Source organism: Arthrobacter sp. ISL-28 (assembly GCF_018613875.1).
In the GTDB taxonomy this organism is placed as follows: domain Bacteria; phylum Actinomycetota; class Actinomycetes; order Actinomycetales; family Micrococcaceae; genus Arthrobacter.
Genome location: NZ_JAGGPJ010000017.1, coordinates 1 through 55,717, shown reverse-complemented (window position 1 = coordinate 55,717; position 55,717 = coordinate 1). Strand labels below are relative to the sequence as shown.

General features: G+C 64.1%; 59 protein-coding genes and 1 tRNA gene (1 of these 60 cut by a window edge). 33 read left to right on the top strand and 27 right to left on the bottom strand.

Going from position 1 to position 55,717, the window contains the following annotated elements:
• From arc to J7E80_RS13905, 4 genes are all read right to left on the bottom strand, one after another.
• Positions 1–732 carry the 5' end (the start) of a proteasome ATPase gene (arc, locus tag J7E80_RS13920; protein ID WP_215052502.1) on the bottom strand. It extends 1,017 nt beyond the left edge of the window, so 732 of the gene's 1,749 nt are visible here — the first part of the coding sequence; it begins with the start codon at positions 730–732; its stop codon lies off the left edge, out of view.
• An 81-nt stretch (positions 733–813) separates the two neighbouring features.
• The gene (locus J7E80_RS13915; RefSeq protein WP_251036869.1) at positions 814–1,911 is read right to left on the bottom strand and encodes a tRNA (adenine-N1)-methyltransferase; all 1,098 of its coding nucleotides are present in this window, start codon (positions 1,909–1,911) and stop codon (positions 814–816) included.
• 104 nt (positions 1,912–2,015) lie between these two features.
• On the bottom strand, positions 2,016–3,206 hold the full coding sequence (locus tag J7E80_RS13910) for a site-2 protease family protein (RefSeq protein ID WP_215052500.1): 1,191 nt from the start codon (positions 3,204–3,206) through the stop codon (positions 2,016–2,018).
• Between the two features lie 13 nt (positions 3,207–3,219).
• Positions 3,220–3,948: an HAD family phosphatase gene (locus tag J7E80_RS13905; protein WP_215052498.1), complete on the bottom strand. Its 729-nt coding sequence runs from the start codon at positions 3,946–3,948 to the stop codon at positions 3,220–3,222.
• A gap of 171 nt (positions 3,949–4,119) precedes the next feature.
• On the opposite strand from J7E80_RS13905, the gene J7E80_RS13900 reads away from it, so the two are divergent.
• A complete protein-coding gene (locus J7E80_RS13900) occupies positions 4,120–5,025 on the top strand; it encodes a PAC2 family protein (RefSeq protein ID WP_215052496.1) in 906 nt (301 codons plus the stop codon).
• Positions 5,026–5,062: 37 nt separating this feature from the next.
• On the opposite strand, the gene mshC is transcribed toward J7E80_RS13900, so the two are convergent.
• Entirely contained in the window at positions 5,063–6,340 is a 1,278-nt protein-coding gene (mshC, locus tag J7E80_RS13895) for a cysteine--1-D-myo-inosityl 2-amino-2-deoxy-alpha-D-glucopyranoside ligase (protein ID WP_215052494.1), read from the bottom strand.
• 15 nt (positions 6,341–6,355) lie between these two features.
• Entirely contained in the window at positions 6,356–7,189 is an 834-nt protein-coding gene (locus J7E80_RS13890) for an undecaprenyl-diphosphate phosphatase (RefSeq protein ID WP_215052492.1), read from the bottom strand.
• Between the two features lie 50 nt (positions 7,190–7,239).
• Between J7E80_RS13890 and J7E80_RS13885 the strand changes: the two genes are divergently transcribed.
• Positions 7,240–8,178, top strand: coding sequence for an aldo/keto reductase (locus J7E80_RS13885; protein ID WP_215052491.1), 939 nt, complete (start codon positions 7,240–7,242; stop codon positions 8,176–8,178).
• 72 nt (positions 8,179–8,250) lie between these two features.
• On the opposite strand, the gene J7E80_RS13880 is transcribed toward J7E80_RS13885, so the two are convergent.
• Positions 8,251–8,520, bottom strand: coding sequence for a hypothetical protein (locus J7E80_RS13880; RefSeq protein WP_215052490.1), 270 nt, complete (start codon positions 8,518–8,520; stop codon positions 8,251–8,253).
• 39 nt (positions 8,521–8,559) lie between these two features.
• Between J7E80_RS13880 and J7E80_RS13875 the strand changes: the two genes are divergently transcribed.
• On the top strand, positions 8,560–8,793 hold the full coding sequence (locus J7E80_RS13875; protein ID WP_215052489.1) for a DUF5703 family protein: 234 nt from the start codon (positions 8,560–8,562) through the stop codon (positions 8,791–8,793).
• A gap of 57 nt (positions 8,794–8,850) precedes the next feature.
• On the opposite strand, the gene J7E80_RS13870 is transcribed toward J7E80_RS13875, so the two are convergent.
• On the bottom strand, positions 8,851–10,011 hold the full coding sequence (locus tag J7E80_RS13870) for an acyl-CoA dehydrogenase family protein (RefSeq protein WP_215052488.1): 1,161 nt from the start codon (positions 10,009–10,011) through the stop codon (positions 8,851–8,853).
• A gap of 7 nt (positions 10,012–10,018) precedes the next feature.
• Positions 10,019–11,323 carry a M20/M25/M40 family metallo-hydrolase gene (locus tag J7E80_RS13865; protein ID WP_215052487.1) on the bottom strand — a complete coding sequence of 435 codons (1,305 nt, stop codon included), beginning with the start codon at positions 11,321–11,323 and terminating at the stop codon, positions 10,019–10,021.
• A 193-nt stretch (positions 11,324–11,516) separates the two neighbouring features.
• Between J7E80_RS13865 and J7E80_RS13860 the strand changes: the two genes are divergently transcribed.
• The 3 genes from J7E80_RS13860 (at position 11,517) to J7E80_RS13850 (ending at position 13,706) form a co-directional block, all read left to right on the top strand.
• Positions 11,517–11,599: transfer RNA gene (locus J7E80_RS13860), tRNA-Leu, on the top strand.
• 517 nt (positions 11,600–12,116) lie between these two features.
• Positions 12,117–12,371 (top strand): YegP family protein, encoded by a 255-nt coding sequence (locus J7E80_RS24655; protein ID WP_396020781.1) that lies wholly within the window; start codon positions 12,117–12,119, stop codon positions 12,369–12,371.
• A gap of 405 nt (positions 12,372–12,776) precedes the next feature.
• Positions 12,777–13,706, top strand: coding sequence for a CDP-alcohol phosphatidyltransferase family protein (locus J7E80_RS13850; protein ID WP_215052485.1), 930 nt, complete (start codon positions 12,777–12,779; stop codon positions 13,704–13,706).
• Here the strand turns inward: J7E80_RS13850 and J7E80_RS13845 are convergent.
• Genes J7E80_RS13845 through J7E80_RS13830 form a run of 4 tightly spaced genes read right to left on the bottom strand, consistent with a single transcriptional unit; the run spans position 13,596 to position 16,042 of the window.
• Entirely contained in the window at positions 13,596–13,943 is a 348-nt protein-coding gene (locus J7E80_RS13845; protein ID WP_215052484.1) for a PRC-barrel domain-containing protein, read from the bottom strand. The genes J7E80_RS13850 and J7E80_RS13845 overlap by 111 nt on opposite strands.
• Positions 13,930–14,337, bottom strand: a complete 408-nt coding sequence (locus J7E80_RS13840; RefSeq protein WP_215052482.1) for a hypothetical protein — start codon at positions 14,335–14,337, stop codon at positions 13,930–13,932. Before J7E80_RS13840 ends, J7E80_RS13845 begins: the two co-directional genes overlap by 14 nt.
• Complete coding sequence (locus tag J7E80_RS13835) at positions 14,334–15,563, bottom strand: Nramp family divalent metal transporter (protein ID WP_215052480.1); 1,230 nt, start codon at positions 15,561–15,563, stop codon at positions 14,334–14,336. Before J7E80_RS13835 ends, J7E80_RS13840 begins: the two co-directional genes overlap by 4 nt.
• Positions 15,560–16,042 carry a hypothetical protein gene (locus J7E80_RS13830; RefSeq protein ID WP_215052479.1) on the bottom strand — a complete coding sequence of 161 codons (483 nt, stop codon included), beginning with the start codon at positions 16,040–16,042 and terminating at the stop codon, positions 15,560–15,562. Before J7E80_RS13830 ends, J7E80_RS13835 begins: the two co-directional genes overlap by 4 nt.
• 180 nt (positions 16,043–16,222) lie before the next feature.
• Here J7E80_RS13830 and J7E80_RS13825 point away from each other — a divergent pair, with 180 nt between their 5' ends.
• Positions 16,223–17,002 (top strand): alpha/beta fold hydrolase, encoded by a 780-nt coding sequence (locus tag J7E80_RS13825; protein WP_215052477.1) that lies wholly within the window; start codon positions 16,223–16,225, stop codon positions 17,000–17,002.
• 117 nt (positions 17,003–17,119) lie between these two features.
• Here the strand turns inward: J7E80_RS13825 and J7E80_RS13820 are convergent, their stop codons facing one another.
• Both J7E80_RS13820 and J7E80_RS13815 read right to left on the bottom strand, forming a co-directional pair.
• Entirely contained in the window at positions 17,120–17,524 is a 405-nt protein-coding gene (locus tag J7E80_RS13820) for a VOC family protein (protein WP_215052475.1), read from the bottom strand.
• Positions 17,525–17,927: 403 nt separating this feature from the next.
• Entirely contained in the window at positions 17,928–18,440 is a 513-nt protein-coding gene (locus tag J7E80_RS13815) for a hypothetical protein (protein WP_215052473.1), read from the bottom strand.
• Positions 18,441–18,517: 77 nt separating this feature from the next.
• On the opposite strand from J7E80_RS13815, the gene J7E80_RS13810 reads away from it, so the two are divergent.
• The 4 genes from J7E80_RS13810 (at position 18,518) to J7E80_RS13795 (ending at position 20,600) form a co-directional block, all read left to right on the top strand.
• Positions 18,518–19,030: a hypothetical protein gene (locus J7E80_RS13810; RefSeq protein ID WP_215052471.1), complete on the top strand. Its 513-nt coding sequence runs from the start codon at positions 18,518–18,520 to the stop codon at positions 19,028–19,030.
• On the top strand, positions 19,027–19,209 hold the full coding sequence (locus J7E80_RS13805) for a hypothetical protein (RefSeq protein ID WP_215052469.1): 183 nt from the start codon (positions 19,027–19,029) through the stop codon (positions 19,207–19,209). The genes J7E80_RS13810 and J7E80_RS13805 overlap by 4 nt, the downstream gene beginning before the upstream one ends.
• Before the next feature lie 259 nt (positions 19,210–19,468).
• Positions 19,469–20,188 carry a hypothetical protein gene (locus J7E80_RS13800; protein ID WP_215052467.1) on the top strand — a complete coding sequence of 240 codons (720 nt, stop codon included), beginning with the start codon at positions 19,469–19,471 and terminating at the stop codon, positions 20,186–20,188.
• Positions 20,189–20,300: 112 nt separating this feature from the next.
• Positions 20,301–20,600 carry an antibiotic biosynthesis monooxygenase family protein gene (locus J7E80_RS13795; protein WP_215052465.1) on the top strand — a complete coding sequence of 100 codons (300 nt, stop codon included), beginning with the start codon at positions 20,301–20,303 and terminating at the stop codon, positions 20,598–20,600.
• 13 nt (positions 20,601–20,613) lie between these two features.
• Here J7E80_RS13795 and J7E80_RS13790 read toward each other — a convergent pair whose 3' ends face one another.
• A complete protein-coding gene (locus J7E80_RS13790) occupies positions 20,614–20,958 on the bottom strand; it encodes a hypothetical protein (RefSeq protein ID WP_215052463.1) in 345 nt (114 codons plus the stop codon).
• Between the two features lie 694 nt (positions 20,959–21,652).
• Here J7E80_RS13790 and J7E80_RS13785 point away from each other — a divergent pair.
• From J7E80_RS13785 to J7E80_RS13775, 3 genes are all read left to right on the top strand, one after another.
• Entirely contained in the window at positions 21,653–22,012 is a 360-nt protein-coding gene (locus J7E80_RS13785) for a hypothetical protein (RefSeq protein ID WP_215052461.1), read from the top strand.
• Between the two features lie 149 nt (positions 22,013–22,161).
• Positions 22,162–23,490, top strand: a complete 1,329-nt coding sequence (locus tag J7E80_RS13780; RefSeq protein WP_215052460.1) for a serine/threonine-protein kinase — start codon at positions 22,162–22,164, stop codon at positions 23,488–23,490.
• Positions 23,491–23,681: 191 nt separating this feature from the next.
• Positions 23,682–24,023: a hypothetical protein gene (locus J7E80_RS13775; protein ID WP_215052458.1), complete on the top strand. Its 342-nt coding sequence runs from the start codon at positions 23,682–23,684 to the stop codon at positions 24,021–24,023.
• Positions 24,024–24,095: 72 nt separating this feature from the next.
• Here J7E80_RS13775 and J7E80_RS13770 read toward each other — a convergent pair whose 3' ends face one another.
• Positions 24,096–24,515 carry a hypothetical protein gene (locus J7E80_RS13770; RefSeq protein WP_215052456.1) on the bottom strand — a complete coding sequence of 140 codons (420 nt, stop codon included), beginning with the start codon at positions 24,513–24,515 and terminating at the stop codon, positions 24,096–24,098.
• Between the two features lie 500 nt (positions 24,516–25,015).
• On the bottom strand, positions 25,016–25,300 hold the full coding sequence (locus J7E80_RS13765; RefSeq protein ID WP_215052454.1) for a hypothetical protein: 285 nt from the start codon (positions 25,298–25,300) through the stop codon (positions 25,016–25,018).
• 316 nt (positions 25,301–25,616) lie between these two features.
• Here J7E80_RS13765 and J7E80_RS13760 point away from each other — a divergent pair, with 316 nt between their 5' ends.
• Complete coding sequence (locus tag J7E80_RS13760; RefSeq protein WP_215052452.1) at positions 25,617–25,817, top strand: hypothetical protein; 201 nt, start codon at positions 25,617–25,619, stop codon at positions 25,815–25,817.
• Positions 25,818–25,887: 70 nt separating this feature from the next.
• On the opposite strand, the gene J7E80_RS13755 is transcribed toward J7E80_RS13760, so the two are convergent.
• A complete protein-coding gene (locus J7E80_RS13755; protein ID WP_215052450.1) occupies positions 25,888–26,085 on the bottom strand; it encodes a hypothetical protein in 198 nt (65 codons plus the stop codon).
• Positions 26,086–26,164: 79 nt separating this feature from the next.
• Complete coding sequence (locus J7E80_RS13750; RefSeq protein ID WP_215052448.1) at positions 26,165–26,629, bottom strand: GatB/YqeY domain-containing protein; 465 nt, start codon at positions 26,627–26,629, stop codon at positions 26,165–26,167.
• Between the two features lie 152 nt (positions 26,630–26,781).
• Here J7E80_RS13750 and J7E80_RS13745 point away from each other — a divergent pair, with 152 nt between their 5' ends.
• From J7E80_RS13745 to J7E80_RS13735, 3 genes are all read left to right on the top strand, one after another.
• Positions 26,782–27,546 carry a M50 family metallopeptidase gene (locus J7E80_RS13745; RefSeq protein ID WP_215052446.1) on the top strand — a complete coding sequence of 255 codons (765 nt, stop codon included), beginning with the start codon at positions 26,782–26,784 and terminating at the stop codon, positions 27,544–27,546.
• A gap of 9 nt (positions 27,547–27,555) precedes the next feature.
• Positions 27,556–28,617 carry a glutathione S-transferase family protein gene (locus tag J7E80_RS13740; RefSeq protein WP_215052444.1) on the top strand — a complete coding sequence of 354 codons (1,062 nt, stop codon included), beginning with the start codon at positions 27,556–27,558 and terminating at the stop codon, positions 28,615–28,617.
• A gap of 103 nt (positions 28,618–28,720) precedes the next feature.
• The gene (locus tag J7E80_RS13735; RefSeq protein ID WP_215052443.1) at positions 28,721–29,839 is read left to right on the top strand and encodes an aromatic acid exporter family protein; all 1,119 of its coding nucleotides are present in this window, start codon (positions 28,721–28,723) and stop codon (positions 29,837–29,839) included.
• Between the two features lie 25 nt (positions 29,840–29,864).
• On the opposite strand, the gene J7E80_RS13730 is transcribed toward J7E80_RS13735, so the two are convergent.
• The 3 genes from J7E80_RS13730 to J7E80_RS13720 are packed head-to-tail and all read right to left on the bottom strand — an operon-like array spanning position 29,865 to position 33,505.
• Positions 29,865–30,776, bottom strand: coding sequence for a MaoC/PaaZ C-terminal domain-containing protein (locus J7E80_RS13730; protein ID WP_215052441.1), 912 nt, complete (start codon positions 30,774–30,776; stop codon positions 29,865–29,867).
• Positions 30,773–32,110, bottom strand: coding sequence for a 3-oxoacyl-ACP reductase (locus J7E80_RS13725; RefSeq protein WP_215052439.1), 1,338 nt, complete (start codon positions 32,108–32,110; stop codon positions 30,773–30,775). The genes J7E80_RS13730 and J7E80_RS13725 overlap by 4 nt, the downstream gene beginning before the upstream one ends.
• 9 nt (positions 32,111–32,119) lie before the next feature.
• Positions 32,120–33,505, bottom strand: a complete 1,386-nt coding sequence (locus J7E80_RS13720; protein ID WP_215052438.1) for an acetyl-CoA C-acetyltransferase — start codon at positions 33,503–33,505, stop codon at positions 32,120–32,122.
• Positions 33,506–33,568: 63 nt separating this feature from the next.
• Here J7E80_RS13720 and J7E80_RS13715 point away from each other — a divergent pair, with 63 nt between their 5' ends.
• Entirely contained in the window at positions 33,569–34,267 is a 699-nt protein-coding gene (locus tag J7E80_RS13715; protein ID WP_311380837.1) for a TetR/AcrR family transcriptional regulator, read from the top strand.
• A 35-nt stretch (positions 34,268–34,302) separates the two neighbouring features.
• A complete protein-coding gene (locus tag J7E80_RS13710; protein WP_215052434.1) occupies positions 34,303–36,417 on the top strand; it encodes an acyl-CoA dehydrogenase in 2,115 nt (704 codons plus the stop codon).
• 77 nt (positions 36,418–36,494) lie between these two features.
• Here J7E80_RS13710 and glgA read toward each other — a convergent pair whose 3' ends face one another.
• Positions 36,495–37,691, bottom strand: coding sequence for a glycogen synthase (gene glgA / locus J7E80_RS13705; protein ID WP_215052432.1), 1,197 nt, complete (start codon positions 37,689–37,691; stop codon positions 36,495–36,497).
• A gap of 100 nt (positions 37,692–37,791) precedes the next feature.
• Between glgA and glgC the strand changes: the two genes are divergently transcribed.
• Positions 37,792–39,156 (top strand): glucose-1-phosphate adenylyltransferase, encoded by a 1,365-nt coding sequence (gene glgC, locus J7E80_RS13700; protein ID WP_215052431.1) that lies wholly within the window; start codon positions 37,792–37,794, stop codon positions 39,154–39,156.
• Positions 39,157–39,218: 62 nt separating this feature from the next.
• A complete protein-coding gene (locus tag J7E80_RS13695) occupies positions 39,219–40,670 on the top strand; it encodes an SDR family NAD(P)-dependent oxidoreductase (protein WP_215052429.1) in 1,452 nt (483 codons plus the stop codon).
• Between the two features lie 153 nt (positions 40,671–40,823).
• On the opposite strand, the gene J7E80_RS13690 is transcribed toward J7E80_RS13695, so the two are convergent.
• Together J7E80_RS13690 and J7E80_RS13685 are read right to left on the bottom strand one after the other, a co-directional pair.
• Positions 40,824–41,240 (bottom strand): CBS domain-containing protein, encoded by a 417-nt coding sequence (locus tag J7E80_RS13690; protein ID WP_215052427.1) that lies wholly within the window; start codon positions 41,238–41,240, stop codon positions 40,824–40,826.
• Between the two features lie 1,503 nt (positions 41,241–42,743).
• A complete protein-coding gene (locus J7E80_RS13685) occupies positions 42,744–43,844 on the bottom strand; it encodes a LacI family DNA-binding transcriptional regulator (RefSeq protein ID WP_215052425.1) in 1,101 nt (366 codons plus the stop codon).
• 129 nt (positions 43,845–43,973) lie between these two features.
• Between J7E80_RS13685 and J7E80_RS13680 the strand changes: the two genes are divergently transcribed.
• The 4 genes from J7E80_RS13680 to J7E80_RS13665 all read left to right on the top strand — a co-directional run bounded on the left by J7E80_RS13680 (position 43,974) and on the right by J7E80_RS13665 (position 47,515).
• Complete coding sequence (locus J7E80_RS13680) at positions 43,974–44,462, top strand: hypothetical protein (protein ID WP_215052423.1); 489 nt, start codon at positions 43,974–43,976, stop codon at positions 44,460–44,462.
• 1,220 nt (positions 44,463–45,682) lie between these two features.
• The gene (locus tag J7E80_RS13675) at positions 45,683–46,042 is read left to right on the top strand and encodes a hypothetical protein (protein WP_215052421.1); all 360 of its coding nucleotides are present in this window, start codon (positions 45,683–45,685) and stop codon (positions 46,040–46,042) included.
• Between the two features lie 121 nt (positions 46,043–46,163).
• Positions 46,164–46,412 (top strand): chloramphenicol phosphotransferase CPT family protein, encoded by a 249-nt coding sequence (locus J7E80_RS13670; protein ID WP_215052419.1) that lies wholly within the window; start codon positions 46,164–46,166, stop codon positions 46,410–46,412.
• Positions 46,413–46,750: 338 nt separating this feature from the next.
• Positions 46,751–47,515, top strand: a complete 765-nt coding sequence (locus tag J7E80_RS13665; protein ID WP_215052418.1) for a nucleotidyltransferase domain-containing protein — start codon at positions 46,751–46,753, stop codon at positions 47,513–47,515.
• A 26-nt stretch (positions 47,516–47,541) separates the two neighbouring features.
• Here the strand turns inward: J7E80_RS13665 and J7E80_RS13660 are convergent, their stop codons facing one another.
• The gene (locus tag J7E80_RS13660) at positions 47,542–48,642 is read right to left on the bottom strand and encodes a LacI family DNA-binding transcriptional regulator (protein WP_215052416.1); all 1,101 of its coding nucleotides are present in this window, start codon (positions 48,640–48,642) and stop codon (positions 47,542–47,544) included.
• 244 nt (positions 48,643–48,886) lie between these two features.
• Here J7E80_RS13660 and J7E80_RS13655 point away from each other — a divergent pair, with 244 nt between their 5' ends.
• The 7 genes from J7E80_RS13655 to J7E80_RS13625 form a co-directional block, all read left to right on the top strand.
• Positions 48,887–50,170 carry a sugar ABC transporter substrate-binding protein gene (locus tag J7E80_RS13655; protein ID WP_311380836.1) on the top strand — a complete coding sequence of 428 codons (1,284 nt, stop codon included), beginning with the start codon at positions 48,887–48,889 and terminating at the stop codon, positions 50,168–50,170.
• Position 50,171: 1 nt separating this feature from the next.
• Positions 50,172–51,119, top strand: coding sequence for a carbohydrate ABC transporter permease (locus tag J7E80_RS13650; RefSeq protein WP_215052414.1), 948 nt, complete (start codon positions 50,172–50,174; stop codon positions 51,117–51,119).
• 8 nt (positions 51,120–51,127) lie between these two features.
• Positions 51,128–52,036: a carbohydrate ABC transporter permease gene (locus J7E80_RS13645; RefSeq protein WP_215052413.1), complete on the top strand. Its 909-nt coding sequence runs from the start codon at positions 51,128–51,130 to the stop codon at positions 52,034–52,036.
• A 47-nt stretch (positions 52,037–52,083) separates the two neighbouring features.
• Entirely contained in the window at positions 52,084–52,848 is a 765-nt protein-coding gene (locus tag J7E80_RS13640; protein WP_215052411.1) for a sugar phosphate isomerase/epimerase, read from the top strand.
• Positions 52,845–53,990, top strand: a complete 1,146-nt coding sequence (locus J7E80_RS13635; protein ID WP_215052409.1) for a Gfo/Idh/MocA family protein — start codon at positions 52,845–52,847, stop codon at positions 53,988–53,990. Before J7E80_RS13640 ends, J7E80_RS13635 begins: the two co-directional genes overlap by 4 nt.
• 9 nt (positions 53,991–53,999) lie before the next feature.
• Complete coding sequence (locus J7E80_RS13630; protein WP_215052407.1) at positions 54,000–55,145, top strand: Gfo/Idh/MocA family protein; 1,146 nt, start codon at positions 54,000–54,002, stop codon at positions 55,143–55,145.
• 34 nt (positions 55,146–55,179) lie between these two features.
• The coding region (locus tag J7E80_RS13625) for a sugar phosphate isomerase/epimerase (RefSeq protein WP_215052405.1) at positions 55,180–55,717 on the top strand (538 nt) is incomplete at its 3' end.

The following is a 55,717-nucleotide window of genomic DNA, read 5'->3' as shown; positions in this document are numbered from 1 at the left end:
CAGCTCGATGGCGTCCCGGATCTGTTCGATCTGCGGGCCGAGGCCGCCTATGTCCTCGTACGTGATGTCCGGGACCTCTTCGAGGACGAGGTTCTCCACCTCGGACCGCGGGACCTTTTCGAGGGCGTAGCCCGTCCGGGAATCAATGGACAGCGCATCGCCGACGCGCAGCTTCTCCGCCTGAAGCGGGCCGGCAAGCCGGATGACCCGTTCCTCGTCCGCCCGGCCCAAGACCAAAGCGCGGTCCGGGCCCAGCATTTCCTTGAGGGTGACGAGCTCGCCGGCGCGCTCGTAGCCGAGGCCGGCCACCACCAGCAGGGCCTCGTTGAGGAGCACCTCCTGGCCGACGGCAAGCTGGTTCATGTTGACGAGCGGGCTGATGCCCACCCGCATCTTGCGTCCGGCATTGTAGATGTCCACCGATTCCTCGGTGGCCGCCTGGCCGCTGCTGCCCGGCGTGGGCTGCCGACGAGGATTCAGCTGGAGGATGGTTCCGAAGCTGTACGGCGGCTGTCCCTCCTGGTCGAGGGCGTTTTTCAGTCGGAGGATCTCGGCCTTGGCCGTTTCCAGCATCGCCACGAGCTTGGAGTTGTTTTGCGTGGCAGCTGCCAGCTGACGGTCGATGTGCCGTAGCTTATCTCGGAGGATATTGACCTGCCGGTCTGCGACAGACAGCTCATTGGCCGCCTGCTCGGCCGGCGTAGGTACAGAGTCGTTGTTCGGCGTCTCCATGATGCATCAGCCCTTCCTGCGCTTCTCTTAAGACCATAGCCCCAAGTTGGCGAGTACTGCTGAAGACATCCGAAATACGGACTAGTTTGTGATCTCCGGGTCGTCTTTGACGTTGGTGCCGGCGATGGCGTCGCGCGCTGCCCGCCGCAGCTTCTTGTCCGAGACGAGGCGCTCCCCCACGGCCCCGGGCGTCCAGGCGTTGACATCGTCCTCATTGAAGTCGGTCTTGGAAGGCCGCCGTTTAACCGAAATGCCGGTGACGCCGTCGGCCAGCCTGCGGGTGACCAGAAGAAATCCGGTGTGGGCAACCATCCGGTGGTCGGGGCGGACGGCGAGGCCTTCCAGGTGCCAGCCGCGGACCAGGGATTCCCAGGCGTCGGGTTCCGTGAAGCGGCCGTCGGCGCGGATGGCCTCCGCCGTCCGTGACAGCTGGGTGACGGTGGCGACGTAGTTGATCCAGACGCCTCCGGGCGCAAGGACGGTGGCCACGGCGTCGAGGCATTCCCACGGGGCCAGCATGTCCAGCACGACGCGGTCGATGGAGCCGGGCTCTTCGCTGCGGACCACTTCCTCCTGGAAGTCGCCCAGGGAGACCTTCCAGGCCGGGTGCGGTCCGCCAAAGATGGTTTCGACGTTGCCGCGGGCGATCGCGGCGAATTCCTCACGGCGTTCAAAGGAGTGAAGGTACCCCTGGTCGCCTACGGCGCGGAGGAGCGAGATGGAGAGTGCGCCGGATCCCACGCCGGCCTCCACAACCCTTGCTCCGGGGAAGATATCCGCCATGGTGACGATCTGGCCAGCGTCCTTGGGGTAGACCACGGCCGCGCCCCGCGGCATGGACAGCACGAAGTCAGAGAGGAGCGGCCGGAGGGTCTGGTACTGCTGCCCCACGTTGTTGACCACCACGGAACCATCCACTTTGCCGATGATGTCGTCGTGGTTGAGGAAGCCACGGTGCGTGTGAAAAGCCCCGCCGGCCTCGAGGCTGATGGTATTCATGCGGCCGCGTTCGTCCGTCAGCTGCACACGCTCGCCCTCACGGAATGGTCCCCGCCGTCGGGCAGCGCCGACCGGCTGGTCCGTGGCGGCCACCGCTGTGTCAACCGCCGTGTCGGCCCCGGTGGGTGCCGTGGCGGAAGGGTCCGTGGTGGTCCCGCGGGCGGCAGATTCGCTGCTCATGAGTATTCCTCGCTCCTGTAAAAAGCTGTGTTGTCGTGCTGTGTGGCCGGCCCGGGCGGGCTGCGCTGTGGCGGGGCGGCCGATTTCACGACCGGCAGGTAACTCTACCGGTTCTGGCGCTGTGGCCGCCTGTTTTCGCGGCGTACTTTGCCTGTAATGGCCATCACGACGGTGGACTGGCGCAGGATGCCGGTGACGCGGCCGTTCTGGTCCACCACTGCGTAGTCATGGCCCTCGAGCTTCGCCAGGTACTCGATCAGCTCCTGGCCCTGGGACCATTCCGGCACGTAGGCGCCTGCCCCAAGGGCATAGGCCACAGCACCGGCAGGAGTTGTGGCGGCCATCGGGGCCGGAACAGCTGCCAAGGCGGCGGGGTCAACCACACTGGTGGGCCTGCCGTCCCAGGCGCACAGCACGACGGCGGTGGGGCCGGACGCTGTCAGGGCCCGGACGTCTGCCACTGTTGAGGATTCCGGAAGTCCGATGGCGGGTTCGGCCAGTGCTGCCGCGTTCACCAGATGGAGTCGGCTTCGCAGCCGGCCCTGCTGGATGGAGGCGGATGCGCCCATCCAGAGGAATCCGCCCACGAGGATGGTGATGAGCAGATTGCTGGTGTCCGGCCGGTCTCCGCGGAGGACGGGCAGCACAATAAACCAGAGGCCCAAGGCGATGACGATGATGCGCCCGCCCCAGCCGGCGGCGATCGTGCCCTTGGCGTGGCTCCCAGTGGCTTTCCAGACTGCGGATTCGACCAACCTTCCGCCGTCGAGGGGCAGGCCGGGCAGAACGTTGAAAATGCCGATCACGAGGTTGGCCCAGAAGAAGATGTTGGTCAGGATGTCCGCCACACCGGGCAGGTCCGCCGATGAGATCACGAGCCAGGCCGCTCCGGCGAGCACGAAATTGGCGGCCGGACCGGCAAGCGCCACGAGGACAGACCGTCCGGGCGTGGCGGTGAAGCTTTCGAACTGTGTGTGGCCGCCCCAGAGGTTCAGAACAATTTTTTCGCTGGGCCAGCCATAGATTTTCGCCGTCAGGGCGTGGGCCAGTTCGTGGACCAGGACCGAGATCAGGAGCAGCAGCGCGTATGCGAAGGCCACGTAGTAGGCGCCCGCGCCGAGCGCAGGGTTGTTGTGCTGGAGCACCGGGCCGTACACGATGACCGTGAATGCGGCGATGACGAACCAGGAGTAGGCCAGGATGACGGGAATACCCGCGATCCTGCCCAGGCGGATGCCTTCGCGGCGGCTGCCGCGGTCCTGCGGCTGCGGGCCGGTTGAAGCGGGGTCAGACACGTAGGGGGCTCCTTTAATTGGCGCTTTCCAGCGCTGATGCGGCCATGGCCACTTCGTGGCGGAGGGCCACCAGGTCCTGAAGGTCGGCGACTCCCCTGTTCTCCAAGGTGTCCCACATAGCGCGGCGAGGATCGGCCGGCAGCGGCACGATGTGAGGAATAGCGATGGTGACGGCTCCGGAGGCAACAGCGGCAGCCGCACCCGGGGCTGAGTCTTCCAAGGCCACACACTGGTCCATCGTGAGCTCCGGATCGTCCTGCCGGAGCAGTTCCATGGCCTTGAGGTAGGCCTCGGGGTCCGGCTTGCCCTTCGTCACGGTGTCGCCGGTGACGAGGAACTGGAAGTACGGACGCGGAAGGCTGGCCACGATTTCCCGGGCCAGTGGCGCTTCTGACATGGTCACAAGGGCACAACGCACACCCGCGGCGAATAGTTCATCCAGCAGTTCACGGGCCCCGGGACGCCATGGGACGTTTTGCCGCACCCTGCTGATGACTTGCGCGGTGAGGGTATCGATGATCTCCCGCTTTTCGAGTTTCACGCCTGCCTGTTGGAGGATGCCGGCTGAAAAGACCAGCGATTGCCCGACCAGTTGCATGGCCTGCTCATGCGACCACGTTCCGCCATACTCGGCAACGAGCTGGTGCTCGGCCTCAATCCAATACGGTTCGGTGTCAACGATGGTGCCGTCCATGTCCCATAAAACGGCTTTGAGCAGGGGCTGGGCGGCTGAGGATTGCATGCCTTCCAGTCTACGGGCCCCGCCCCGGCTGCCCTTCCCAGAAGGTGCCGCCTACGCCCTCGGCGAATATCCGGGGCGTGCGGCGGTCCCGCGGGCCGTTTCCGTGCCCGCACCAGATGTGCGGCGGTTCATTCACTGCAACTGGAACGGTGTTGGACGTAGGGTGAAGGGATGAATAGCTTCGACGGAGATACCACCGAACCGGGTACTGCGCCCGAGCCGGAGCAGTTGCTGCAGCCAGTTCCGGAGGGACAGCGCATTACAGTGATGCTCGCCGCCTTCGAAGGCTGGAATGATGCCGGGGAAGCGGCAAGTGACGCGCTGCGATATCTCAATAAGTTGTGGGGCGGCAAAAAGGTCGCATCCATTGATGCTGACGAGTATTACGACTTCCAGTTCACCCGGCCCATTGTCCGGCGAACGGCCTCGGGCGAACGCAAAATCAAGTGGCCGTCCACCCGCATTTACAAGGCCAGTGCGCCCCGAACCAATGTGGACGTGATCTTCGTCCAGGGAACGGAGCCGTCGTACAAGTGGCGGGCCTACACCGCAGAGTTGCTGGTCCACGCCGAGGCGCTCCACGTGGACTACGTGGTGCTGGTGGGCGCCCTGTTGGCGGACGTCCCGCACAGCCGTCCCATTCCGGTCAGCACCTCAACCGATGACGCTGCCCTGCGTGAGCGGCTGAACCTGGAAGCTTCACAGTATGAGGGCCCGGTGGGGATCGTCGGAGTGCTGTCGGAGGTTGCCTTGCTGGCCGGCATCCCCACAGTCTCCCTGTGGGCCGCCGTGCCGCACTATGTGGCCCAGGCGCCGTCGCCCAAGGCGCAATTGGCGCTGCTGCACCGCATTGAGGAACTGCTGCAGGTTCCGCTGGACACTCACGAGCTGGCAGAAGAAGCCGATGCCTGGGAACGCGGCGTCAACGAGCTGGCCACCGAGGACCCGGAAATCGCCGCCTACGTGCGCCAGCTCGAAGAGGCGAAGGACACCGCCGACCTTCCCGAGGCCAGCGGAGAATCCATCGCGAGAGAGTTTGAGCGCTACCTGAAGCGGCGGGGCAAGGACAAGCCCTGACTCTCCCCGGCGGACCCTGTAGGTTCCGCGGCGGATCCTACAGTTCGATGCCGAGCAGTGCGTCGACGGCGTCGCTCACTAGTGCCTGGTCAGGGGCGCACGCCTCGCCGTCGCCCGCCAGTGCGATCCCGGCCCAGCGGTCTACGGCGGCCAGCGCCGCGGGAGCGTCGAGGTCGTTGGCCATGGCCGCGCGCATGTCTTCCACGAGAGGGGCGGCCGAGTTGGCGGGTGCCGTTGCCAGCGCCGAACGCCAGCGTCCGAGCCGGTTCTTGGCGTAGGAAAAGCCCTCGGCGGTCCAGGACCAGTCCGAGCGGTAATGGTGGGCCAGGATCGCGAGTCGGATGGCTGCAGGTTCCTCGCCCTGGGCCCGGAGCTTTGATACCAGGACAAGGTTGCCCTTGGACTTGCTCATCTTTTCGCCGTCCAGTCCCACCATTCCGGCATGGGCAAAGTGCCTCGCCAAAGGCAGTCCGGAGAGTGAGTAGGCGTGGCCGGCCCCCATCTCGTGGTGGGGAAAGACGAGGTCGGAGCCGCCGCCCTGCACCGTGAAGGGCATGGGCAGGTATTCCTGGGCTATGACCGTACATTCAATGTGCCAGCCCGGGCGCCCCTCCCCCAGCTCGCCGCCGGCCCAGCTGGGCTCGCCGTCGCGGGCCACCCGCCAAAGGAGCGGGTCCAGTGCCTGGCGCTTGCCCGCACGGCCGGGATCTCCGCCTCGTTCGGCGAACAGTTCGAGCATTTCCGGCTCCGGCAGGCCGGACACGGCTCCGAGCGTCCAGGCGTCGACATCGACGGCATGCTTTCCGGCGGCCTCAACGTCGTAGTAGATGTCGCCGTCAGGCTCGCCGGGGGTGCCGGTGACACGGTAGGCAAGACCCTGGTGGAGGAGCCGCTCGATTGCCGGAACGATCAGCGGCATGGATTCGACGGCTCCGACGTAGTGGTCAGGGGCCAGGACGTTGAGGGCTTCCATGTCTGTCCGGAAGAGTTCGATCTGGCTGGCCGCCAGCTCGCGCCAGTCAACCCCGGTGGCGGTGGCCCGTTCCAGCAGCGGATCGTCCACGTCCGTGACGTTCTGGACGTACGAAACGGCCTGGCCGCCGTCGCGCCAGGCTCGGTTCAGCAGGTCGAAGGCGACGTAGCTGGCGGCGTGGCCCATGTGGGTGGCGTCATACGGGGTGATGCCGCAGACATACATTGACTGCTCACCGTTAGCCTGGAGGCTCACGACCTCACCGGCTGCTGTATCAAACAGGCGGAGGGCAGGCATTTTGCCCGGGAGCTCAGGAACGGGGCGGGATATCCAGGACTTCACAGATCAAGCCTAGTGCTAGGCGCTGATGACATTGAAACCGAGCAGGAGGTAGAGGGCGAGGCCAAGGAGAATCCGGTACCAGACAAAGAGCCGGTAGCTGCGGGTCGAAATGAACTTTAGGAACCAGCCGATGATGACGTATCCCACAACGAACGCAATGGCTGTGGCGAGTGTCGTCTCGGGCAGCCCGTAGGGTCCGCCGACTCCGTCCTTGGACACCACCTTGTACAGCTGGTAGAGGCCGCTGCCGAAAACGGCCGGGATGGCCAGCAGGAATGAATAGCGGGCTGCCGCTTCACGGGTGTATCCCATCAGCAGGCCCGCTGTAATGGTGCCCCCCGAGCGCGAAACTCCCGGGATCAGCGCCATGGCCTGGGCAAACCCGTACAAAACGCCGTGCTTAGAGGTAAGCCGGGTCAGCTCGCGGTCCTGCCTGCCGACCGCGTCCGCCACGGCAAGGATGAGCCCGAAAACGATCAGCGTGGTGGCAACGATCCACAGGCTGCGCAGCACGGATTCGATCTGGTCCTGGAACAGAAGTCCCAGGACGATGATGGGCAAGCTGCCCAGAATCACAAGCCAGCCCATCCGGGCATCAGGGTCCTGCCGGGAGACCCGTCCCGCCAGGGAGCCGAACCAGGCTCGTGCGATGCGGATAATGTCCTGCCAGAAGTACACGATCACGGCTGTCTCGGTGCCGAGCTGCGTGATGGCGGTGAATGCGGCGCCGGGGTCTGCAGCATTGGGCAGGAACGAGCCCACGATCCGAAGGTGGGCGCTCGATGAGATCGGGAGGAATTCGGTCAGCCCCTGCACAAGACCCAGCAGGGCCGCTTCAATCCAGTTCACTCTAAGACCCTACGTCATGACACTGGTGGTTTCCCCGTAAGCTTGCTGCTATGCAGCAGCGTTACGTCGGCAACAGTGGGCTTCGTGCCTCCGCCCTCTCCCTCGGCACCATGTCATGGGCCCGTGAAACTGATGACCAGGACGCATCCGAGCTGCTGCGCACATTCGTTGACGGCGGCGGCACGCTCGTGGACACGGCAGCGTCGTACGCGGACGGTCTGGCGGAGGCCATGCTGGGCGAAATGATCGGCGACGTCGTCGCCCGCACGGAAGTGGTGATCTCCACGAAAGCGGGCGTGTCGGCGTCGGACGGTCGGCAGAAAGTAGACGCCTCGCGGAGCGCGATGCTGACCGCCCTGGATGCGAGCCTGGTCCGGCTCGGGACCGACTATGTGGACATCTGGTTCGCCCAGGCATGGGACCATAACGTTCCGCTGGACGAAACGCTCTCCGCCCTTGAGTTGGCGGTGCGCAGCGGACGGGCCCGCTACGCCGGGATCGCCAACTACAACGGCTGGCAGACGGCCAAGGCTGCCGCCGTCGCCGGCTTCCCGCTCGTGGCCTGCCAGTCGGAATACTCGCTCCTCCGGCGCCAACCCGAGGAGGAGCTCATCCCCGCCGTCGAGGACGCGGGGCTGGGGCTGATGGCGTGGGCGCCCCTGGGCCGCGGCGTGCTGACAGGCAAATACCGTGGCCATGTCCCTGCCGACTCGCGGGCGGCGGGAACCCGTCTTGCCACGTACGTGGAGCCGTACCTGCAGCAGCCTGCGTCTCAGGTGGTTGAGGCGGTTGCGATGGCGGCGCGCGGACTAGGCCGGTCGCCGGTGGACGTTGCCTTGAGCTGGCTGCTCTCCCAGCACGGTGTGGCCACCGCCATCGTGGGGCCGAGAACGCCCGTGCAGCTCAAAGAAATCCTGGATTCACAGCTGACCCCGCTGCCAGCCGAAATTGCACGGGCACTGGAGGACGTTTCAAGCAGGGTCAATTAAACAGCTGCGGGATAAATCAGCAGCCGGTTTCTCAAGGCAGCCGGGTAGTCCGGTGATCCGCCTCGACCCGGCTCACTCGTCGACGATCTCAAGATCCTCGTCGTCGTCGACTTGGCGCTCTTCGTCTTCTTCCTCTTCTTCGTCGTCGAAAACCTGGAGCGGCGTGACTTCGTTGTAAGCCTCGTACAGCGCGTCCTCGTAAACTTCAAAAGCATCAGCAACTGCAAAAAACGCCGCTTCCACCGCAGGGTCGCCATCCCCCCTTCGCGTCGAAGCTGCAACCAGATGTTCTTCCAAGGCGGAGGTCAGGGACTGAAGCGCGACACGCGGATCGATGCTCATGACTTCACGTTAGCGGGAAAAGGACGAAAATGGAGAGCAATGAAGGAACATTTTCTGACCAGCTCGGTCCTGCGGGAACGGGACTATGTGAGGCAGTACGAGTACCTCGTACTGACGGTTGGTCCTGACGATTCGCTGCCCGAAGCGCGCCGCCGCTTGGTTGAACATTCCGAGTACGGTAAGTGGGAACTGGAGCGGAGCCGGCTCTACATGGGCGGCGGCCGTCGCTTTTGGCTGCGGCGGCGGGTCACGCAGGTCCAGAGGACAGTGTAGGACCCGGATCCCCGGGTCCAGGCGGACGTCGGCTGCGCCTCCAATCCGTGACGTCCCCTACTCCTCGAGCGGGCCCAGCCACGCGTTGGCCACGGTGTTGTGCGCCGACTCGTCATCCGAGGGATGGAATATTCCGGCGAGCACGTCGCGGTAAAGCCGCTCAAGTTCCGTTCCGCGGAAGTAGCTTGAGCCGCCGGATACACGGATGGCCGTGTCCACCACGGTCCGGGCTGTCTCCGTGGCTCGTACCTTGAGCCCCACGAGTTTCGGGAACCACTGGTTTCCGTGGTCTACCAGCGCGTCCACGTCTCTGGCGACTTGCGCCAAATGGGGATAGAGCGCGTCCATGACCATGGCTGCCTCCGCAATCTTCCAGCGGATGTCGGGGTCCTGGGCATAGCTCCGTCCGCCGTTCTTGAAGGATGTACGGCGTTTAGCTGCTTCGACGCCCAGGGTCAGGGCCCGTTCGCCGACGCCTGTGTAGACGGCGGCGAGGAGTGTCTCAAAGCAGGCGAAGATGGCGAAGATCAAGGGGTCCGCGTTGGGCCCCACCGGCAGCTTCCTGAAAATGCGGTGTGCCGGCACCACTGCACCGCGCAGTACGGTCGTGTTGGACTGGCTGGCGCGCATGCCCAGAGTGTTCCAGTCGTCCAGGAGCTCATAGCCGGGTGCAGCGCGGTCGAGGAAGCCGTGCACCAGTTCACCCTCGCCGCCGCGTGCAGCGCTGTCCTTGCCGAAGATCCCGAGCCGGGTCCAGGCCGGCGAAAGGCTGGTGAAGATCTTGGTACCCGTGAACCCATAGCCGCCGTCGGGGAGCGGCCTGGCCTCGGTAAGGGAATCAAAGAGGACAGCGTCGTTGCCCGCTTCGGAGTTTCCAAAGGCGAAAATTTCACCTTTTGCTGCTTCCGACAGGACAAAGTCAAGGGATGCGTCGCCGCGGTCCGCCAGGACCCGCGCCACGCCGGTCCAGACCAAATGCATGTTCACGGCCAGAGCCGTGGCGGGGGCCGCCGTCGCCAGCCGCCGCTGACAGCCGGCGACCGTTTCGAGACCAAACCCGGAACCGCCGTCGGAAGCCGGGACAAATGCTTTCAGGTACCCGGCCGCGGTGAGCTCCTCGAGATCTTCGAAGAAGAACGCATTCTTTGCGTCGTAGCCTGCCGCCCTCCCCCGGATGCGCTCAAGCAGTGAGTCGGGCAGCAGCTGCTCGGGGCCCATGGGCATCTCAGTAATTCGTGAGCAGCGTGTTCAGAACCCGGGCCCCGAACTTGAGCGAATCCACCGGGACCCGTTCATCCACACCATGGAACATGCCCGTGAAATCCAGATCATCCGGGAGCAGCAGCGGCGCGAACCCGTACCCGGTGATCCCCAGCCGGCTCAGCGATTTGTTGTCGGTGCCGCCGGACAGCGTGTAGGGCAGGACCTTTGCGCCCGGGTCTTCGGAATGCAGCGCGTCAATCATGGAATCCACGAGGTTGCCTGCGAAGGGCACCTCCAGCGAGACGTCGTTGTGCACGTAGCTGACCTCGACTCCGGATCCCGCCAGCTCGCGGACGATCTCCAGCACCTGCTCCTCCTGGCCGGGAAGCGTCCGGCAATCAACCAACGCCTCGGCGGACTCGGGGATGACGTTGTGCTTGTAGCCGCCCCGGAGCTGGGTCGGGTTGGTGGTGTTCTGCAGCGTGGCGCCGACGAAGCGGGCAACGGTTCCCAGCTCCTTGAGGAGCTTGTCGGGATCGTCAGGATCGAATTCGACGCCGGTGAGTTCAGTGACGCCGTCGAGGAACTGCCGCGTGGTGGGCGTCAGTTCAACGGGCCACCGGTACTCCCCGATGCGGGAGACCGCGCCGGCCAGCCGTGTCACGGCGTTGTCCGTATTGATTTGAGAGCCGTGGCCAGCCCGGCCGTGCGCGACGAGCCGCAGCCACGAGAGGCCCTTTTCCGCGGTCTGCAGCAGGTAGGTGCGCCGTCCGCCGATGGTGGCGGAGAAACCGCCGACCTCGGAGATGGCTTCCGTTGCCCCATCAAACAGCTCCGGTCGTTTTTCGACGGCGTAGCGGGCACCGTGCGTACCGCCCGCCTCCTCATCGGCGAAGAACGCGAAGACGAGGTCGCGCTTGGGCTTGCGGCCGGTGCGTGCGAAGTCTCGCATGACGGACAGGATCATGGCGTCCATGTCCTTCATGTCCACGGCCCCCCGGCCCCAGATCAGCCCGTCCGTCACTTCGCCGCCAAAGGGATCCACGGACCACTGCTCGCGCAGGGCCGGCACGACGTCGAGATGCCCGTGAACCACGAGGGCGCTTGCGGAGGGGTCCTCTCCGGCCAGGCGGGTGACCACGTTGGCCCGTCCGGGCTCGGATTCGAAGATTTCAACGTCGAGCCCCACATCCGAGATCAGTCCTGCCGTGTACTCGGCCGCCGCCCGTTCGCCCGGTCCGGAACCGTCGCCATAGTTGGATGTGTCGATGCGGATGAGTTCCTGGCATATGCTGGCGACTTCATCCTCTGGCCGGATGTGAGACATTGATCACTCCTCTTGCATAGCGAATGCGGATTCTGCGCGTAATGGCGGGGCTGATGCCGCCGGAACACGTAGGTTCAGCCTACCCACTCGGCCCGATTCCATCTTTCCGCAAAGTTCGTGTTAGAGTTTTTCTCGCTGCTTCGGAGAGAAGCGAACCGCTGAAAGGCGGAACGGAACCTTCGAATTACCACCTGCGCGGGTGGCGGAATGGCAGACGCGCTAGCTTGAGGTGCTAGTCCTCGAAAGGGGGTGGGGGTTCAAGTCCCCCTCCGCGCACAAGGGAAAACCCCTAGAATCCAAGGATTCTAGGGGTTTTTTTCTGTCTCCACTCACGTGAAGTCCGGTTTCGCTCACGCGGGTGTCGAAATGCGATACCCGCAAGGGGGATCAGCGCATAGGGAATTTGTGGCATACAGAGATTCCAGAAAACGCAAAGACGGCACCGTGGCTCACTACGTCCGGTGGGTGGATGGCTATGCGGTTCGACGCTACAAGGCCAACCCCAAGTGCCATATCGCTGACAACCTCGGAACGCATAGATTTTCGGACTTCAGCGGCACGAGTGCGCGGGCATTACCCTGCGTTCGCCTGAGACGTTCCGGGGCCCTGAAGCCTTTCCAAGCCCCCTCGACAGCCGGTAACATAGTGGATCTTTAGGCGGTATGCAGACTCCGTCATTGTCGTCCCAACAGACAGCGCCAGCCAGGTAGCCGCCTATCAGGCAGAGCAGGCCACTACGTCACGGATCCGGTGAGGAGCTGGAGCGGAGACTGTGCTTCTGCATCTGTTGCTGATGACGGCCTGCGGCCTGGTTTCAGTTGATCGATACTCCCAATGGCGGGAGAAATGGAGCAACATGTCCGGTCACTTTGAAGTCTTCGCCTCCTCTGAAGGGGGATACCATTTCCGGCTTTTGGATTCCGCAGGAAACCCCCTGGCAACATCCGGAGTGTACCCGACAATACGGGCAGCGGCGGCAGGAATATTCACAGTCCGGGAGATCGCCGGAACAGGCCTGATCAGTGATAAGAGCGGCGATCAGCGGTGAAGTCATCCAGCCGACAATCCATCCCCCCGAAGCCGCAGGGGGTCACAACGGCGCCCATGTAGCAAAACGTCTCCGCTCGCCCGTGCCTGGAGGTGTCCAAAGAGCCGATGAGCTATGGTTTACCCCAATACGGACCTCAGTTGCCCTCCTACGGCGCCGGCTCCACGAGATCCGGTCCGTTGTTCCGGATCATTGGTCCATCGTATGTGCGCCGCCCGCGGCCTCTGACTCCTCGTCTACGCATGTTCCCGGTAGAGATATGGCTGGACGAAAGGCCCCTGCAGCGTGGCTTCCAGACCTTGCCTGAATGATGCCCCGCTTCGCTTGCTCTCCCGTGTCGGATCCGCAGCATCACGGTGCTGGTCTGGCCAGGCTGCGGTTGCTAGCATGTGGGCGAGGTGGCTCATGGAAAGCAGGACGGCAGGGCGAGCACTGTCAGACGCGATGGTCGCCGTCGCGGCATATGGTGCCGGAGCTATCGGGCTCACAATCCTGCACTCCCCCGGCGTCGGACTTCAAGCCATCGGGCTGGGTGCTGGCGCGATGGTCATCGGACACGCCGCCGCTTCCATCGTTCACCGCTCTCCTCGCTTCTCCACATCCGCGGACCGGATCACCTTGCTGCGGGCCGTCCTGGTGGCGCTCTGCGCCGTGTTGGCAGTGCCCGGGCTGTTCGTGGCGGGACCTGCTGACCCTCTCGTCGTCATAGTGGGCGCAGCTGCTTTCCTTCTCGACGCCGTCGACGGTCCAGTGGCCCGCCGCACCGGCACGGCGTCGGTTGCGGGAGCACGCTTTGATACCGCCACCGATGCCGCCTTGGTGCTCGTTCTGTCCTGTGCAACCGCGGCCGCCATTGGGCCTTGGACCCTCTGCATCGGAGCCCTCTACTACGTCTTTGTGGCTAGCGGACACATCCGGCTCCACCTTCGTGGCCCTCTCCCCGCGAACGCAGCGCGTAAGGCAATCGGGGCCTACCAGCCGTTCGCGCTGCTCCTTGCACTGACCCCTGGCATGGCTCCTGCTGTTGCCGCCGCCGCTCCCGCCTTGGCTCTCCTGCTGCTCGTATTCTCCTTCGCCCGTGACGTCGTCCAACTGGAGCGGCAACATCACACCGGCCACCCAAGCTGGGCCAAACCCACAGCCGTGCCGCCGCCGGCCCTATCCCCTGAGTCCACAGTCCTCACCCCACCGGAGGACTGCCAGGATTACGGCCGCCCGGCGGCGTCACTGCTGCCCGGCTTCGTCCAAGGCCGGGCTGTACGCTGTGAAACCGTCCCTGAGCCTTACGGATTCCTCGCCGATCACTGCGATGTCGTCCCACATCACCACGAATGATCCGCGGTGCCGCCATCTGAGCAGCGAGGCAAGCGGCCACGGCTGGGTGAGTCCGGTGCGCTCGTAACCAAGGAACGAGGACCAGCTATGCGGACTGACTACCAGCCCCAGCAGGCGTGCTCCGGCCATCAGTTGCTGCGGGTCGCCGTCGAGGGTAAAGCGGGCATCGGCCACCCGGCCCAGGCGGATGCCGTCGCTGTCATGCACCGGAGTGCCCAGGAGGTCACCGAGGATCATGGCGGCCACCCGGGATGCGAGCGATGATCTTGTCCCGGATCCAACGTTCCACCCAGCCCGACTCGAGGTTCTCGCCGCTGACGCCGAGCCGGACCACCACTCCGACGTCGGCAACGTCCTTCCACGGGATGCGGACCAGTCGGGACGACGGCGGCCTGCCGCCGAAGATCCGGGTGCCGAGCACCGGCCCGGTGAGCAGGGCTGTGATGATCGGAGCCGGGGTGCCCGGTGCTATCACTGTTTCCTCCTCGGGCGCACTGAGTTCAACGTCGTCCACTGTGGTGACAGGGACGCCGTCGTTATCCAGTACCTGCCGGTCCAGCAGGTGAAGCTGGGCATCAAGGATTCGCCCGGCGATCGGGGGAACCGGGGCCAGGGGACGGTAAGTCTTCACGATCCGGCTCCTGTCACGATCATCAGAGGAATCGCAGCCAGGGACGCCACCAGAATGATGACGAGATAGACCATGCCGAGCACGTTGACCGGCCGGCCGTTGACGTGTTCTCCCATGTATTGAGGATCGTTTGCGACGATCAGGATGGGGAGGTACGTCAGCGGAAGCGCGATCGCAGAGAACACCACGGAGTATTCGGTGATGAGCACGGGATCCACCCCCGTGGCCAGGACCGCCATGCCGATCAGCAGGCAGATGATCATGGCGAGGTGGAAGCGGGCGGCCTGAGCCGGGCGCCGGAACTTGCCCCAGGACCAGCCGAAGAACTGCGCCAGCGTGTAGCCGCTGGAGAGGGTGGTTTCCAGGGCCGCCCCGAAGGTGGCGGCCACGAGGCCCACCAGCACGAACGCGAGGCCCACTTTCCCTGCCCCCTCCGCGACGGGAAGGATGATCTGGGAGAGCGACGTGACGGCAATGCCGGCCGGCAGGAGCACGACGGCGGCGCACCCGGCGATCGCCACCGACAACAGCCCACCCAGTGGGAACCCGACCAGGACGTCGATCCGCGACTGGATCAGGTCCTTGATGGACCAGCCTTCCTCCACTGCGCCGGAGGAGAAGAAGAACACTTCGTATGGTGTCATGGCGGCGCCAAACAGGGCGATGGCGTAATACCAGTACGAGGAGGCCGTTTCCTCCGCCGGAACGGCCGCCGCCAGCGCCTGCCCGGCCAGCGCGCCCCAGTCCGGTTTGAGCAGGAAGAGCGCCACGGCGAACACGATCAGGGTCAGCCCGAGCAGCCCGGTGACGTTTTCCATAATGGAGAATTTGACCCGCCAGATGACCAGCCACACGGCAACCGCCGCCACCGGGATCCACATCAGGTAGTGGACGCTGCTGGCCAGCTGCAACGCCAAGGCGATCCCGCCGATTTCCGCCGTCACCGTCATCAGGTTGATGAGGAAGGACCCGGACAGGTTGACCAGCCCTGCACGCGGCCCGAGCCGCTCCCGGATCACTTCAAACGTTGCCCGGCCGGAGGCAGCGGCCACCCGGCCCGACATGTTGGCAAACAGGCAAATGCCGAGGACGCCGACGCCCACCACCCACACCAGGGACAGCCCGAAGCGGGATCCGACGACGGCATTGGTCACCAGGTCCCCGATGTCCACGAACCCTCCGATCGCAGTCAGGATCCCGAGCGCGACACCCAGCACCCGCTTCACTTGCTGTCCACCTTTGTCTTCAACTGGGACAGGCTGTCCGCCCCGGATTTCAGGGCCCGGTCACCGTCCGCGAGCGAAGGACTTCCGTTGCCGCTGAACACGGCGTCCCGGGCGGTCGTCAGCCCGGCGGCGCAAGTGTCCAGTACGGTGAGCGTTTCCTGCCGCACCGCCCGGTCCTCCGGAGTGCTGGGTGTGAGCCGGAGCACTGTGTCGCGGCTGGCCTGCAACTCCCTAAGCGCGTCATCGAGCGCGGTGGACGTGGCAGCGGTCGTCAGTTTCCCGGCCGAGTCCAGCCCAAGGGCAAGCCGGGCGGCGGCAATGGCCGAGGCGCTGTCTCCCACCGCGGTTGACAAGACGTGCCAGGTTCCGCCAGATTGTCCGGTGCAGCCGGTGAGGAAAGCCAAGAATGCGACGGACAGCACGAGGAGGCTTCGCCGGTGCGCGCTCGGGGCGTTCCCCCACCAGATCGGCACCTCCACCCCCAGCCTCCGGGCGCCGCCCGGTTGATCGGAATAGCCCCTTCCGGCGGAACCTCGCGGTGCCGCAGGAACAGCGTTGAACTTGAGCTATGTATAGCACTCCCGGGAGCCGTTTGGTGGATAAGGGTGCGGGTGTTTGCCGGGCTGTAGCCCGCGCCAGCGCGGGCGTATGGTTCTGCCATGCGACCAATCCGGGCCATCCTGCTTCCCGGGAGCGTGCTCCCCGCCCAACCTGCCTACGACACGCTGATCGAGGCCTTTGGACCGGACATCCAGGCCGTCGCCAAAGACTTGGAACTCTATGCCGGCGACGAACCACCGCCAGGTTGGAGCCTGGATACGGAGATCGATGGCGTTCTCCGCGAAGCCGACGTCCGCGGCTGGGAGGCGTTTCATCTGCTCGGTTATTCCGGCGGCGGGGCAGTGTCACTGGCCTTTGCCGCCAAGCACCCCGAACGCCTGCTCAGCCTTGCCCTGCTTGAGCCCGCGTGGGCCGGAAGCTGGGACTGGAGTCCTGCGCATGCCGAGTTCTGGAAGAAGTCCGAGCAGCTGGAGACGTTGCCTCCCCGGCAGTTCATGCCTGCATTCACGAGGCTGGGAGTGAAGCCCGACGTCGTGCTTCCGCCACCGCCGCCGGGTCCCCCGCCACCTTGGATGGCCAAGCGTCCGGCCGGGATCAAGGCCTTCCTTGAGACCTTCAAAACATACGACCTGGACCGCGGACGGCTGGCCAAGTTCGACCGGCCGGTCTTCTTCGCCCTCGGCGCCCTGAGCAACCCGGACGACTACGGCGAGATTGCTCAGCGCCTGTCCACGGCATTCCTGGACTTCCGCCTCGAAGTCTTCGAGGAGCGCCACCACTTCGACCCCCCTCACCGGATTGAACCCAAACGGCTCGCCGGATTGTTGCGCGAGCACTGGTCCTGGGCCGAAAGAAGGGACCATGCAGCCGTCAGTTGATTCCCACCCTGTGAAGCCTGGGGTTGGGTAAGTGCCGCAGCACCTTTCGACGGTGCAGTTCACATGAGCTGAGAATCTCGTCGCGGGGCCCGTTCTGGGGCCCGCCGCCATTGGGAATCAGGATGCGGCAAGCCGCGCCTCGGGAATAATCGGCTCGAATAGTTCGATCGGATTGCCCGAGGGATCTTCGATCAGTACCTGTTTTCCGCCCACACCTGTCACGGTGTCATTTCGGAACTTCACGCCTGCGTCGCGGAGGGTCCGCACGGTTGCCGCGAGGTCGGACACCTCCAGCGTGAACCGATTCCAACCGCCCGGCGCGGGACTGGTGCCGTCGGGCATGCTCTGGCCTCCTCCGGCTTGGCCGCTCGGAGCGCTGAGCAGCAGCCTCAGATCGCCGCGGTCGAGCATGGCAAAAGCCGGGGCGGGATGCATGACTAGCGTGAATGCCAGATGTTCCCGGTAGAAGTTGACTGCGGCATCGACATCATCAACGATGTAGCGCACGCTTACCGTTGCCATGAGGAACCTCCCTGCTCTGCGATCAGCAATACGCGCCACATCGCAGCCTGTCAACGCGCCTTGAATCCGATGCGCCCGCGGGCAGAATCCCAAGACGGGGTGCTCACTGAAAAGTCGTCTTGGTTGAGTTCGCCTTTTCACGCCGTTCCTATCGATAGAGTGACGACTGTGATACCGCAGGCAGAAAGCGGCCCGCTTCGCCCTAGTTGCGTGCGGGTCTCGGTCAGCCCCGGCGGATGGTCCTACAGAAGGACCTACACAAACGAAGACATAGATTGAGGAGCCACGCCATAAGCGATGCCGTTTAGTACGCGGTGTCGGTGCGGACGTGCATGCCCTTACCGGGCAGGGGCGCCGAGTTCCACCCACGCGGAGATTGCCCCGGAGGCGATGATCTTGCCGGCTATCGAAGTGACAGGGTGATCGGACCGGCTGTTGCCGGACCGCCGCATTGTTCACTTCCTCCGACGCGAGTCCATGCCAGATCCACGTCCCGTTCGGCAAGAACCTCTCCGCTGGCGGACATCGCGCGTACAGTGGCCTTTTTCGGTGCGCTCATGGTGGTGTTGAACTGCCAGGTGCTGTCGTCAACTTTCCGGCCCAAATACGGGCCGTATTTTGATGTCGAAACGGGTGTGCCTCGTGCTGCAGGCGCACCGGGACTTGCCTGGCCGGGAACGAAGGATGCTTCAGGCTTAACCGTCGCTTTCGGGGCGGTGGTCGGCTTCGGCGCCGGTACGGAGCAGGTTCCGTCTGCGCAGAATTCGACGGAGCCCACTGTCTCCACCGGGCCTTGGAGGATCACGGTGGCGGAGTTGCTCCACCCGATGGCCGGACACGCGTTGGGGTGTGAGCAGCCTGCTGTTCCGGAGGCGAGCATCACAATAAGCGGGACGGACAGCAGCACGCGCTTCATGGGCCCATCATGGCACGGGCGGCGAGCAGGAACCCGAAACGCCGGGACACATCTATGCCACGTCCTAAGCTGGTCCAGTGAATCCGACCCCATCCCCCAGCCCCGTCCATAACATCGTGGATACCGGCGCGGCCGAATGGTGGCAAGTCCTTGCCGCCCTGGGTCCCTTGGCTGTACTCCTTGGTGCCATCCTCGCGGCGCTCATCGGCTGGAGCACTCTCCGGCAGCGGACCACGGCCGACGCCCTGGCCCTGGCCCGTGAGGCTGACACGAATGCCCTGAAGCAGAAGACCGATGCGGACAGCAGGGCCGAATGGTGGAAGCGGACCCAGTGGGCCCTGGATCAGGCACTGGCCAAGGATAAGAACACGAAGGCGCTCGGCCTCGCCACGCTGGCAGTGCTTACCCGGAGTGAGCTGGCCCGGACGGAAGAGCTCGAGCTGCTCGACATTGCGTGGCAGGCCGTCAACGGAGAGGACGACAGCGACGACGAGCTGGAGCCCGCCGACGACGCAGGCTTCATGGACTCGGATGACAACATAGGCGACAATGGAACGACCAGCGACGACAGCGAGGAGGGTAGAAAGTGAGCACCAGTACGCCGGAACACAAGAATGTCCGCACTGGCCGCCACATCTCCCCCAAGAAGAGCGCCGCGGCGGATCACCGGGTTCAGGTAGCGGCCGCAAAGCTGCGCGTCGCCCTCGATGAACGTCTCGGCCGACCGACGCCGCCGAAGACCAAGGCCCTCGCAAAAGAGAGCTTCTAAGTCACTTACGGCCATGTGCCGGGTGTGATTTGTCATGCCCATAATCATTCCGCGGGACGTCCACCAGGCAGGCTTTGCCTGCTCTTTGTGCTGCGCCTGAATGATTTTCATGGCGGCCTGTTCTCCTGCTACGTCACCTCCCTGGTGCAGGAACTGCGCATAACCACGCACAGCCGTAACAAAACGGACTGCCGTCCCGGCACCGTGCACAATGATTGGCGGACCGGCAGAGCCGCCGGACCTCGATATGGGGAAGACAATGAGCAACGAATATCAGCTCGTCGACGGGGCGCCACGCTATGGTGCCCGACATGACGGAGACACATCACAGCCAACAGCACCCGCATCAGCACAGCGGGCCGAGGAAACCGCGGACGCAGCAGCACGCCTCGGCCTCGACCACCTCGCGGCAGCCATCGATCGCAGGCTGACCAGTTCCTGGGCCGATAAGAAGGATCCCTTGGTGGAGGCCCTCAGGACGGAGCACCCTGAGGCACTGGCCGCGGCATGTGCCTTGGTCAAACTTCACCTGGGATCACAGCGGCAGTGGCGCCTCAAGGCGCAGACGGTCAGGGACACGTATCTCGCCGCCACTGCGCAGCGACGAAGGGCCTTGGGATCCGCCAAGGAGGTCCTGTTCCTGCGGCTGGGCCTGATGCTGGCCCTCATCGCCCCGCCTGCGTTCGTTGTTGCTACCAGCCGTGACGACATTGTGAAGCTCGTCCTGACCGGAGCGGTGTGCATTGCTGCGGCCTTCGTCGGCGGCCACTTCGTCACCGTCCGCTCACGGGTTCCGGTGATGCCGAACATTCGCGGTGCCTGGCTGAACGAGCTTCGGGACGACGTCGTCAACGCCACCCTGGTTGCCATCCTGCAGAATAATGGCGTGGCCCTGGACCGCAGAACGGTGACGGCCGGGCGGCGCGGCTGGGACAGCATCACGACGGCGGCCAAGGCTGTGGACGCCCTCCAAGGCTGAACAGACAAACCAGGGTCGGCACGCCCACCTGCTGCCAACGCGAATCAAGGAACGCTTGGGGAACGGGCTCGACCTACCGTTAAAGCCTGAAATCTGAAAGGAGTTGACACCAATGGCAGACCACTATGCCTCAGGAACCTGGCAGGTGAAACAGGGCAACGATCAGGAGTTTATAGACCGCTGGACGGAGTTCCTTCAGTGGTCCCGGGCGAACTACCCGTCGATCGTGGTGGCGAACCTCATTCGTGACCGACGTGTCCCCGGTCATTATGTGTCGTTTGCGGAGTGGACCGACGAGGCGTCCCGGGACGCGTGGAAGCAGAACCCGGAGTTCATGAGCCACTTCGATGCCTGCATGGCGCTGTGCGAGCACATGAGCGGTGCTGATTTCGACCGGGTAGCGACCGTGTAACGCATCGGCTTTACTACTCGACGCCGGCTCGCACCGCGGCCGCCGCCGCGGACTGGACTATGCGGACTGCCTCGACCGGATCGCGGCGCTCCAGCGCGTCCAACGCCGCTGTCGCATACAGCCGACCCCAGACGTGCCGGGCCAAGGGCGACACCACGGCGATCGCCATCCCGTGACGCAGGTACGCCGCCGCCGCGGTGCTATCGCCTAGCATTACCGCGAGCTCGCCGAGCCTCTGCCAGGGCAGCACACCGGAACGGGCATCGAGGTCAGCGTACAATTCCGTGCTGTGCTCCAGGCGTCCCGCTGCCGCATCCCAGCGCCCTGCAACAGGAGTGATTCCCCTAGCAGGCGCCAAGCGAACGCCTGAGCATGGCGGGCACCTCGGCCAATGGCCAGCGCCAGCGTGTCGCGGGCTTAGTCTTCGACCGTCTCGCACAGCCCGTCCCCATACAGATGGTACTCACCGATGCAGCAGTGGAATTCGAATATCTTTCCGAGCCGCGGATCCTCGTCGCCCACATCACCCAGCCTTTCGATCTCGGGCCTTGGCCTTACGCAAACGCCACTCGCCATCCGGGATATCCCGCGAACCCACGGAAACCCGAAAGCCTCCGAGCAACCGGATTCGACAGTGCGGGCCGCGAGCGCTCGGCGTCGCTTCGAAAAACTCAGCCTCATGCCATGCGTTTCGCGCGCCCACAAATGGCAACTTCCCATACGGCCCTCGGGTAACTGATAGGTCCTTGACACCAGTCCGGATGAGAGCTGTAATTTTGGCCTCTGCTCAAGCAGCTCTCTGAGGATGGGACCTGCCATGGATGAGTGATCCACAGCCGAACAGCGCTGCCGACTCGGGCGATGCCCCATAACTTCAGTCGCCCAGGCCCACACTTGGTCTCTCCCGTTTTGGGCCCGGGGACGCCACGTTTCCATCTAGGGAGAATCTGATGCTAGGCACCAAAACACGTCTCACTGCCGTATGTATGGCCGTCCTCGCAATGACGGCCATCGCTCCACCTGCTAACGCAGCCCCTTCAACGCTTGTGAGCGTGGGACCCGGGTCCCTCGTTGCCGACGGAGCCGCGGTCGATGTCCCTCTGACATTCGTCTGCGACAGCGACCCCACCCTTCTCTTCGCGGTTCCCTTTGTGGAGGTTAACCAAAGAGTCAGCGATGGACGGATCGCCAACGGCTTCGGAAACGAAGAAGCGAGCTGCACCCGACAGGCCCAGACGGTCACCGTGAGGGTCATCCCCCGCGTGATGGCTTTCAATCCCGGAACAGCAGTCGCCACGGTCATGCTGCAGACCTGCAACGCCCAGTTCCAGTGCGCCGTCACCAGGGTCGATACCGAAATACAGCTCACAGAACCGGGAGGCGCTCACATTCCTCCGATGGCCCGGGAATAGGCCAGGAAACCCGCGGGAGAAGCGAAGTGACCAGAACGATACCGTGCGGCACTGAACGGGACGCTCGGTTCCGGGGCCGCTCATGGAGCGGCGGGATCTGCTCGTAATCCGCCGGACGGTCTCCTTGTTTGAGTGGGCAGGGCAAGGCCGTGACGTGGCTAGAGTGGGTGCTGAACGGAAGGCAGGGCCGCGCGATGGAAGAAGCGGAGACGGGTGTGTCCGGAACAGTCCTGGGCGCGCGATACAGGGTCGGCGAAGTTCTTGGCCACGGCGGCATGGGGAGCGTCTACCGCGGGAGCGATCTGGTACTGGACCGGGAGGTTGCACTGAAGATATTCCGTGCTGACGCCGCCGACCCGGAGGAGTTGGGAAGGCAACAGATAGAAGCCCGGATGCTCGCCCGGCTGAACCACCATGGCCTGGTCACGCTGTTCGATACCGGGACGCTGCTTCTGGGGCATAGGGAAGTGCCCTTCCTGGTGATGGAACTGGTCAATGGGACCGACCTTCGCCGCCATCTCGCGGCGGGACCGCTGGCGGGGGCTGAAGCGGCTCGGCTGGGCGCGGAACTGGGTGAGGCACTGCAGTACATCCACCATCACGGTGTGGTGCACCGGGACGTTAAGCCGGCGAATATCCTGCTGACCCGATACGCCACTGATGCCCCATTGCGCCCTAAACTCGCAGACTTTGGCATCGCACGGATGCTGGACGGAGCCCGGGTCACCGCGACCAACGTGGTACCTGGTACAGCCGCCTACCTGAGCCCGGAACAGGCTAACGGAGAACCGGCGGGTCCGCCTGCAGACATTTATTCACTGGGCCTGGTGTTGCTGGAAGTCCTCACAGGGAGAGTGGCATTTCCCGGACCGCCGCTGGAAGCTGCGGTGGCCCGGCTCTCCCGTTCCCCGGACATCCCTGATGCGCTGGGTCCGCGGTGGATATCGTTGCTGACCGCCATGACCGCCCGAAATCCGCAGGAAAGACCGGACGCCGGAAGCATCGCAACGGCACTGCATATAGCCGGAGACTGGAGTACGTTGGCGGAACGCAGAGGCGAGGCAGGAACCGACTCCCAACCGCTTCCACAGGAAACCCTTGTACTGAACGTGGGCGGACCCAAGAGTCGTGAATCCGGTGAAGATGCGGGGGAACGGGGCGTCAGGCTGCCAGCCCTGGCGCCCAGCGAAATAACCAACGCCACGGCTTGGCAAGCGGCCCCTCAGGTACCGGCGCACAAACCCGCCTCCGCGCAGGGGAAACCGGACGGGCCCAACCTCTGGAGGAGGCTGGGCAACATCGGCAGCCGCCGACTCTGGGTCCTTGCCGCCATAGCCGCTCTCACTCTGGTCCTTGCGGTGGTGCTGCTGCCTTCTCTCCAGCAACCGGCCACCGCGCCGGTGGAAACTCCGCAGCCCGTTATTCCCGGGCAGATGGGCGAGCATTTCAAGGAACTGGAAGAAAGCGTCACGCCATGAATCGAAGAGAAGCTGCCAAAGTGCAGGGCACGAATCCCGGTGTGCTACCCGCCGCCCCTCGGCAGAGGAAGCGTTCCTTGCGAAGAGCGCATTGCTGGGTTGCGGCTGTGTGTCTCGGAGCTTTACTGCTCACTGCGTGCTCCACTCCGCCCGAGCTGGATGAAGGGGCGGCTGGAGAACTGCAGACCCGCGTGGCTGCAGCGAAACGGCTCGCCGCAGAACAGAACTTCCCCGCGGCGTTGGCTGAGCTTCAGCAACTAAGCGAGAAAGTGAGGACAGCCGAGGAGCAGGGCCTGATGTCGCTGGACCGGAAGACCCGGATCGAGGCGTCTATCAGCAAAGTCAGGGCTGACATGGAGGCAGCCCTGACCCCGGCGGAACCCCAACCTGCCACATCAGCGCCTGCCGCTGAACCTCCGCGTAACAAGGGAAAGGGCCAGAAAGTGGACGCAAAGGAGAAGGCCGAGAAGCAGCGGGAGGAGGCAGAAAAGGAAGCCGAGAAGAAAAAGGACCACGATCATGGCAACGGCTGATGATCGATGCCTGGCCCGCTTCGGGTCCGGCCGAACTGCCCCGGATACCGATACCCTACTCATTGCCAGCAGTCATTCGTAGGCGGGGCTGAAGATCCTGGCCTTGTAGAAGCGCGCGTCGGACCAGCCGCGCTCCTCCGTCGGCGCCCCTAGATCCTTGCCGATGCTGACCTTTGTGCCCATCTCACCGGTGTCGGGTGACCCGACCACCCAGACGTACTCCTTGGTGGTGGGGTGCCGGGCGATGGACTTGACCCGCCCCTTGGCCCAGATCGGCTCACCGATGACCTGGCGGTTGCTGTTGACGTCGTAGCTGTAGACGCCCTTGCTGTCGGTCAGCAGGACGTGGCCGGGCTTGGTATAGTCCGGTTGGAGGTCATGCCCCATCTTGGCGCCGGGATGGTCGATGAACACTTCCCGCCAGACGTCGAGGTCGGTGTTCTGGCCGGATCCCTTGACCTTGTAGCCGACAAGCTTGCCGTCGCCGAGCACCCAGAGCACTCCCTGGGAGACCTCGTTTTTGGTGCGTGGATCCGAGAGGATGCCATGGGCGCCCGGGAAGCTCCAGGAGTTGACCTTTTCATAGCTGTCGAAATCGTTGATTTTGTCGGGGTTCTTCGGGGAATAGAGCTGGAGGTTCTTTCTTGTTCACGTTTCCGAGCGTGTCGGCACCTTTGTCAAAAATGGCCATGGTCTCCCCAGCAGGATTCTCCGATCTGCCGACGCCGGATGACGCCGGACACCTTATCCACCTTGGGGAACGGAGGGAGATATGTCCAGTCGATGCAGTAAATGAATCAGGCTTTCTGTTTGACTTGCGTTTGCCGATCGCTTCCAGGACTAGGACAAATCTGCAGGAGGCGAACCGGACTGCCAACAGCACCGACGCCAAGTGGCCGAGAACGTCACGACCTGACGTGAGGTGCCCTGTTACGGGCTCGACCGTGTATCCATGCCAGCAGCCGAGGCAGGCGCCCCTTCGAGTTACGCTGTCAGCCCGTTCCAATGGCCCCGACCATCCAAAGTCTGCCCTTGGCGCAGTCGCGTTCGGTCCACGTGTCCTGGAACGAGTCAGCACCGCCACCGCCGACGGCAAGGGGCGATCCGGAACGCGCCACAACGTTCTTGCTGGCGTCAAGGACTTCGAAGGACTTCGAATCGCCTTTGACGGTGTACCCCTTGGGCCACACGAGAGTGGTCACCGAATCTCCGGTCGTCTTCGCGTGAACGCAGCCCTGGTCGTCAACTGCCAACGTGCCTCGGAGAAGCGCTTCCATGCCGCTCAATTGCGGTACGTCAGATGTTATGAGGCGGGGGGAGGAGGAGGATGAGCACGCACTGACCGCCGTAGCCAAAGCCACGGCCGATCCAAGAATGACCAGTCTTGACCATCGTGTAGGCATGGGCGGAGTCTATCCCCGTCTTATCAAGAAGAGTATGGGGAGTGCGGGCGCCGTTGGGCATCCCTCTGGTTGGCCGCCGGCCAGGAATTACCGAATTCATGAATCCATCAATTAACGGTCCGTTAAGCGTTACTCTGTGACAAAGGCCTGGGCGAAGTTCCCGGCTGGAGGCTAGAGGGGGCCAGCTAAAATGCCAAGCACTGTGACCTTTTCGGTGACAACCATGCCGGAGAACGGCTCGGCGGACAGTCGCACCACAGTCCAGAACTCCGGGGCTGATGAGCTCGGGGCGTCCTTCGGCGCGACGGTCGAGCGTGACACGGACAACGCCGGGCCGGAGAGCAGAGCACGGATTTTTCCTGCGACCTTCCCGGTCTATCCGTTTATCTGAGCAGGTATCCCGAACCAGCATTAATACGTCGGAGGGCCCCGCATGCGCGGAGCCCTCCGACGTTCAGTGCCTAAACGCTTTCGCTGATGCGGTCAGGCTTATCAGCCGCGCTTTTCTCCAGCTGGGCGAGGTAGGCCCACATCCTGGATTCCTCCGCCTGCACCTGAGGCTCCGGGACCTCTTCAGGCCTCGTCTCCCGGCGCTCTTCGGTCTCCCGGGCGTGATCCTTCTTGTAGTACCGCCACCCCTCGCACGATGAATAGCACATCACCGACCTCCTTACAGTGGGTGTCCTTAAATACTCCTCCCAATGTGATTGCGGGTCGACCCTCAATCGTTGCCAGCGCCTAGGCCAGGCGCGTCCGGACGATCTCACTGACCGCCTTGCCGTCGAAACGTCCGGCGATCTTGGCAGTGACAGGCTTCATCACCGTGCCCATTTGCCTCATGGAGAGCTCAACACCGTCAGCTTTCAGTGCCGCAATGGCCTCATCGACGATGGCTTCCACTTCTGCAGCGGAGAGGGGTTGTGGCAGGTAGGCCTCGATGACTTCGGCCTCAGCGATTTCCGCCCCGGCGCGGTCGCTCTCCCCCGCTTCCGTGTAGATACGGGCCGTGTCGCGGCGTTTGGCGGCCTCCTTCTGCAGCAGCGCAGTGACCTGCGCGTCGTCCAGCTCAACTGGTGTCTTGCCCGACTTCTCACGGGTCTCGATCTCACCCAGCACATTGCGCACCGTAGTAAGAGCCACCTTGTTGCGGTCCTTCATATGGGCGACGACGTCAGCGTGCAGGCGTTCCTTCAATGTAGTCATGTCTTCCTCGTCCTGCCGTAGCGCTTGCACATTGGGTGGTTGGTAGTTCAATCGTGCACCCTCGGCGCCCCTGGAAGCACTTCCCCGTCAGCCAAACAGAGGCGAACACGGCCGGTCGGGCGTCACGGCTTCCGCCGGTAGCCTTGAACCCTATGAACTATTTCGTTGCAGCAGTTCCGTCCCTTCCCGAACAATGGTGGGGCCGCCTTGTCGACGGCTTCGCACGGGCCGACATTCCCGTGGTGACCGTGACGGAACTCCTTGTGGTGGTCCTGGTCGCCGTCGTCCTCTCTGTGCCGGGCGCCACCTGGCGCTACTTCGGACTGTTCGCGACGGTGACCCACGAACTGGGGCACGCTTTTGCGGCGCTCACCAGCGGCCAGCGGCTGGGCGGGATCAGGCTGAGGCTTAACCATTCCGGCACCACCACCTCCTATGCCCGGGGGAAGCTCGCCGCGGTGTGGTCAGGATTTTGGGGCTACCCTGTGCCGGGGCTGACGGGGGCCGCGCTGGTATGGTCAGGCTTCAACGGCTGGGGGCCGGCTGCGATGTCCGCCGGCCTGCTGATCCTGCTGGCGGCCTTGATGTTCATCCGCAATGTTGCCGGCGTCTTTATTCTGCTTGCTGCGGTCCTCGCCACGGCCGCGCTCATCATCGCCGTGCCAGCCGTATTTACCGCGCATGTCGCGATCATCCTGGGGCTGGCCCTGCTCGTAGCCGCCGTGCGGGACCTGCTCAAGCTCACCAATGTGCACCTCCGCCGCCGCGATCAGCTGCCGACATCGGATGCCTACATCCTCTACCGGGCCACTGCTGTTCCTTCGGGAGTCTGGATAGTGCTCTTCTCAGTCGTCGTGGCAGCATCGTGGCTCGTGGCCTGGCAGCCGATGTCGCTTGTCTTCGCGGCTGGGACATAGTCTGGGTCCATGAACGAGAAGTCCAGCACAGTGAAAGAACACAGCACCAAGGGCGCCTACGTCACCGGCGGCGAGTTCAACCGGGACACCAATTACATCGAGGACCGGATCACGAAAACCGGAGCGGCCGGTCCCAACGGTGAACCCGGCTGGCCGGTGGAACCGGGGCGCTACCGGCTAATCGCGGCCCGCGCCTGCCCCTGGGCGAACCGCACTGTGATCGTCCGCCGGCTCCTGGGCCTCGAAGATGTCATCTCCCTCGGCCAGCCCGGCCCCACCCATGATGCCCGGTCCTGGACATTCGACCTGGATCCGGACGGAAAGGACCCTGTCCTCGGCATTGAACGCCTGCAAGAGGCGTACTTTCGGCGGTTTCCAGACTACCCGCGCGGCATTACTGTCCCGGCCGTCGTGGATATCGCGAGCGGCGTCGTAGTGACCAATAACTTTCCCCAGATCACGCTGGACTTCTCCACTGAGTGGAGTGAGTTCCACCGCGCCGGTGCGCCGCAGCTCTATCCGGAACATCTCCGCGAAGAGATCGACCGCGTCAACAAGCGCGTCTTCACTGAGGTGAACAACGGCGTCTACCGTTGCGGTTTCGCCGGGTCCCAAGAGGCGTACGACGCCGCCTACGGCCGGCTTTGGGCGGCCCTGGACTGGCTTGAGGAACGGCTGGCGATCCAGCGGTATCTCGTGGGCGATTCCATCACGGAGGCTGACGTCCGGCTCTTCACAACCCTTGCCCGCTTCGACGCCGTCTACCATGGCCATTTCAAGTGCAATCGCAACAAACTCAGCGAGATGCCGGTCCTTTGGGCCTACGCCAGGGATCTGTTCCAGACCCCCGGTTTCGGAGACACCATCGACTTCGTGCAGATCAAGCAGCACTACTACATCGTTCACGAGGACATCAATCCAACCGGCATCGTCCCGGCCGGCCCCGAGCTGTCCGGCTGGCTGACCCCGCACGGTCGCGACGCTTTGGGCGGACGTCCCTTCGGTGACGGCACGCCTCCCGGCCCCGTGCGGGCTGGGGAAGAAGTAGCGCCCGGGCACGGAGCCGGCTGACCGATTTCGCACTGGCCGCCACACCGCGTACCCGATCCGATCAGCACCCTGCGTGGGGTTAGTCCATTTGTCGCAAATCGATGCGCCGCCCTAGTGTGGCCCGATGAGCACCACGAAGCAGGACACCGCCGCCCAAGGGCCGTTACCGCTCAAAATCTGGCGGGCGACGGCGGCAAGAGTGACCCGTGCCCTTGCGGCACCGCGGCTACAGCTGGCAGCCAAGGCAGGCCTGGCGGCAGGTATCGCGTTTCTGATCGCGCCGTCCATGCCCGGGTCTGCCGCTGAATATCCGTACTATGCCCCGCTCGGCGCCCTGGTGGCCATGTATGAAAATGTGGCGGGCTCCATCCGTCAGGGCCTGCAGACCCTCGTCGGGCTGGCCGCCGGAATCGGGCTGGCATTCCTGCTGATCAGTTTCGGCGCCACACCGCTCACCGTTGGCGTCGTCATGGCGCTGGGTGTCCTGCTGGCCGGACTCCCCCGCCTCGGAGCCGGCCGGGACTGGATTCCGACGGCGGCGCTGCTGGTCCTGCTGGTGGGTGGACATAACCCGGACGACTTCTCGTTCGGCTACCTGCTTCAGATGGGCGTCGGCGTGGCCGTGGGCGTCATCGTCAACTTGCTTGTTTTCCCGCCGCTCCATTTCAACGCTGCCGCCCTCAGCCTGGCCGAACTGCGTCTGGCGTTGGCACGCCAGCTCACTGACATGGGAGCAGCCGTACATGAGAAGTGGCCGCCCGAGCATGAAGAATGGTCCCGCCGGTCGGAAGAGCTGGCCAAATCGGCCAGGTCCGTCCGCGCAGCCGTCGAGAAGGCTGACGCGAGCAGGGAAGCCAACCCCCGACGCCGTTTCCATCCGCGGGACGTGGATCTGGATTACCGGAACGTCCGCGACCTGGAGCGCATCACTTTCCACATCCAGGACATGACGGAGGTGCTCGCCGACGTGATCTGGAACAAGGACATGCCGTTCACGATCCCCCTGCCGTACAGCGAGCCGCTAGCCACAGCCCTGGCCGCCGTCGGGGATGTTATTCGCTCAGCGGCGGAGGACGACGCCGACCGGCAGGCGGAGCTGATCGAGGCGGCCAACGCTGCAGTTGATCACCTGGAGGCGCGGATCGCCTCTGAGGACGTTGACGCCGATGCCCCCAGCGCCGCGGAATCCATTCTGCTGAGCCTGCACCGCATACTGCGGGTAGCCCAGCGGCCCGTGGTCTGATGTCCCGGACTACTGGTGTCCCGGACTACAGCACCGTTACGGATCCGGTGAAGTGCTTTCGGCCGGAGCGCGGATTCCACGCCACATAGTCCGAGCGCAGCCAGGCCCCTCCCTCCGCCTGGATCGTGGAGATGTCCAGGGCGACCCGTGCCGGAAGGAATACCGGTGCTGCAAAATTGACGTCCCAGCGGAACGACTCGCCCTTGGCGGCACCAACATCGGCCAAGGCCCTTGACGCCAGGTACATGCCGTGCGCGATCGAGCGCCGCAGCCCGAGGGCTTTCGCCGACAGCACGCTGAGATGGATCGGGTTGAAGTCGCCTGACACCGCTGCATACGCCCGCCCTGCATCGACGCCGAGCTGCCAGACAGCTGTCGGGTCCGGAGCCGTGAACTCCTCCTCCTCCACAGTCGCCGACGCCTTGTCGATGCCGGGAAGGAAGACGCCCTTGGCAAGGTAGGTGGAAACGCCCCGCCACCGGGCGGTATCTTCACCGGATCCACGGACCTCGGCGATGACGTCCAACTGGGTGCCAGACCGGTGGGCCCGGAGGTTTTCGGCCCGGGCTGTAATGTCCAGCGGCTCGGTGAACAGCGCAGGGCTGCGGTGCTCCACAACATTGCGCAGATGGATCATCCCGAGCAGCGGCAGGGGGAAGTCGTCGCGGTTCATGACGCTTATGGCAACGGGGAACGCCAACGCGTGGATGAATCCGGCGGGCAGTACGTCGCTGGCCGTTTCACCGACCAGATGCTGATAGGCGGTGAGGTTCGCGACGTCGGCCAGCACTGCCCGCACCTCGTGGCCCACGGGCGGCAGCGCCGCCTCAGCCGGGGAGCCGAGGATCCGGCGCCGGGCCGCCCCGGCAGCAGCGTTGACGTAGAGTTTGGACAGGGACGGCATCTCCCCCAGGATGATGGGCTGGCCGGTGTTCATGCTCCCACCAGTTGCTGTCCGCAGACCCGAAGCACCTCGCCGGAGATGCCCCCGGCGGAGTCGCTGGCGAGGAAGGCAATCGCCTCGGCAACATCTTGCGGGCGTCCGCCCTGTTGCAGGGAATTGAGCCGCCGTGCGATCTCGCGTGTCGCAAACGGCATGCGAGCGGTCATCTCCGTTTCGATGAACCCCGGTGCCACGGCGTTGATCGAGCCGCCATGTTCCGCGAGCAAGGGCGCCGTGGCGCGCACCATGCCGATGACACCACCCTTGGAGGCGGCATAGTTCGTCTGGCCCCGGTTGCCGGCGATGCCGCTGGTTGACGCCAGTGACACGATCCTCGGAGCGGAGCGGAAATGCTCGGACGCCAGCAGGGCTTCGTTGATCCGCAGCTGCGCTGCGATATTCACGCCGATCACGGAGCTCCAGCGCCCGTGGTCCATATTGACGAGCAGCTTGTCCCTGGTGATCCCCGCGTTGTGGACCAGGATGTCCAGCCGTCCGTGCCGCCCCACGGCATGCTCAATGATCCGCGGACCGGCGTCGTCCCGACTGATGTCGAGCTGCAACGCCGTTCCCCGGATGTCGTTGGCCACGGCGGCGAGGTGGTCTCCTGCGGCCGGAATATCGACCGCCACCACCGTCGCTCCGTCCCGGTGCAGCGTCCGTGCAATGGCGGCGCCGATGCCTCTGGCGGCTCCGGTGACGACGGCAACCTTACCGGCGAGCGGTTTCTCGTCGTCGGCGGGGAGCTTTCCCGACGTCGAACCGACCCGCACAAACTGGCCATCCACATAGGCGGACCGGCCTGAGAGGAAGAAGCGGAGCGCGCCCAGCGCCGTGGGCGCCGTGGTGCCCACCCCGTCGGCCAGGAGAATGCCGTTGCCTGTAGCGCCGGCGCGCAGTTCCTTGGCCAGCGAGCGCAGCAACCCGTCGACGCCCTGCCGGGCCGCAGCCGCGGCCGGACTGCCGCCGTCGGGAGTGAGGGAAACAGTTACCACCCGACCGTTCGGAGCCAGGTCGCGCAATGAGGATGCGACCGTCAGAACCGGCTTTTCGAGGTCAACGGGTGACGCCAGGCTGTCCAGGACCAGCACGATCCCGCCGAGCTTTTCCCGGGGAACGGCATGCCGCCGCACGTCAACGTCCCATGTGAGAAGCTCTGCCGCCAGCTCGTCTGCGCCGGCGCTGGACCCTTCTATCAGGACAGGGCCGTTGATGAGGGGCTGGCCCGGCTCGTAGCGCCGGAGCACGGCAGGCTGCGGCAGCCCGAGTTTCTTGGCGACGTCCCGGCCCGGGCCCTTGTTGACCAGCCGCGAGTAGATGTCTGTCATGAGAATCCCTTACTGTGCTTCCAGCAGCGCCACGACGCCCTGGCCGCCTGCAGCGCAGACGGAAATGAGGCCGAGCGCCGGGCGTCCGTCAACCTGGCCTTTCTCGTGCAGCATCTTGGCCAGCGTCGCCACAATCCGGCCGCCGGTGGCGGCGAAGGGGTGGCCTGCTGCAAGCGATGATCCGTTGACGTTGAGCCTGGTTCGGTCCACCTTGCCAAAGGCTCCGTCCAGTCCGAGCCGGGTGCGCCCGAATTCCTCGTCCTCCCAGGCTGCCAGCGTGCTCAGCACTGTCCCGGCAAATGCCTCATGGATCTCGAAGTAATCGATATCGTCGAGCGTCAGGCCATTGCGCGCCAGCAGCCGTGGCACGGCGAAGGCAGGAGCCATCAGCAACCCGTCCTTCCCGTGTACAAAATCCACGGCGGCGGACTCGCCGTCGACGACGGCCGCGAGCTTGGGCAGATCGTGCTGGTCCGCCCACTCCTCCGACGCAAGAAGCACCGTCGAGGCGCCGTCGGTCAGGGGCGTGGAGTTGCCGGCCGTCATCGTCGCCTCCGAGCCAAGGTTCCGGCCGAAGACCGGTTTCAGGGAGGCCAGCTTCTCAAGCGTGGTGTCAGCCCGGAGGTTCGAGTCCCTGGTGAGGCCCCGGTACGGCGTGAGCAGGTCATCGAAGAACCCGGCGTCATAGGCGGCTGCCAGGTTGCGGTGGCTGTTGTAGGCCACTTCGTCCTGGGCCTCGCGGCTGATCTTCCACTGCCCAGTGGTCACGGCCTGGTGCTCCCCCATGGACAGGCCGGTCCGCGGCTCCCCCGTGTTCGGCGCGTCAGGGGCAAGGTCCTTGGGGCGCAAGCGGGCGAGGATCCGGAGGCGCTGCGGCAGCGTCTTGGCACGGTTAAGGTCAAGCAGTACTTCCCGGAGGCCCTCGCTGACGGCAATGGGGGCATCGGACGCGGAATCGACACCGCCGGCGATGGCGGACTCAATCTGCCCGAGCTTGATTTTGTTGGCGAGGCCCAGCACGGTCTCCAGCCCGGTGGCGCACGCCTGCTGCAGGTCATAGGCAGGCGTTTCTGCAGAGAGCGCGGAACCCAGGACAGCCTCGCGCGTCAGGTTGAAGTCCCGCGAATGCTTGAGCACGGCTCCCGCGGCGACTTCGCCGATCCGCTCGTCCTGCAGCCCGAAGCGCGCGATCAGCCCGTCGAGAGCAGCCGTGAGCATGTCCTGGTTGGAGGACTTTGTGTATGCCCCTCCGGTGCGGGCAAAGGGAATCCGGTTGCCGCCGACCACCACGGCGCGGCGAGGCGTCTGTGCCTTCCCGAGTCCTGACTGTGAAAACGCAGGTTGTGGGCTGACGGCGCCTTGTGGTCCGGTTACTGACTGTCCATCGACGGACATGGGGTGTCTCCTTTGATCCGGGCTAGGTTATCGATACTCAGCGTACCTGATACGCTGAGTATCGTGAACATCGAGCATCCTCTTGGAGATCCCGAGGCCGAGCCCGCCGCCCCCGACGGCCGCGCCTCCCGCTGGCAGTCCCACCGGGAGGAGCGGCGGCGGGAGCTCATCAAATCCGCCAGGCGCGCTGTCCACACCCTCGGCAGCGATGCCTCGATGGAGGAGATCGCAGCCGCCGCCGGAACATCGAAGTCTGTCTTCTACCGGTACTTCGGAGACAAGGCAGGGCTTCAGCAGGCGGTGGGCGAAGTGGTGCTCAGCCAAATGCAGCGGCGCATGCAGGAAGCTGTACAGACGGCCCAGACTCCTCGCGAAGGCCTCCTCGCCATGGTGTCGGCCTACCTCCAGATGGCCGAAACAAGCCCCAACGTCTACACGTTCGTGACGCGGTACCCGGCTGCCGAGCAGGACGGCGGCGCGACCACCATTGCCACGGCAGGGGCCCTGGGCCATTTCTTCGACTCCATCGCGGACATGATCGCCCGGCCTATGCGCACGCATCTCGGCGCCGGCAAGGAGTCCGTCATCGGCTACTGGCCCACCGCCGCCATCGGGCTGGTCCGTAATGCCGGGGAACGATGGCTCGCCAGCCCAGAGTCCCCCGCAAAACCTGACCACGAAGCCATGGCCCGCCAGATTACGGCCTGGCTGTGTGTTGGCATCGCCCCCGAACTCGCCGACGCCCAAGAACCCGTTCAGTAAACCCTCGAATTGTCCGAACCAACGAAGGAATCGACATGACTGAAGTAGCGGACCGCCGCAGCGGCGCATCCTTCCGCCCCGCACCGGCCGGCACTCCCACGAGCGCCAGTGCCGGCGGAAGGATCCCGACGCCGCCGCCCGCCGTCGACGTGGCCGCACTGGGCGAGCAACTGCTCGGCAGGTGGGCGCACGTCCGCCGCCAGGCTCGCGAACTGGCTGCCCGCCCCGAACTCCACAAGACAGAGGGCCTCACCCACACGGAGCACCGGCGGCGGACTTTCGGCCAACTCCGCTACCTCGTGGACAGCGGCGCCGTTCACCGCGCCTTCCCCGCCGCCCTCGGCGGCTCGGACGACCACGGAGGCAACATCGCCGGCTTCGAGGAGCTGGTCACGGCTGACCCGTCCCTGCAGATCAAAGCCGGCGTGCAGTGGGGTCTGTTCGGTTCGGCCGTCATGCATCTTGGCAGCGAGGAGCACCACCGGAAGTGGCTGCCCGGCATTATGAACCTGGACATCCCGGGCTGCTTCGCCATGACGGAGACGGGACACGGCTCGGACGTTGCGAGCATCGCCACCACTGCCGCCTACGACGCCGGCACCCAGGAATTCGTAATTAACACACCTTTCCGTGCGGCCTGGAAGGACTACATCGGCAACGCTGCCATCGACGGCCTCGGCGCCGTGGTGTTCGCGCAGCTGGTCACCCGCGGAGTGAACCACGGGGTCCACGCCTTTTATGTGGATCTCCGGGATCCTGCCACCAAGGAGTTCCTGCCCGGAATCGGCGGCGAGGACGACGGCGTCAAGGGAGGCCTGAACGGGATCGACAACGGCCGGCTGCACTTCAGCAATGTCCGGATCCCCCGCACCAACCTGCTCAACCGCTACGGCGACGTGGATGCCGACGGGAAGTACAGCTCCCCCATCGCCAGCCCGGGCCGGCGCTTCTTCACCATGCTCGGCACCCTCGTCCAGGGCCGCGTGAGCCTCGACGGCGCCGCGGTAGCCGCCTCCAAGCTCGCGCTGAAGACCGCCATCACCTACGCCACCGAACGCCGGCAATTCAACGCCTCATCACCCACCGAGGAGGAAGTGCTCCTCGACTACCAGCGGCACCAGCGCCGGCTCTTCACCCGGCTGGCAACCACCTACGCCGCGGCGTTCGCCCACGAGCAGCTGCTGCAGAAGCTGGACGACGTCTTCTCCGGCACCCACGACACGGACGAGGACCGCCAGGATCTGGAAACCCTGGCCGCGGCCCTCAAACCGCTCAGCACCTGGCACGCCCTCGACACCCTGCAGGAATGCCGTGAGGCATGCGGCGGGGCCGGATTCCTGCTCGAGAACCGCTTCGCGTCGCTGCGGGCCGACCTCGACGTCTACGTCACCTTCGAGGGCGACAACACGGTGCTGCTCCAGCTCGTGGCCAAGCGGCTTCTCGCTGACTACGCCAGGGAGTTCCGCAATCTGAAATTCGGCGTCCTGGCGCGCTACGTGGTCAACCAGGCAGCAGGAACGGCCGTGCACCGGACCGGCCTCCGCGGCGTGGCACAGTTCGTGGCCGATACCGGCCTTCCCCAGAAGGCCGCCATTGCCCTGCGCGACGAGGAAAGCCAGCGCGCCCTGCTGACCGACCGGGTGCAGACAATGGTCGCCGCAGCCGGTGCTGCCCTCAAGGGTGCCAACAAGCTGCCCCAGCACGAGGCCGCTGCAGTGTTCAACCGGCATCAGGACGAGCTCATCGATGTCGCCCAGGCGCACGCCGAGCTGCTGCAATGGGAAGCGTTCACCGAAGCCCTCACCCGGGTCACGGACCCCGGGACGAAGAGGGTCCTCACCTGGCTCCGTGACCTCTTCGGACTGTCCCTGATCGAAAAGAATCTGTCCTGGTATCTCATGAACGGCCGTCTTTCAATGCAGCGCGCCCGCACCGTCGGGGAGTACATCAACCGGCTGCTGGTCAAGATCCGGCCCCACGCGCTGGACCTGGTGGACGCCTTCGGCTACGGCCCGGACCATTTGCGTGCGGCGATCGCCACGGGAGCCGAAAAGGTCCGCCAGGACGAGGCGCGGGACTTCTACCGGATGCAGCGCGCCCGCGGAAACACCCCCGTTGATGAGAAATCGCTCCTGGCGCGGAAGGGTTAAACGGACATTAATGCGCGACGGCGGCGCTCCCTTCGCGGGGAGCGTCGCCGTCGTACTTTATGGCCTTGGGGGCGGTTTTACTTGAGGACCGAGCGGTAAACGTCGAGGGTGGTCTCGGTGATGGATTCCCAAGAGAAGTGCTCCTCGGCCCGGCGCCGACCTGCCTCGCCCATGGCGCGGGCCCGCTCAGGATCTGAGACAACCTCGGTCAGGGCAGCGGCAAACTCCGTGACGAACTTCTCCGGATCCAGCGGCGTTCCGGTGCCGTCGGTGACCTGCTCGATGTCCACGAGCAGGCCGGTTTCACCGTGCTGCACCACCTCGGGGATGCCGCCCGTGGCGCTGGCCACCACTGCAGCACCGCAGGCCATGGCCTCAAGATTCACGATGCCCAGCGGTTCGTAGATGGACGGGCAGGCGAAGGCCGTGGCGTGGCTGAGGACCTGGATGAGTTCGTTGCGGGGAAGCATCCGCTCAATCAGCACCACGCCGCTGCGCTGACTCTGGAGCTCCTCGATCAGCCGGGCAGTTTCGGCGGCGAGCTCGGGTGTGTCCGCAGCCCCGAGGCACAACACCAGCTGGACATCGGCGGGGAGCTTTGAGGCAGCGCGGAGGAGGTACGGAACACCCTTTTGCCGGGTGTTGCGTCCAACGAAGACCACGCTGGGCAGGTCCGGATCGATGCCGAGCGCCCGGACGGCGTCATGGCTTTCGTCGCGGTTCCACAGACTGACGTCGATGCCGTTGTGCACCACCTTGACCTTGGCGGGGTCAACCTCGGGGTAGCTGCGCAGGATGTCCTGGCGCATGCCTTCGGAAACGGCGATGATGGCGGCGGCCGCCTCGTAGGCGGTCTTCTCGACCCAGGAGGACAGTGCGTAGCCGCCGCCGAGCTGCTCCGCTTTCCACGGCCGCAGCGGCTCCAGGCTGTGGGCGCTCAGCACATGCGGGATCCCGTGCAGCAACGATGCCAGGTGTCCCGCCATGTTGGCGTACCAGGTGTGCGAATGCACCAGGTCGGCGCCCTCGATGTCCGGCACGATGCGCAGGTCCACGCCGAGCGTCTGGACTGCGGCGTTCGCAGCACCGAGGTCCTCCGGCACGGAGTAGGAGGTCACGCTCGCCCCGTGGTAGTCGGCGTCCCGGGGCGCGCCGAAGGCACGCACCTCCAGGTCGACGTGCTTGGCCAGGACCCGGCTCAGCTCGGCTACGTGGACGCCCGCGCCTCCATAGATCTCCGGCGGGAATTCTTTAGTCACAATGTCTATTCGCACGATACCCAAGGTAGTCGTTACGGTTGAACTGTTCTAGTGTGAAGGGGTCCGGGCGTGCCGGACTTCTGGGGAATTTACGAAGGCGTACAGGAGCGACCACATGCCGTTGAATAAGAAAGTCCTGGCTATTGTCCTCGCCGGTGGCGAGGGGAACCGTCTCATGCCATTGACGGCTGACAGGGCTAAACCGGCCGTGCCTTTTGCCGGAAGCTATCGGCTGATCGACTTTGCCCTGTCCAATTTGGTGAATTCCCGCTATCTGCAGATCGTGGTCCTGACGCAGTACAAGTCCCACAGCCTCGACCGCCACATCTCCGAAACCTGGCGGATGTCCACCCAGCTCGGCAACTATGTGGCTTCGGTGCCGGCCCAGCAGCGCGTGGGCAAGAGCTGGTTCCTTGGCAGCGCGAATGCGATCTACCAGTCCCTGAACCTGATCCACGACGCCAACCCCGACATCGTCGTCGTGGTCGGAGCCGACCACGTGTACCGGATGGACTTTGCCCAGATGGTCGAGCAGCACGTGCGGAGCGGCGCCAAGGCAACCGTCGCCGCCGTCCGCCAACCGCTTCACATGGCGGACCAGTTCGGCGTGATCGAGGTCGACCCCGAAGACCCCCAGAAGATCGGGGCCTTCGTCGAAAAGCCGTCCTCAACGCCCGGGCTCGCCGCCGATCCCACCCAGTTCCTGGCCTCCATGGGCAACTACGTGTTTGACGCCGACGCCCTGGTCGCTGCCCTGCACGTCGACGCCGAACGCCTGGACACGAAGCACGACATGGGCGGCGACATCATCCCTTACTTCGTCAACCAGGGCGAGGCCGGAGTCTACGACTTCACACTCAATGACATTCCGGGTTCCACCGAGCGCGACCGCACGTACTGGCGCGACGTCGGCACCATCGACTCCTTCTACGACGCCCACATGGACCTGATCTCGCCGCTGCCGGTGTTCAACCTGTACAACTCCGAATGGCCCATCTACACGCGGCAGAGCATCTCCCCGCCCGCAAAGTTCGTCCGCGGCGACAACAACACCGTCGGGACGGCCCTTGACTCGATCGTCGGCAGCGGCGTGGTCATCTCAGGCGGCATCGTGGAAGGCTCGGTCCTGTCCAACGACGTCTACGTCGGAACGGCGAGCCGCGTTGTGGATTCAGTTCTCATGGACAAAGTCCAGGTCGGCGAGGGCGCCGTGATCCGCCGCGCCATCATCGACAAGTTCGTCAAGGTTCCCGCCGGCGCCGCCATCGGCCTTGATGCGGAACTCGACCGCGCGCGCGGCTTCAAGGTCACTGACTCCGGCATCACCGTGCTTTCCAAGGGGCAGGCCGTTCCGGAGCCGGATGACGCCGAGCGGAAGCTGTCAGCCGCGAATCTCCACTTGGTGCCCAACGCGGTCAAGGCCGCCACGGAGGACTTCCCCGAGGTCCGCAATTCCGTGGAACGAGTGGGCCAGGTCTAGCCAGCCCTTTCTGCAAACCCCTGAGGCAGGCCTGAGGCTCATGAGGCTGTAAAATCAGACCAATGAGCTCCTCCGATCTGACGCCTGAAGAGATTCAGGCCTGCCTCAAGGTTTTGAACAGCATCCACGTCTATGACGAGGAGCACCCGGACTACGTCTCGGTGCGCCGTGCGACCGGCAAAATGTTCAAGGCCGTCAAGCGGCACCGGCGGGTCACCAAGCGCGACCTCATTGCCGAGGCCGACCGCGCTGTTCTGGCCCAGACGGCCACGGCCGCTCCTGACCGGATCGACGACGAGACCCGCGGGAACAAGCTTGCGCCGTCGGCTACCGGCAAGGTGGCAGGCCACCTGATCAGGTCCAGGCCCTGCTACATCTGCAAGCAGCATTACACCCAGGTGGACGCGTTCTACCACCAGCTCTGCCCCGAATGTGCGGCGTTCAGTCACACCAAGCGGGACGCCCGGACAGATCTCACCGGCCGCCGCGCCCTGCTCACGGGCGGCCGTGCCAAGATCGGCATGTACATCGCGCTCCGGCTGCTCCGCGACGGCGCCCACACCACCATCACCACGCGCTTTCCCAAGGATGCCGCGCGTCGTTTCGCCGCCATGGAGGACAGCGCCGACTGGCTGCACCGCCTCAAGATCGTGGGCATCGACCTGCGCGACCCCTCCCAGGTCATGGCGCTCACTGATTCGCTGAACGCCGCCGGGCCGCTGGACATCATCATCAACAATGCGGCCCAGACCGTGCGGCGCTCGGGCAACGCCTACAAGCCTCTCGTGGATGCGGAGGACGAGCCTCTTCCGGCTGCGCTGGAGCCGGCCAACGGAGGGCCGGAACTCGTCACGTTCGGGCATGCCCATGACAAGCATCCCCTGGCCATTGCCAGCAGCGTCACCGAGCATCCCGTCCTCGCCGGCGATGCCATCACGTCGCTGGCGCTTTCCACCGGCTCCGCCTCGCTGGAGCGCATCGCGTCCGGAACAGCCATCGACGCCGGCGGCCTGGTTCCCGATCTCGCCGCCATCAACAGCTGGACGCAGGTGGTGGACGAGGTGGACCCGCTGGAGATGCTGGAAGTGCAGCTGTGCAACGTCACGGCCCCGTTCCTGCTGGTGAGCAGGCTGCGGGACGCGATGAAACGCTCCACTGCCCGCCGCAAGTACATCGTGAACGTCTCCGCCATGGAAGGCCAGTTCTCACGGGCTTACAAGGGCCCGGGCCATCCGCACACCAACATGGCCAAGGCCGCCCTGAACATGATGACCAGGACCAGTGCCCAGGAAATGCTGGAGACCGACGGCATCCTCATGACTGCCGTGGACACCGGCTGGATAACCGATGAGCGCCCGCACTACACCAAGCTCCGGCTCATGGAGGAAGGCTTCCATGCGCCCCTCGACCTCGTGGACGGAGCGGCACGGGTTTACGACCCCATTGTGATGGGCGAAAAGGGCGAGGACCAGTACGGCGTGTTTCTCAAGGACTACAAGCCCAGCCCCTGGTAGTTCATTCGGGAATGGACCGAGTACGTATTTGTCCTTTGGGGCAAAATGGCGAGCGTGTTATGGGAAAGGGAGGCCGGTGCTGCATGCCCGGTCTCCCTGTCCCCTAGCGGAGGAATCACAACTCTACGCGCGTTCTGCCGTCCGGGGATCGATTCAGTAGAAGGAGATGAGCTCGACCAGCTCCCCGACCCTGTCCTCGGGGTAGTTCCGGGCGATGTCTGCCTGGCTGAGGATGCCCACCAGGTCATGGCCGTCGATGACCGGCAGCCTTCGGACCTGGTGCTCCTCCATCGTCCTGATCGCTTCTTCGATGGAATCGTCCGCACCAATTGTCACCGGCTTGCCCTGGCCAAAATCGCCGGCTTTTGCCGTTCGCGGGTCACCACCCTCCGCGAAGCATTTGATGACAATGTCGCGATCCGTGATCATCCCCTTGAGCCGGTTGTCCTCCCCGCAAATTGGCAGGGCGCCGACGTCCAGCTCTTTCATCTTTCGGGCGGCTGCTTCGAGCGTTTCGTTTTCACCGATGCATTCAACGCCGCCGGTCATAATTTCACGTGCTGTTGTCATGGCTTTCTCCTCAGGTGATCGGAATGGGCTTCCAGCTGCCCGGCCGGGCCGCTGTCCTCGACTTCTCCACGCCAGACGATTGTTTCGGTAGCGCGGGTTCGAGGAAGTCCTTGAACGTACGCGTATCCGCTTTGACCTGCATTTCGTCGATCTTCAGGGCATCACCTGCTTTCTCGGTGAAAGTTTCCGGCGTTAGGCGCGGCGGGCTCCACTATCCGTATCGCCGTCGGGGCGACCTGGAACGGCATCGTGGTCCTCTGAAAAAAATATTGGGCTTGGCCGGCGGCCGTGCGGCCCTGGTGCGGTGCTCCGGCATCTCCGTAGTCACCGGCAACATATAGACCGCCCTGACGCCTCCTGCAGCGCTCGACGTGCTGATGCGGGTTTACGGGCATCGTGATCGTTGTTCTCCGACATCGGGGGTTCCTCCTGGAAGCAGTGCGCCCGAGTACCGTGTGTGGAAGTTTATCGACGATCCGGGCCGGGCGACAGTGCTCTTTAGCTGGGGTTGGAAGTCCTGAAGCGGGTCAGCGCAGGGCCGTCGCTCGCAACCTGCAAAATGGTCCGGACTCGTTGGCCGGATTTGGGTTGAGCGGGGGGCCGACGACGGCTGGGGGGTGAGATGCCCCGGTCTCAGAGGGCTCTCGTCGTCGCCGGCCCCGTCTCTGTTCCGGATGGTGCATCCGGAAAATCGTAGGCAATGTACATACACCCTGGCCAGTCGTCCAAGCGCCTGCTGCCATGCCTCCAGTAAACCCTGTGCGGGACGTTAGGGCACGAGTACTTCGTACTTGTTTCTGAGGTCCGCCCGCTACCCGACTGCGTGGATATGTTCCGGCAGCAGCAAAGAACGCACTTCCACAGTCCGTCCCGCAGTCTCTGAAATGAAGGGTTGCCCGACGGCGGGCTGGGTCGAGTTCCAGGCATGGGAGAACCGGTATCTCTATGCGCCGCCGGCCTGTTGCCGTCTAGGCCTCTGCCGTCGGGCCCCGGCCCAGTTGGTTGATCAGGTGGCCCTACACAAGGCATGCTCCCGGCACCCAGGGTGTCGGGAGCATGCCGTGTGCAGAATGGATCAGTTGCGTTGACAGATTACTGTTTCAACGCCCAGAAGGAGAGTCAAAAAAATCTCCCAGGGGGTGGTGCTGGTCTAGACCACCAGGAGCTCAGGTTCCCTCCAAATCCCGGTCCACATTGAGCTATCACCTCAGGGCCGGGAGGGCCGCCGACCCGGCACTTGGCGCCGCACAGGAAAAGCCAACGCACCGAAATCTACCCGGGGGACATACCAGCGGCCTGGACCGGATCTTCATCTTCATTGAGATAGCCCCCGGGGAGCACCCTCAAAGCCTTTCCAGGTCCCACGCGGAAATCTTCGAAGAGGACGACATTTTCTTACCGAGTGACGGGCAGCGTGGCGGCGGAGTCACGGCCGGCGATAATGTCCCAGTCGGAGACCCTGTTCCCACGGTCTTTCAACATGTCCAGGTGGATGGTCCGGAATCAGAGCGGAAGGCAGCCGCAGCTCTGGCGCACTACGAGCTGGACGGGCAGTTCCTTGTTCTCTGCGGGCTTTTCCGGATGCTCGAATCTGTCAAGCAGGATTCCGACGGCGGTCCTTCCCATGAGCTCCATTGGCTGACGGATGGTGGTCAGCGGCGGGCGGGAGATGAGACCTGCTGCGATTCCGTCGAATCCAGTGACGGCGATTTGTCCCGGGACGTTGATGCCACGGGCAGCGAGTTCGCCCATTATGCCGAGGGCGATTTCATCCTGGGCGCATACCAAGGCTTCAGGTAACGATTCCTGGGCCAGGAGAACGTTTGCCAGTTTCTCCGACCACCCTTGTGTGCGCTCGTCTGCCACCAGCGGGTCGCGCAGTTCCTTTAGCCTCGAGGATTGGAGTTGCTTCTGGAAGCCCTCGTAGCGTGCCAGCGAGTCCGGGAAGGCATAGGCCGGCCGGACGAACTGCAGATCCTTCAACCCGTGTGTGGAGATTAAGTGCTCGGTCAACAATCGCATTCCGCCTGTGTTGTCGCAGGTGACAAGGCTTCGTGCGTCGGTGTGTGGCCGCTCGGAAAATTCGACAACAGGGATCATCTTGGAGATGCGTTCAAGGACGTCGTCGGACACAGATCCCGGGAACACAGCCAGTCCATCTACCTGGCCGGCAATATCGGCAAAGGCCGTTTCGCTGTTTGCCTGGCTGCCGCCGCTGACGATCAGCGTGTACCCGCGCCGTCGGCACTCCAGGGCCACACCGCGCTGCACCTCGTCAACGTAAACCGGAAAAGACCGAAGGTCGGCATTTGAATCATCGAAGGAGGGAGTAGTGGCCCCGTCCATGTCGACTGCAGGACCGTCATCCGGCCCGGCGCCCAGAGAATAGTAGTCGAACGAATAGATTCCCAGCGCGCCCGTCCTGCCACGGGCCAGCCCGCGCGCGCTGCCGCTGGGAACGTAGCCCAGCTCCTTGGCCGCCGCAAGCACGCTTTCCTTGGTTGATCGCCGCACGCGGTGCGGCTGCCGGAAGGTGAACGAAACGGTCGCGATCGATACACCCGCGCGCTCCGCCACGTCGTAGACGGTCGGTCGCCTGACCATTGGGCTCTCCCCCCTTCGCCTAGTTTGTTATGCGCTTAGCATACGTCAAAACGACCAGCCCAGGCCGTCATGTGTCTGGGTACCAACACCTTCGCAGATCCGTACGGGCTTCAAGGCGTCCCAGGCGCTGTGGTATCTCCCTATCCGCTCAGCAAGACAGTCCTCCAGACGCGAATCATTGATCGGGTCGCTATTGTCGGCGCGGGCCTCGCTGCGGTTGATGTGGTACTCGCGCTTAAGTCCTCGGGACATCAAGGGCCGATTACGATGGTCCCCCGGGGTGGACTCCTGCCTCCGGTGCGTCCTCCCCGGCTTGATGACCAATTGCGGCACTTTACGGTCGGCGCCGTTGAACGGCTGGCAGGGCTTAAGCAACGGGAGCCCCGACGTCAGGGCGGACCTACTCGCGAGCACCTCCAGCTGAAGGACATGATCGATCTGATGTGGAGGGAATTCGGCGAGGCCGGCGCCTCCAGAGATGCCCTACTTCATGAACTGTTTCCCCAGCGCTACGGCCTGGAAAGGCTCCGAGATCAACTCAAGAGCGTGGATGACGGCGAGATCGCTCTCCCTCTGGCCTTCAAAATCCTTGCTACTACGTTCGAAGAAGTGTGGTAGCTCATGGGGCCGGAAGATAAACAGTTCCTTCACTCCAACTTCGGGTCGATTGTGGGCGGCCTAGCTGCCCCGATACCACAGAGCCGTGCCTTGAGCTGGTCGATATGGCGGAAGCCAGTCAGCTCAGGGTTCACAGAGGTCTTCAATCCGTGCGGCCCACAGGCACCAGCCAGTTCGAGCTTTGCCTGGAGGGAACCCCACCGCAAACTGTCGATAAAGTCATCTCGGCCACCGCGCTGGGTAGTCGGATCCCGCCAACGGCAGTTCCAATTATTGAGGCTGTGACCAGCTCCGGCCAGGCGCGGTTGCACCTCTTCGGCGGTTTGGAGGTGGACCGAACCGCCAGCCGCATTCTTGACGACCGGTTGACACGCCAACCACGGCTCTATGCCCTCGGGGGAACTGTCAGCGGAGCTCTTTACATTTTAATTCCCTGAGTTTGACCCGCCGACGTTCAGCTCACGTTGCTGACGCCATTATCGGTGGGTGTGCGAGCAGCCCCGACAGCCAACAGGACAGGACGATTTTGATGGCATAGCACGCCCTTGGAACGCATGCTGTGAGGCCCCGATAGCACCACCCATAGAGCCGCTCGCCAGCCGGCCTTCGTCCATCCAGACCACCGGATCAGCGATCCGCCTGCGCAGACTCTCCCCGGAGTCAGCCGTTATCACCGTGTTTAGGGCAGTGCGGATCAGTTGGTTTTGGGTACACGGGGTGGTAACGCCATCGCGGGCAGCTACAGCCGGGGTTGACGTTCGTGGCCCGCGTCCACGAGGACTCCGCTCCGGTACCAACTATCGGATCAGGCATTGGCGACCGACCCAGTGAGAGCCCCGATGCGCCCGGCGACTGCGATTTGTTGCGCGGATCGGATACCAGCGATGGCAGCGTCCTCATGTGGATAAGCATCAGAGGTGAGCATCACCGAACCATCCACTGCGACCACCGGAACCTGTGGTCCCCGTCCCCGTCCAGATACAGTTCAAGGCTAGCGGCCATAGCGTTCTCCTAACCTGATGCGGAGCTTGCATGCTCCGACTCAACAAAACCGTCTTGGTTTAGTACCGGCCGCGCCGCATATCCTGACGGCGAACGGATAGAGAACCCCCTCCTTCCAACACAGAGCGTCACGAATCATGCCATGTCCGGTATACACCGTGATGCTCCTGCTTCAGCAGATTCCCCAAGTCGGCGGTGCAGGGAATGAGAGGACAGGCATGCCCAATGCACTGATCACGGCCCCTGCGGCGCCGGTCAACGGGAGCCACGGGGCCGCCCTGCACGCACTGAACGCCATCCGAGGTGCACCCAGGATGGCCATCCTCAGAAGCATCAGAGCCGGAAATTGGCACACCGGCCGGGAAATCGAAGACCTGATCGGGTTTTCAACACAGGAAGCCTTGCCGCACCTGGCTGTGCTCCAGGACCTAGGCATCCTCCTGCACGACGAAGGTCGCTTCAGTCTCAACACAGAAGTCCTACATTCGCTGCTTCTCCAGACCCGGGGACCATCTCCAAGTAGAGGTAAGGTCAGTCCTGCTGCTCCGATCCGGTATCTGGAGCTGGCCGGCAGCTGAGGCGACGCTGCCGCCGGCCTGATCACTTGGAACGGTGGACTAAGCCCGGAGATGCCTCACTTGGCGAAGACCAGCCTGCCGCTCGGTTCGATTGCCCAATACCGCTTCAGAGAGACTCAACGTGAGCCCAACAGACTTCGTCATTTTCATCAACGGGACCTACGGTGCCGGGAAAACATCAACCCTGGACCACATTGGTGACTTGCTTTCAGAAGCCCGGAAGCCTTTCAGCCTGATGGATGTCGATTGGTTCCATCGTTCATGGCCCCCAAGCGAAAACGACCCCACAGACACTGAGACCGAGGCCGCCAACATGGCTGCCGTCTGGCGCAACTACAAAAAACACGGGTGCACGACAACTCGTGGTTAGTGGAGTCATCGCCGGCCTCCAGGACCGCGCGCGCTACGAAGCCATATTCGAGTTACCCGTCCGGCCCATCCGTCTCACAGCCACCTAAGAGGAGACAGAAAAGCGGCTCCGCCGCCGCTACACGCCCGAGCAGGACTCCAGCCTTCAATGGCACCTCCAGCGCTATCGCCAGCTCAACTCCACACTTACCGCAGCAGGCCTGGACGAAACCGTTGTCAGCGGGAAAGAGCCTCATCCTCAACATCGCACCGAATCACCATGGTCATCTGTTGATTCGCGAGGGCTTGCGAAGCGTGTAGCGTTTCTCCCGACGACTTTCCCGGAGACAGGAGTGTCTGGTGGATGATTCTTCATTCGTTGATCACGTCGCCGATGAGCTCGCCGCTCTTTCTGGCGTACTGGCGGTCTCACTCGGAGGATCCAGGGCATCGGCCTCCCACGGGCCGGGCAGTGACTGGGACTTTGCGCTCTACTACCGTGATCGCTTCGACCCCGACAACCTGAGAGCGCTCGGCTGGGAAGGAACCATCTCTGAGATCGGCGGCTGGGGCGGTGGCGTCTTCAACGGTGGGGCGTGGCTGGAGATCGACGGGCGGCGGGTGGATGTCCACTATCGCGATTTGAAAGTCGTTGAGCATGAGCTTGGAGAGGCCCGGCGCGGCCGTTTTCACATCGAGCCCCTCATGTTCCATCTGGCCGGGATACCCAGCTACCTGGTCGTCGCCGAAATCGCCATCAACCGCGTCCTCCGCGGCGACATGCCTCGTCCGGAGTACCCACAACGCTTGCAGGAAACGGCTCCGCCCATTTGGCGTGAGCGGGCGGCTATGACGCTGCACTACGCGCGCGCCGCCTATGTCGGCAGCGGCAAGCTGACAGCGGTGGCCGGAGCTGTCGCCACCTCGGCCATGATGACGGCCCATGCGGTCCTTGCTGCTCGCGGTGAGTGGGTCACGAATGAGAAGCGGCTCCTGGAGCGCGCTGGATTGCGTGACATCGATCAGCTAGTCGCAGGACTACGAGCCGACTCCCGTGTCCTTGATCAAGTGATCGACGAAGCCGAGAGCCGCTTCGCTGAGGCTTTGACCGATGCGATCCGCTAGAGGATTGCGAGCCTGGGCTCCCGGAATCAGGCGGTCAAGCAGCCGCAACTCTCGCGCACGATCAACTGAACCGGCAGCTCCTGGCTCCTGGCAGGCGTTTCCGGGTGTTCGAATCTGTCGAGCAGTATTCCGACAGCTGTCCTGCCCATTAGCTCCATTGGCTGACGGATGGTGGTCAGCGGCGGACGGGAAATGAGACCTGCTGCGATTCCGTCGAATCCGGTAACGGCGATCTGTCCCGGGACGCTGATGCCACGGGCCGCGAGTTCACCCATGATGCCGAGGGCGATTTCATCCTGGGCGCATACCAGGGCTGCGGGCAAGGACTCCTGAGCCAGGAGCGTGTCCGCCACTTTCTCCGACCATCCGGGCTTGCCTTCGTCGGCCACCAGCGGCTCGCGCAGTTCCTTCAATCCGGAAGATCGAAGTTGCGACTGGAAGCCCTCGTACCGTGCCAGAGCGTCCGGGAATATGCGGGCCGGCCCAACGAACTGCAGGTCCTCGAACCCGTGGGTAGAGATCAGGTGCTCGGTCAAACGCCTCATTCCGCCCGCATTGTCGCAGGTGACGCCGCTGACCGTGTCACTGTGGGGCCGCTCGGAAAATTCGACAACGGGGATCATCTTGGAGATGCGTTCAAGGACGTGGTCGGACACAGACCGGGGGAACATGGCCAGTCCGTCTACCTGGCCCGCTATGTCTGCAAAGGCCGTTTCGCTGTTTGCCTGGCTGCCGCCGCTGACGATCAGCGTGTACCCGCGCCGTCGGCACTCCAGGGCCACGCCGCGCTGCACCTCGTCAACGTACACGGGAAACAACCTAAGGTCTGCATTGGACGCGTCACCGGCCGGCCCCCCGGCCCCGTCCGCCCCGACTGCATCACCGTCATCCGGCCTGGCTCCCAGGGAATAGTAGTCATAGGAATAGATCCCCAGCGCGCCCGTCCTGCCGCGGGCCAGACCGCGTGCATTGCCGCTGGGAACATAGCCCAGCTCCTTAGCCGCCGTAAGCACGTTTTCCTTGGTTGACGGCTTGACGCGGTGGGGCTGCCGGAAGGTGAACGAAACGGTCGCGATCGATACACCCGCCCGTTCCGCCACGTCATAGACTGTCGGTCGCCTGACCATCGGCTCCCCCTTCACCTGAGTTGTTATGCGCTTAGCATATGGCAATTCAGCCTGTGCGCGTCATTCTGGCCCATTCTCCAGAAACTTTCTCAAAGTACTTGTGCTCGCGCATCAATGCGCATAAATTCTTTCCAAGCGAGTTTACGTAAAGCGCATAGATTCGGTTTTGCAAGGACGGCTCCGAACAGGCGGCCGGATCCCCGAAGCGCGCCATCTCGCTACTTGAAGATCTCCGAAAGGATCAATGATGCTCTCTCATAAGGCCCGAAAAGTGGCTGTTCTTGGCGTGGCAGCTGCGCTTCTGATGACCGGCTGCGGCCGCGATGCCGGAGCTCCGGCAGGAGCCGCCGCTTCCGCTGTCCCGATTGCCTCAGGCAAGGCGACAGGGACGATCACGGTGTGGGCGCAGGCCGAGGAAGGCGCCGCCCTCCCGCAGCTGGCCAAAGACTTCGAGGCCGCCAACCCCGGCGTGAAGGTCAACGTGACGGCAGTGCCCTGGGACGCCGCGCACAACAAGTACCAAACCGCCATCGCCGGCGGTACCACCCCTGACGTCGCCCAGATGGGTACCACCTGGATGAGCGACTTCAGCGACGCCTTCGAGCCGGTCCCGTCAGAGGTGGACACCTCCGGGATCTTTCCCGGGGCTTTGAAGACAACAGAAGTAGCCGGTACGCATGTCGGCGTGCCCTGGTACGTGGACACCCGGGTGGTTTACTACCGCACTGACCTCGCGGCAAAGGCCGGCCACGACACCTTCCCGACTACCTGGGACGGGTTCAAGTCCCTGGCCAAGGACCTGCAGACCAAGGCAGGCGCTAAGTTCGGAGTGCGGTTGCCCGTAGGCGAAGGAGATTCCTTCCAGTCCATGCTGCCTTTCCCGTGGTCCAACGGAGCCCAGCTGGTGAACGAGGACAGCACCAAGTGGACGCTGGACACCCCCGAAATGGTAGATGCCCTGAAGTATTACAACAGCTTCTTTGAAGAAGGCATCGCCGATAAGAGCCCGGCCACCGGAGCGGGCGCAGGCGAGGCTGCCTTCGTCAACGGCACGGTGCCCATGCTGATCGCCGGACCGAACGCCATCGGCCAGTTGGAGAAGGCAGGCGGTCCGGGCTTCGCTGACAAGTTCAGTGTAGGGATGATCCCCAAGGAGAAAACGGCTACGTCCTTCGTCGGCGGGTCCGACCTAGTGGTCTTCAAAAAGTCCCAGAACCGGGATACCGCCTGGAAGTTCATCCAGTACCTTTCCCAGCCCGAGGTGCAGACCAAGTGGTACAAGCTCACCGGCGACCTGCCGGCCAAGCAGGCTTCCTGGACCGACGCGTCTCTTTCCGGCGATGCCAAGCTCGCCGTGTTCGGGGATCAGCTGAAGGATACAAACTCCCCGCCGGCCGTCACCACGTGGACTCAGGTCGGCGCAGCCGCTGACACGCAGCTCGAGCAGATCATCAGGGCCGGCAAGGACCCCGCTGTTGCGATGAAGGAACTGCAGTCCACGGCTGATTCAGCAGGAACCGGTCACTAACGTGACGGCCACAACAAGCCGGCCCCGCGTGGCAGGAGCCGGCCGGCCCGGCGGACAGAGGACTGGATCCTCCTACCGCCGGCGCCGGCAGGCACTCATAGCCTGGGCCTTCGCGCTGCCGTTCGTGGCACTCTTCGGCGTGTTCATGCTGGTTCCGCTGATCTCATCGTTCGCGATGTCCTTCACCGACTTCACCAGCCGGGACGTCCAGAATCCCCTGTCAGTCGGATTCGTCGGGCTGGAACAATACAGCCGCTTGTTCGCCAACCCGCAGTTCCTGCGGTCCATGCTCAACACCGGATACTTCGTCGTGGTCGGCATCCCGCTGACCATGGCGGTAGCCCTTGGCCTGGCGGTAGCCCTGAACAGCGGAATCAAGCGCTTCCGGACCGTCTTCCGGGTGGGCTTTTACACGCCGGTGGTCACCAGCATTGTGGCCATTGCCGTCGTCTGGCGCTTCATCCTGCAGCCTGACGGGCTCATGAACACGTTCCTGGGTGCGGTCGGCATCCAAGGGCCCGACTGGCTCAACAGCACCACTTGGGCCATGCCGGCCATGATCCTCATGGCCGTCTGGCGCAACATGGGCACTCTGATGATCATCTTCCTGGCCGGCCTGCAGAACGTCTCGGCGGAGATGCTGGAAGCAGCGGAGGTCGATGGCGCCAATGCCTGGCAGCGCTTCACCAGGATCACCCTCCCCACCCTCCGCCCGACCCTGCTGCTGGGAGCGGTCCTGCTTTCGGTCGGTTACCTGCAGTTCTTCGAGGAGCCCTTCGTGATGACCAAGGGCGGCCCGCTGGATTCGACGCTGTCCATCAGCTTCTTCACGTTCAACCAGTTCGGGTTCGGACAATATGGCCTGGCCTCCGCCGCCAGCTATGTGCTTTTCGTCGCCATCGCGCTGTTGAGCCTGTTTCAGTTCCGTGCCCTCCGGTCGAAGGACTAAGGATCGCCATGACATCTCCCACCGAAACCCTCACTCCTGCCTCCCCGAGAGCCGAAACCGACACGCCGGGCGTGCGGCCCCGCCCGGGCAAGCGCCGCCGTCGGATCCGTCCCCAAACGCTGACCTATGTACTGCTCGTGCTTGGAGTTGTCGCCACCCTGCTGCCGTTCGCCTGGATGCTGTTGGGCTCGTTCAAGACCCAGGGCGAGCTCCTGCGCCGGCCGATCACGTGGTGGCCCGAGGACCCCACCCTGGAGAACTACAGCCAGTGGTTCACCAGCCTGCACATCGACACCTTTTTCTTCAACAGCCTGCTGGTGGCCGTGGTGACCGTGCTCGGAAACCTGCTGTTCTGTTCAATGGTCGGCTACGTACTGGCCAAGATGGACTTCCCGGGCAAGAAGTTCCTGTTCCTGATCGTCATGGTGACCCTGATGGTTCCCGGAGTGGTGACCTTCGTGCCGCTCTTCGTGATGGTCAGCAAGCTCGGCCTCGTCAACACCTACCCGGCCCTGTTCCTGCCCTTCCTTGCCGGGCCCCTCGGAGTCTTCCTCATGCGCCAATTCATGACGGGCATACCGGATTCCATCATCGAGGCCGCACGCATTGACGGAGCCAGCGAACTCCGGATCTTCACCCGCGTCGTGATGCCGCTTTGCGGACCGCCACTGGCCACCCTGGGAATCCTGACCTTCCTGACTTCCTGGAACAACTTCCTCTGGCCCCTGGTCGCTGCCCAAAGCCAGGACAAATACACCCTGCCCGTAGCGCTGTCCCTGTTCTCCACGGGACAGGACGCCACCAACTACGGCCTGCTCCTGGCCGGATCCGTCCTGGTCATCACACCGATCATCCTGCTGTTCATCATGCTGCAGCGCTACTTCATCCAAAGCGTCGCGGCCACCGGCATCAAGTAACCGCTGCCCTGCCGCGTTCCACACCGACCACCCAACGAGGTAAAGACATGCCCTATGCAGTCCAGCTGTACACCGTCCGCGATGCCATCGAGCAAGACCTTCCCGGTGCCATCAAGCGCCTGGCAGAGATCGGCTTCACCCGGATGGAACCGTATGACTTCGCCGCCCGCGCCGAGGAACTCGCCCGGGCCTTCACCGAGAACGGAATCACTGCCCCAACCGGCCACGCCCCGCTGCTGCTGACGGAGGACAAGGACGAGATCTTCGTCGCCGCCAGACGGCTGGGCATCGGCACGGTGATCGACCCCTACGTCCCGGCCGAACACTGGCAGGACGCCGAGTCCATCGGCAACATCGCCAGGCAGCTCAACGCCGCCGCCAGGAAAGGCGCGGAGTACGGGATCCGCGTGGGCTACCACAACCACCAGTGGGAACTGGAGTCCATCATCGACGGCCGCACCGCACTGGAGTATTTCGCGGACCTGCTGGACCCTGAACTGGTCCTGGAAGTGGACGCCTACTGGGTTGCCGTGGGCGGCCAGGATCCCGTGGACATCCTGACCAAGCTCGGAAACCGGGTCATTGCCATTCACATCAAGGACGGACCCGTGGACACCGACACCAAGGCCCAGCTTCCGGCAGGGCAGGGAAAGATCCCGGTGGCCGAGGTCATAGCGGCCGCGAAGCACCTCGAGGTCGGGGTCGTGGAATTCGATGACTACGCAGGTGACGTGTTCGACGGCGTCGCCCAGTCCCTCGCATTCCTCAACTCCCTCGAGCCTGCCTCCCAGACAGCCGGAGCCAAGGCATGAGCGCCGCAACAACTCCCGCAGACGTGTTCTCCGCGTCTTCCCGCCGGGGGCCGGTCGGCGTCGGCGTCATTGGTGCCGGAAACATCAGCAAGCAGTACCTGGACAACCTCACTGTCTTCCCGGACCTGAAGGTGTACGTGATCGCGGACCTCTACGAGGACGCCGCGGAAGCCCGGGCCAAGGAATACGGCATCCCGCAGTGGGGCGGCGTGGACGCCGCACTGAACCATCCCGACGTCGAAATCATCGTCAACCTGACCATCCCGGCCGCGCACGTGGAAGTGGCCACAGCCGCCGTCAACGCCGGCAAGCACGTCTGGACCGAGAAGCCCTTCTCCCTGGACCGCGAATCCGGACTGGGCCTGCTGAAAACGGCCGATGCCGCCGGAATCCGGCTGGGCTGCGCCCCGGACACCTTCCTCGGCGCCGGTCTGGAGACCGCCCGCAGGCTCATCGAACGCGGCGACATCGGCACCCCGCTGACCGCCATCACCATGTTCCAGACCCCCGGCCCGGAGTCCTGGCACCCGAACCCGGCCTTCCTCTTCCAGCACGGGGCCGGGCCACTGTTCGACATGGGTCCCTACTACCTCACCGCCCTGGTCCAGACCTTCGGCTCGGTCCGCCGGGTGGCCGCCGTCGGCTCTGCTTCCAAGACAACACGCGTGATCGGTTCCGGGCCCAGGGTCGGCGAAGAATTCACCGTAGAAGTCCCTACCCACATCTCTGCCATGGCGGAGTTCGACGGCGGCGCCTCATCGCACAGCGTGTTCAGCTTCGAATCCCCGCTCCCGCGTATGGGCTTCGTGGAGATCACCGGCACAGAGGCCACCATTTCCCTGCCGGACCCGAACAACTTCGACGGCGAGATCAAGCTCTGGCGTGCCGGCGACGAGGATTGGATCACGGTTCCGGCCACCGGTCCGGCCCCAGGCCGGGGAATGGGTGTGCTGGACATGGCCCGCTCCATCCGGGGCGGGATCCCGCACCGCGCCACCGGTGACCTCGCCTACCACGTGCTGGACACCCTGGTTTCGATCACCGAATCGACAGAATCCGGTGCTTTCGTCGACGTCGAAAGCACCGCCCCCGTCTCCGCAGCCCTCCCTGAGGACTGGAATCCCACGACAGCCACCCTCTAGGAATCACTCATGACTAGCTCCACCTCCAACAAAACTCTCGGCGTGGCGGCCATCGGCTACGCCTTCATGGGCAAGGCCCATTCCAATGCCTGGCGGAACGTGGCCAGCTTCTTCGATGTTCCGGCCTTCGAGCAGAAGGTGCTCGTGGGCCGGGATCCGGTGCAGGTTGCCGAGGCCGCGGCCAAGTACGGGTGGAGCGAGTCCGCCACGGACTGGCGCACGGTCCTGCAACGCGGTGACATCCATATCGTGGACATCTGCGCTCCGGGCTGGATGCACGCCGAAATCGCCATCGCGGCCCTGGAGGCGGGCAAGCACGTCCTCGTGGAAAAGCCTCTCGCCAACACCCTGGCCGAAGCCGAGGCCATGACCGCGGCGGCCCAGGCGGCACGGGCAAAGGGTGTGCAGTCCATGGTCGGCTTCAACTACCGCCGCGTGCCCGCCCTAACACTCGCCCGCGAGCTGATCGCGGAGGGCCGCCTCGGCACCATCCGGCACGTCCGGGCCTCCTACCTGCAGGACTGGCTCTCCAACGCCGAGTCCCCAATGACGTGGCGCTTACGCAAAGAAACCGCCGGATCCGGGGCCCTGGGCGACATCGCCTCCCACGCGATCGACCAGATCCAGCACCTCACAGGACAGCGTGTCATGGAGGTGACCGGTTCTCTTCGGACATTCGTGGCGGAACGTCAGGGACCGGATGGTCCCGAAGAGGTCACGGTCGATGACGCGGTTTGGGCGACCTTGGGAATGTCCGGCGAGATAAGCGCGTCCGTGGAGGCCTCACGTGTAGCCACGGGACGGAAGAACAGCCTCAAACTCGAAATATACGGTTCCAAAGGCGCGCTGCTCTTTGATCTGGAGAACCTGAACGAGCTCGGATTCCTTGATGCGACTGCCCCCATGCGGGAACAGGGCTTCCGGAGGATCTTGGTCAACGAGCCAGAACACCCCTACATGGGCGCGTGGTGGCCACAGGGCCACGTGATCGGCTGGGAACACACCTTCACCCATCAGATCCGCGACTTCCTGGCCGCCATCGACGCCGGGACCCCGCCATCGCCGTCTTTCGAAGAGGGACTGGCCATACAGCGTGTGCTGGATGCCGTCGAAGAATCCGCCAGCAACAAAAGCACCATCCAAACCGTCCGATAACAGTGCCAACTGACCCCCGTCGAAGGATTCTGACATGCCCCGCCCGTACACCCTGTTCACCGGCCAGTGGGCCGACCTGCCCTTCGAGGAAGTCGCTCGCCTGGCCTCCGGCTGGGGCTACGACGGCCTGGAAATCGCTGTGTCCGGGGACCACCTGGACGCCTGGCGCTGGGATGAACCCGGCTACGTCGAATCCAAGCTCGCCGTGCTGGAGAAGTACAACCTGAAGGTGTGGGCGATCTCCAACCACCTCAAGGGCCAGGCCGTCTGCGATGACCCGATCGACTTCCGCCACGAAGCGATCGTCGGCTCCAAGGTCTGGGGCGACGGAGATCCCGAAGGCGTCCGCACCCGAGCCGCGGAGGAGATGAAACACACCGCCCGGCTCGCCAAAGCGCTCGGGGTGGACACTGTGGTCGGTTTCACGGGCTCCTCCATCTGGCAGTACGTCGCGATGTTCCCGCCCGTCCCGGAGAAGGTCATCGACGGCGGATACCAGGACTTCGCGGACCGCTGGAACCCCATCCTGGACGTCTTCGACGAATGCGGCGTCCGCTTCGCCCACGAAGTCC

What these genes read in the sequence shown, in the direction of transcription:
- J7E80_RS13915 (WP_251036869.1), bottom strand. Translation starts at nt 1,911, where the DNA reads ATGAGCAGCGAATCTGCCGCCCGCGGGACCACCACGGACCCTTCCGCC.
- J7E80_RS13905 (WP_215052498.1), bottom strand. Translation starts at nt 3,948, where the DNA reads ATGCAATCCTCAGCCGCCCAGCCCCTGCTCAAAGCCGTTTTATGGGAC.
- J7E80_RS13900 (WP_215052496.1), top strand. Translation starts at nt 4,120, where the DNA reads ATGAATAGCTTCGACGGAGATACCACCGAACCGGGTACTGCGCCCGAG.
- J7E80_RS13885 (WP_215052491.1), top strand. Translation starts at nt 7,240, where the DNA reads ATGCAGCAGCGTTACGTCGGCAACAGTGGGCTTCGTGCCTCCGCCCTC.
- J7E80_RS13880 (WP_215052490.1), bottom strand. Translation starts at nt 8,520, where the DNA reads ATGAGCATCGATCCGCGTGTCGCGCTTCAGTCCCTGACCTCCGCCTTG.
- J7E80_RS13875 (WP_215052489.1), top strand. Translation starts at nt 8,560, where the DNA reads ATGAAGGAACATTTTCTGACCAGCTCGGTCCTGCGGGAACGGGACTAT.
- J7E80_RS13870 (WP_215052488.1), bottom strand. Translation starts at nt 10,011, where the DNA reads ATGGGCCCCGAGCAGCTGCTGCCCGACTCACTGCTTGAGCGCATCCGG.
- J7E80_RS13865 (WP_215052487.1), bottom strand. Translation starts at nt 11,323, where the DNA reads ATGTCTCACATCCGGCCAGAGGATGAAGTCGCCAGCATATGCCAGGAA.
- J7E80_RS24655 (WP_396020781.1), top strand. Translation starts at nt 12,117, where the DNA reads ATGACGGCCTGCGGCCTGGTTTCAGTTGATCGATACTCCCAATGGCGG.
- J7E80_RS13850 (WP_215052485.1), top strand. Translation starts at nt 12,777, where the DNA reads ATGGAAAGCAGGACGGCAGGGCGAGCACTGTCAGACGCGATGGTCGCC.
- J7E80_RS13845 (WP_215052484.1), bottom strand. Translation starts at nt 13,943, where the DNA reads ATGATCCTCGGTGACCTCCTGGGCACTCCGGTGCATGACAGCGACGGC.
- J7E80_RS13825 (WP_215052477.1), top strand. Translation starts at nt 16,223, where the DNA reads ATGCGACCAATCCGGGCCATCCTGCTTCCCGGGAGCGTGCTCCCCGCC.
- J7E80_RS13820 (WP_215052475.1), bottom strand. Translation starts at nt 17,524, where the DNA reads ATGGCAACGGTAAGCGTGCGCTACATCGTTGATGATGTCGATGCCGCA.
- J7E80_RS13815 (WP_215052473.1), bottom strand. Translation starts at nt 18,440, where the DNA reads ATGAAGCGCGTGCTGCTGTCCGTCCCGCTTATTGTGATGCTCGCCTCC.
- J7E80_RS13800 (WP_215052467.1), top strand. Translation starts at nt 19,469, where the DNA reads ATGAGCAACGAATATCAGCTCGTCGACGGGGCGCCACGCTATGGTGCC.
- J7E80_RS13795 (WP_215052465.1), top strand. Translation starts at nt 20,301, where the DNA reads ATGGCAGACCACTATGCCTCAGGAACCTGGCAGGTGAAACAGGGCAAC.
- J7E80_RS13765 (WP_215052454.1), bottom strand. Translation starts at nt 25,300, where the DNA reads ATGGAAGCGCTTCTCCGAGGCACGTTGGCAGTTGACGACCAGGGCTGC.
- J7E80_RS13760 (WP_215052452.1), top strand. Translation starts at nt 25,617, where the DNA reads ATGCCAAGCACTGTGACCTTTTCGGTGACAACCATGCCGGAGAACGGC.
- J7E80_RS13755 (WP_215052450.1), bottom strand. Translation starts at nt 26,085, where the DNA reads ATGTGCTATTCATCGTGCGAGGGGTGGCGGTACTACAAGAAGGATCAC.
- J7E80_RS13750 (WP_215052448.1), bottom strand. Translation starts at nt 26,629, where the DNA reads ATGACTACATTGAAGGAACGCCTGCACGCTGACGTCGTCGCCCATATG.
- J7E80_RS13745 (WP_215052446.1), top strand. Translation starts at nt 26,782, where the DNA reads ATGAACTATTTCGTTGCAGCAGTTCCGTCCCTTCCCGAACAATGGTGG.
- J7E80_RS13740 (WP_215052444.1), top strand. Translation starts at nt 27,556, where the DNA reads ATGAACGAGAAGTCCAGCACAGTGAAAGAACACAGCACCAAGGGCGCC.
- J7E80_RS13735 (WP_215052443.1), top strand. Translation starts at nt 28,721, where the DNA reads ATGAGCACCACGAAGCAGGACACCGCCGCCCAAGGGCCGTTACCGCTC.
- J7E80_RS13730 (WP_215052441.1), bottom strand. Translation starts at nt 30,776, where the DNA reads ATGAACACCGGCCAGCCCATCATCCTGGGGGAGATGCCGTCCCTGTCC.
- J7E80_RS13725 (WP_215052439.1), bottom strand. Translation starts at nt 32,110, where the DNA reads ATGACAGACATCTACTCGCGGCTGGTCAACAAGGGCCCGGGCCGGGAC.
- J7E80_RS13720 (WP_215052438.1), bottom strand. Translation starts at nt 33,505, where the DNA reads ATGTCCGTCGATGGACAGTCAGTAACCGGACCACAAGGCGCCGTCAGC.
- J7E80_RS13710 (WP_215052434.1), top strand. Translation starts at nt 34,303, where the DNA reads ATGACTGAAGTAGCGGACCGCCGCAGCGGCGCATCCTTCCGCCCCGCA.
- glgC (WP_215052431.1), top strand. Translation starts at nt 37,792, where the DNA reads ATGCCGTTGAATAAGAAAGTCCTGGCTATTGTCCTCGCCGGTGGCGAG.
- J7E80_RS13695 (WP_215052429.1), top strand. Translation starts at nt 39,219, where the DNA reads ATGAGCTCCTCCGATCTGACGCCTGAAGAGATTCAGGCCTGCCTCAAG.
- J7E80_RS13690 (WP_215052427.1), bottom strand. Translation starts at nt 41,240, where the DNA reads ATGACAACAGCACGTGAAATTATGACCGGCGGCGTTGAATGCATCGGT.
- J7E80_RS13685 (WP_215052425.1), bottom strand. Translation starts at nt 43,844, where the DNA reads ATGGTCAGGCGACCGACCGTCTACGACGTGGCGGAGCGCGCGGGTGTA.
- J7E80_RS13675 (WP_215052421.1), top strand. Translation starts at nt 45,683, where the DNA reads ATGCCCAATGCACTGATCACGGCCCCTGCGGCGCCGGTCAACGGGAGC.
- J7E80_RS13660 (WP_215052416.1), bottom strand. Translation starts at nt 48,642, where the DNA reads ATGGTCAGGCGACCGACAGTCTATGACGTGGCGGAACGGGCGGGTGTA.
- J7E80_RS13655 (WP_311380836.1), top strand. Translation starts at nt 48,887, where the DNA reads ATGATGCTCTCTCATAAGGCCCGAAAAGTGGCTGTTCTTGGCGTGGCA.
- J7E80_RS13645 (WP_215052413.1), top strand. Translation starts at nt 51,128, where the DNA reads ATGACATCTCCCACCGAAACCCTCACTCCTGCCTCCCCGAGAGCCGAA.
- J7E80_RS13640 (WP_215052411.1), top strand. Translation starts at nt 52,084, where the DNA reads ATGCCCTATGCAGTCCAGCTGTACACCGTCCGCGATGCCATCGAGCAA.
- J7E80_RS13635 (WP_215052409.1), top strand. Translation starts at nt 52,845, where the DNA reads ATGAGCGCCGCAACAACTCCCGCAGACGTGTTCTCCGCGTCTTCCCGC.
- J7E80_RS13630 (WP_215052407.1), top strand. Translation starts at nt 54,000, where the DNA reads ATGACTAGCTCCACCTCCAACAAAACTCTCGGCGTGGCGGCCATCGGC.